We start from the raw sequence: 51,684 nt of genomic DNA, 5'->3' as shown, positions 1-51,684 counted from the left end.
ACTGCGGCGACTGGCCCGCCGCCACCAGGCGATGGACGAGGAGATCGCCGAGTTCGACGCCGAGATCGGCCCACTGGTCAAGAAGGCCGCCCCCGTGCTGCTGGAGCTGTTCGGTGTCGGCCCCGAGACCGCCGGCCAGCTCCTGGCCTCCGCTGGCGACAATCCCGAACGGATGCGCTCCGAGGCCGCATTCGCCCACCTGGCCGGCGTCGCACCGATCCCCGCGTCCTCAGGCCGCACCCACCGACACCGCCTCAACCGAGGAGGCGACCGGGCTGCGAACAACGCCCTGCACACCATCGTGCTGACCCGCATGCGCTTCGACGCGCGCACCCGCGCCTACGTCGAACGCCGCACCAAGGAAGGCATGTCCAAGAAGGACATCATGCGCTGCCTCAAGCGATTCGTCGCCCGCGAGGTCTACCGCGCTCTGACCAGCACACCAACCACACAAATCACTCAAACCGACCTGGCCTCTGCGGCTTGACAGCCATAGGAGCATCCCCGCCCGACGGCCCCACGGGCCCGCCGACCGCCGCCCACGCCCTCCTCTCCCGGGCGTGGGCGGCGCCATGGTGCGCGCATCGCCCGGCGGTGGCCGGGCGCGCCTCCCGGGCGAGTTCGGGGAACGGTCGCGAAGGGCGGGGGTTCGCAGCCCCCGGGGACGCCGACGGCCCGCCGGCTCCTGGGGAGCGGGCGGGCCGTGCGGCGGGCGCCGGGGCCTGGCGGCCGGGGTGGACGGGTCAGCCGACGTGCACGCGCGGGCGGCGCGAGCGGTCGGGCTCGGCCTCGCGCAGCACCTCGCGGGTGACCGGTGCGACCTCGCCCTGGCCGAACAGGAAGAACCGCAGGAACTGGGCGAAGGGGTTGCCCTCGGTCCACTCGAAGTACAGGTGCGGCCGCTGCCCGGTGCGGTCCCGGACGGTGAGGGCCAGCGCGGCGATGGCGTTGGGGATGCTGGAGCTCTCCAGGGTGAGGACGCGGTAGCGCCCGTGCAGGACCTCGCCCCGGACGGTCAGCTCGGCCTCGAAGTCGGAGGCGTCGCGGACGGTCACCTCGACGAAGACCAGGTCGTCCTCGCCGGGGATGTCGTTGTCGGCGCGGATCTGCCGGATCTTGTCGCGGTACTCGGCGTTGTCCCGGTTGCTGGGCTCGTTGGCGATCAGCCGCAGCGGGCGGTGCGCGTAGTCCCTGATGAAACGTTCCGCCACGTCGTCCAGGACGACGTTGGTGACGCGGAGCTCGAAGGCGCGGCGCAGCCGGGAGAGCAGCGAGACCAGGATGATGCCGGCGATGAAGCAGGCGCCGATCTTCAGGCCGTCCGGCCGCTCCATGCAGTTCAGCACCGTGGTGTAGAGGAAGATCGCCGAGATCGCCGCGAAGCCGACGGTCCAGCCCCGCTCGCGCTTCTTGTACGCGGCGATGGTCACCGCGATGGCCGCCGAGCTGATCAGCACCAGCACGCCGGTCGCGTACGCGCCGCCCTGGGCGTCGACGTTGGCGTCGAAGATCCAGGTGACCAGGAAGCCGATCAGGGTCAGCACCATCACCATCGGACGCACCGCGCGGGCCCAGTGCGGGGCCATCCCGTAGCGCGGGAGGTAGCGGGGCAGCAGGTTGAGCATGCCCGCCATCGCGGAGGCGCCGGCGAACCAGAGGATCGCGATGGTGGAGAGGTCGTAGACGCTGCCGAAGGCGCCGCCCAGGTACTCGTGCGCCAGGAAGGCCAGGGCGCGGCCGTTGGCGTCGCCGCCGGGCTTGAACTGGTCCGCCGGGATGAGCAGCGTGGTGATGAAGCTGGTGGCGATCAGGAAGCAGCTCATGATCACGGCGGAGGTGGTGAGCAGCTTGCGGGTGCCGCGGATCCGGCCGGCCGGGTTCGCCTCGGTATCGGCCGCGTCGCCCTGGATGTGCGGCATGACGGCGACACCGGTCTCGAAGCCGGACAGGCCGAGCGCCAGCTTCGGGAAGGTCACCAGGGCCACGCCGACCATGATGACCGGGTTGCCGTGCTGGGCGGTCAGGGCGGCCGTCCAGTCGGTGACGACGTGCGGCGCCTCGACGATCTTCCACAGGCCGACGGCCACGACGACCACGTTCAGCGCCAGGTAGATCCCGACCAGCGCCACGGCCAGGCCGATCGCCTCGCTGAAGCCCTTGAGGAAGACCGCGCCGAGCAGCGCCACCAGGATCAGCGTGATCAGCACCTGCTTGCCGCCGAGCACGCCGGTCAGGTGCGGGTTCTCCACCAGGTGCGCGCTCGCGTCGGCGGCGGACAGCGTGATGGTGATCAGGAAGTCCGTCGCCGCGAAGCCGAGCAGCGCGAGGACGAACAGCTTGCCCTTCCAGAACGAGAGCAGCCGCTCCAGCATCGCGATCGAGCCCTCACCGCGCGGGCTCTCCTGGGCCACCCGCCGGTAGACCGGCAGCGCACCCAGCAGGGTGACGATCACCAGCACGATGGTGGCGATAGGCGACAGCACGCCCGCGGCGAGCGCGGCGATGCCCGGCTGGTAGCCGAGCGTCGAGAAGTAGTCCAGGCCGGTCAGGCACATCACCCGCCACCAGCGCTGGCCGCTGTGCGCACCGTGCGCGGCGGTGTCCCCCGCCGCCGCGCCGTCCTGCTGCGCCCCCTCGGCCCCCGCCGCAGCGGCACCGGACTGCCCGGCACCGGCCGCCTCGGCCCCGGCCTGCGCGGCCCCGGCCTGTCCGGCGCCCCCGCCCTCGGTCCCGGCCTTTCCGGCGGACTTGTCCGCGGACATGTCCTCCATCAGCCAGTTGCGGAGCCGTATTCGCGCCGACGACGGTTCCGCCGTCGCCGTCTCCGTCGAACCCGACGAAACCACCTTGCACCTCTTGTTTAAAGACCCCGTAAAAGCGCCGTCGGGCGACGGCAGTGCGACAGGCTATGCGACCGGCGTCAAGAAGACGTCATCGGCCCGCGTTAAGAAAACGTCATGACGCCGCAGGTCGGCGTGGGTGCCGGGGCGGAGGATCCCGCGGCGCCCGGGCGCGGAGGAGGCTCCGCGCCCGGGCGTCTCGAAGCGTGGACGGAGTTACGCCCGGTAACCGAGGACGGTCATCATGCCCGTCTCCGCGTGGTACACGTTGTGGCAGTGCACCATCCACAGCCCCGGGTTGTCGGCGTCGAAGTCGACGGCCAGGGTCATGCCCGGCAGCACGATCGCGGTGTCCTTGCGCGGGCCGTCGCCGGGCAGCGCGAAGCTGTGGCCGTGCAGGTGGACGGGGTGCCACATGCTCGTGCTGTTCCGGAACTCCAGCCGCACCCGTTCGCCCGCCGCCACCGGGTGGCGCTGCGCCGGGTCGTACGGGCGGCCGTTGAACGCCCAGTCGGCCTTGGCCATGCCGCCGGTGAGCTCCAACCGCACGGTGCGGTCGGGGGACTTGGCGGGCAGTCGGACGCCCGGGTCGGCCGTGAGCTGCCCCGCGGTGACCAGCTTGCCGTCCAGCTCGGCGGGGCGCACCGAGGCGTCGGGGGCGGCCCCACCGCCGGTGCGCAGCAGGGCCAGCCCGGTGGCGTTCTTGCCCTCGGCGAGTGCGGTCAGCGGGAAGACGCCGTCCTGGGCGGTGACCAGCACGTCGTAGCGCTCGCCCATGCCGAGCAGCAGGGCCTGGGTGGTGGCCTGCTCGACCGGGAAGCCGTCGGTGTGGGTAACCGTCAGCTCGTGGCCGCCGAGCGCCACCCGGTAGGCGGTGTCGCCGCCCGCGTTGATCAGCCGGATCCGGATCCGGTCGCCGGGCTTGGCGGTGAAGGTCTCGGGGGCGGTGGCGAGGCGGCCGTTGACCAGGTGGAACGGGTGGGCGACGTCCCCGGCGTCGCCGCCCAGCAGCGGGCTGGTGGCGCCCATCAGCATCCGCGACGGGCCGCCGGCCGCGCCGCCCGACGCGGACATCCCGGGCATGCCCGCCATGTCGTGGCCGGAGTGGTCGGCGGAGCCCGCGCCGCCCATGCCCAGGGCGAGTTCGGCGAGCACGGCGTCCGGGGTGCTGCCGTCGACGCCGTCCAGCCAGTCGTCCAGGACGACGACCCACTCCTTGTCGTAGCGCAGCGGCTCCCTCGGGTCCTCGATCACCAGCGGCGCGTACAGCCCGCGCTCCTGCTGGACGCCGGAGTGCGGGTGGAACCAGTAGGTGCCCGGGCGGCCGAGCGCGAAGCGGTAGTCGAAGGAGGCGCCGGCCCGGACGGCGGCCTGGGTCAGGCCCGGCACGCCGTCCATGTCGTTGCGCAGCGCGAGGCCGTGCCAGTGCAGCGAGGTGGGCTGCGGGAGGTGGTTGGCGAGGGTGAGGGCGAGGGTGTCGCCGACGGTGGCGCGGATCTCCCGGCCGGGCAGCCGGTCGCCGTACGCCCAGCTGCGGACGGTGCGTCCGCCGAGGTCGAGGGTGGTCTCGGTGGCGGTGAGCGCGACCTTCCGCTCCGGGCCGGGCTTGCGCGCGGCCTCGACGGCGGCGACCTCGGGGCCGTTCGGAGCGAGGAAGCCGGGGGCACCCGAGGGGGAGGCGGTCGGGGCGCTCGCGGCGCCGGTGGCGCCGTGGTTCATGGACGAGTGGTCCATGCCCGTCATCGAGTCGGACGAGCAGGCGGTGAGCAGGCCGGTTCCGGCGGCGGCGAGTGCGGCGCCGAGGACGGTACGGCGGGTGGATGTGCGCATGGCGGAGTGCACCTCGTGCGGTGTGGTGTGGGCGTACGGGACGTCGCGTCACCCGTTCCGTGCGGGGGCGCCTTGAGCGCGGGCGCGCTGGGCGCGGGCCGCTTCGCGGCGCGCGCGGGCACGGGACGGCGGGCGCGCGCCTACTGACGCAGCACCGAAAGTCGGGTGAGGAGCATCCGTCCGCCCCAGGGCGGGGGCAGCGCGCGCACGGCCCGCAGCAGACGGGCCCGCACCTCGGCGGCGGCCTCACCGCTGCGACGCAGCAACGGCCCGACGACGACGAGGAGCACCAGGGTCCAGCCGGCGAGGACGGCGAGGCAGACCGCCATCGGGTCCATGCCGCCGGCGGAGAACGGGTCGGCGGCCTCGGCCGCCACGGGCTCGGCCGCCACGGGCTCGGCCAGGACGGGCTCGGCCATGGCGGACCCGGCCAGAACGGGCTCCGCCGGAACGGGCGCGACGTCGACGGCCTCGGCGGCCCTCGCGTGGTGGTCCGGCAGGTGCCGGGAGGCGACCACGGCCGGCGCCGGATCACCGTGCCCGCCGTGCCCGCCGGTCGGATGGCCGAGCGTGTGCATCGTCAGGACGCCGAACAGCAGCGCGGCGAGGAGCAGTAGACGCGGTGCCCACGGCACTGGTGGGCCGAAGGGCCGCTGCCGCGCCATCCCCGCCTCCCGACCCGCTCCGTCCGTCCACCCGTACCCCCGCAGGGTATCCCGAACTGCGGAGCCGGACCGAGCCGGGGGCAACCCCGTTCACCCTCTTGGCAGGTGCAATTTCACATTGCTATGTTACGGCTCACCCCGGGGGCGGCCCCGACCCCGCACCGCCCGCCCCCCCTTTCTCCCCCGGCAGTCCCGGGCCGGACCACCCCTACGGCACTGCCGCCTCGCACCGCCCTGTCACTTCCCCCTCCAGGAGATCCGGTGTCAACTTCCCGCGTTGCCAGGCGAGTCCTGCTCGCCTCCGCCATGGCCGTCACGCTCACGCTGCCCACCCTGCAGACCGCCCAGGCCCTCGCCCCCACGGCCACGACGGCCCCGAGGCCCACGACGCCGGCCGCGGCCACCCCCGCTCACGAGCCCGCCGCCGCCCCGAAGCCCACCGACACCCCCGACCAGAGCACCGCCTACGACGACGTCGACCACCTCGGCGCCGACGCCGCCAAGCCCGGCGCCCCCGCCCCGGCCCCGGGCGGCGGCTCGCTCGGCACGACGCTCGTCCCCGGCCTGCTGCCCGACCACGTCGGCGCGCCCGCTCCCACCGCCGACCGGATCGCCGCCGCGGCCGCCGCCAACGCCGCCAACGCGCCCGTCACCAGCGCGGGCGTGCCCTGTACCGTCGACGGCCTCACCGGCCTCGGCGCCGACCAGTTGGTCGCCTTCCTCACCGACCGGGCGGTCACCGCCGACGGCTGCCTGAACACCGTCCTCTGGACCTGGGACGCCCGCTTCACCACGACCATGGACAACGCCCACGTCCAGGCGGTGGCCCAGCGGATCACCCAGCTGTCCGCCACCGACGACGGCACCGGCGCCGCGCACCTCTACGAGCTCTGGACGTACCTGCACGCCACCGCCTACCACGCCTTCAGCCACCACGAGCTGAACTTCGCGGACCCGGCCACGCTCCGCGCCGTCCAGCAGGCGATCACGGCGTACGCGGGCAGCGCGCACGCCTTCGACCGCACCGACCTCGCCGCCAACACCCTGCGGGAGGCGGCCATCACCGCCGGCGCCGACGGCCTGCGCCAGAACAACCTCGGCCTCGCCCGGCGCATCCTCGGCGTGCTCGCACCCGGCACGACCCTCGCCGACAGCCCCGCCTGGGGCAAGGCCGTCCTCCAGGCGCTCAACCTCAACTACCTGGGCATCTACAACCAGGACCCGGCCTTCCTCGCCGCGGTCGCCGCCGACGCCGACTACCGCGCCGCGTTCCGCGCGTACGCCTCGTGGGGCCACCTCAAGGGCACCAAGAACGCCTGGACCGCCCGCGACGCCGTCGCCGAGGCAGGGCGCTTCGGTCAGATCCCGGCCCTGCACGACGCCACCGTCGCCGACCTCGGCGCGCTGATCACCGCCACCAAGGCCGCCTTCGGCGAGTGGTCCGACCCGTGGGTCAAGGCCATCGGATGGGCCGCCACCTACGGCGTCTGCCAGCAGTACGGCGTCTGCGTGTCCGACCTGGAGGCCAAGCTCTTCCCCTTCACCTACCGCTACGACAACGGCGCCATCGAGGTCCGCACCGCCCTCGACAAGGCCACCGTCGACCAGATGTACTACGCGAGCAAGCAGGTCAAGACCCAGTTCTTCCGGGTCCTCGGCACCGACCAGCCGCTCGCCGGGGACGTCAACTCCACCCTGCACATCCACCTGTACGCCTCGCGCGCCGACTACGAGGTCTACCAGCCCGTCCTCACCGGCTACAGCACCAGCAACGGCGGCATCTACATCGAGCGGGGCGCCACCTTCTACACCTACCAGCGGCGCGTCCCGCAGGACTCCACGCTCACCCTCGAGGAGCTCTTCCGCCACGAGTACACGCACTACCTCAACGGCCGCTGGGCGGTACCGGGTTACTTCGGCGACGCGCGCTGGTACGCCGACGACAAGACGACCGCGATGGACGAGGGCACGGCCGAGTTCTTCGACGGCGCCACCCGTGACCAGGGCATCCTGGTGCGCAAGTCGCTGGTCCGCAAGCTCGCCGCCGACGAGGCCGCCGGCATCCCCCGGATGACCGTCTCCCAGCTCCTGCACGCCCGTTACGCCGACACCCCCGCCTTCCACTTCTACAACTACGCCGGCACCTTCTTCGAGTTCCTCTGGCAGAAGCACCCCTCGCTGCTGCGCGAGATGTACGGCTACGAGCGCGCCGACGACCCGGCCGGCTTCGACGCCTGGCGCGAGCGCGTCGGCGCCGACGCGGCCCTGCAGGGCGAGTACTGGGCGTTCCTGGACGCGCAGATCAAGAACGTCGACGCCCTGTACGTCCCGTCGACCTCCTTCATAGCCGACCCGGCCCTCGACCTCGCCGACGCCTCCGACGTCCAGGACGAGTTCGCCGACGCCACCGGCGCCACGCCCAGCTGCGGCAACAACGGCGACTGGACCAACAAGCCGATGCGGTTCGTCTGCACCGGCCGGATCACCGCCAACCTCTCCGACGCGAAGAACCCCGACAAGGTCTTCAAGGACATGTCCGACACCGTCGACTACTTCATCCTCACCCGCACCAAGGACGTCGCGGGGGCGAACAACCTCAACGACATGAACTGCAGCTTCGGCAAGGTCGACATCTGGACCGACGGCAAGGCCGGCACCGCCGACTACACCTGCGAGGGGCCGCTGCGCCGGTGACCTCCGGGCCCTCCGGGGGCCCGACGGCCGGGCGGCGGTGCGGCCTGCGGGATCCGCACCACCGCCCGGCTCGGTCGTCCCGCGTCTGCCGCCCCGCTCAGCCCTGCGCACCACCCGCCCCGCTCAGCCCTGCGCAACCGCCCACCCCCGCTCAGCCCTGCGCACCGCCGCCCGGCTCAGTCCTCCCGCGCCTGCCGGACGGCGGCCGCCAGGTGCTCGCGGAACCAACGGTGGCCCGGATCGGCCGAGTTGCGTGGGTGCCAGGCCATCCCCAGCTCCAGCGCGTCGAGTTCGAGCGGGATCCGGAAGGTGCGCAGGCCGAGCGCGGTGACCGTCTCCGGGAGCCAGTCCTCCAGCCCGAGCGCGACCAGGTCGCTGTCCCGGGCCAGCAGCATCGCACTCGTGTGGCTCGGCACCACCACCGCCACCCGGCGCCGCAGCCCGCGCTCGGCCAGCACCGCGTCGATCGGCCCGAGCCGCTTGCCCCGCCGCGAGACGCCGATGTGGTCGACGGCGGCGAACCGCCGGGCGGTGATCCGCCCCTCGAACAGCGGGTGTCCGCTGCGCGCCACGCCCACCAGCGGCGCCCGGAGCAGCCGCCGGGTACGGATCTCCGGGTCCAGCCGGCCGAGCACGCCCACCTCGACGTCCACCAGCCCCTGGCGCAGCGCCGGCCCGCCCTCCAGGGACTCCGGCAGGAACAGCACGTCGACCTTGGGGGCCTCGGCCCGGATCCGCTCGGTCAGCCGGCCGGCCACCCGGACCAGCACCACGTCGCTGGTCTGCACGGTGAAGGTCCGCTCCAGGTGCACCGGCGCGAAACCCGCGCCGGGCCGCAGCACGTTCTCGCAGCCGCGCAGCAACACGCTTACCTCCTCCCGGAGTTCGAGCGCCCGCGGGGTCGGCACCATCCCCTGCCCGGCCCGTACCAGCAGCGGGTCGCCCACCGCGCGGCGCAGCCGGGCGAGCATCCGGCTCGCCGCCGCCGGCGAGGTGCCGAGCCGCTCGGCGGCCCGGGTCACGCTGTTCTCCTGGAGCAGGGCATCCAGGGCCCGCAGCAGGTTGAGGTCCATCCATGGCTCCTGAACTGCACTTTTGCGTATCCGTCAATGATTCCGTGCCGATCCTTGCATGGTGTTCTCCGCCGCGGGCCGCCGAGACTGGAGCGGTCCGCACGGAACCCCTCGCCAGGAGCACCTGTGTCCACCTCCCGTACCGACCGTTCCGGCCTCGCCGGTGACGTCCTCGCCGTCGTCAGCCAGAGCGGCCCGACCGTCTCGTTCTTCGACGCCGCCACCGACCGGCTCCTCGACACCGTCGAAGTCCTCGCCGAACCGCACGAGTTGTGCTTCGACCCGACCCAGCGCCTGCTCTGGTGCACCACCGCCTACCACGCGGGCTACTACCACGCCCACACCGGCCGGCGCACCGAGCTGACCGTCATCGACGCCGACACCCGCCGCATCGTCGAGGTGATCGACCTCTCCCCCGAACACGGGCCGCACGGGCTGGCGTTGGACGCCGGGCGCAACCGCCTCTACGTCAGCGTGGAGGGCGGGCCGGACCGCCCGGGCGGCGTCGTGGTCATCGACACGGTGTCCCGCCGTCCGCTCGGCCGGATCGACACCGACGCCCCCGGCCCGCACTGGTTCGCCGTCTCCCCGGACGGGCGCACCGGCTTCGCCACGAACAAGGAGGCCCCGTTCGTCTCGGTCGTGGACCTCGACCGGGGGACCATGACCGCCAAGGTCGAGGTCCCCGGCAGCGAGGGCCTCGCCGTCTCCCCCGACAACACCCGGGCCTACGTCGCCGCGCCCTACCTCGGCTTCGCCGGGAGGGCCGACGCCGCCCCCGGCCTCCGGGTCATCGACGCCACGTCGATGTCGGTGGTCGCCACCCTGCCGACCGAGCACGCCGCGCTGCCGGTCCATCTGACCTCCACCGGCAGGCTGCTGGCCGGCGGGATCCGCTCCACCCCCGACCCGGAGTCCGCACTGGGCCGTCAACTCCCGGGCGTGCTCTCGGTCTTCTCGACGGACGACCACCGGCTCCTGGGCTCCGTCGAGACCGGCCTGTTCCCGCTGACCATCACCTCCTCCCCCGACGGACGCCTCGCCTATGTCGCTTCCGTGATCTCGTCCACCGTGGACGTCATCGACCTCGACACCTTCACCCCGGTCTCCCGCCTGACCGTCGCCAAGCGCGCCGAACCCGGCGCCCACGGCCTGGCCTACGTCCCCCGCTCCGCCTGAGCACGCCGCCTTACCACACCGTCCGACATTCCCGCCAGACCGCGCCCCACTCCAGCCCCGTGCCCCGGCCGAACTCCGTCGGCCGGGGCACCGTCATGCGGGCGCCCGAAATCCGCTCGCAAGTCGATCACTATCCGTCAGGTTCCGCGCAGCATTGATCCATTGGCGACGGAGCCGACCCGAGGCAAAGGGATAAAAGAGAAAGAACCGGAAGTTCCGGATGTGATTTGGATCACCCTATGCTACCGACCGGTAGCAAGTTACGTTTCTCAGGTTGCATGACAAGATCAACGGGGAGGCTGTCAGCGCATGAACATTGAGAATCTTGTCGCCATCCAACAGGAGTACTACGACGAGCGCGCCGTCGAGTACGACGACACCTTCGTCCCCTACCAGGAAGCCGCCTCTCCCGCGCTCCTGGAGCGGCTCGCCACCGGCGAGTTGGGCGGTGACGTGCTGGAACTCGCCCCCGGCACCGGCTACTGGACGCGCCACCTCGTGAAGCGCGCCGCCACCCTCACCGCGGTCGACGGCTCGGCGAGCATGATCGAGGTCGCGCGTGCCAAGGGCCTCGGCGACGTCGAGTTCATCCAGGCGGACCTCTTCACCTGGCAGCCGCACCGCCAGTTCGACGGCGTGTTCTTCGCGCACTGGCTCGCCCACGTTCCGCTCGAGTACTTCGAGGACTTCTGGGCGCGCGTCGCCAAGGCGCTCAAGCCCGGCGGTGTCGTCGAATTCGTCGACGTGACCCCGCTGGAGCGGATCGGCGAGGTCGAGGACCAGGTCGACCCGGAGCACGCCGTAGTCCGTTCGCTCGCCGACGGCCGCGAGTTCCGCATCGTCAAGATCTTCTTCGAGCCCGCCGAGCTGGAGCGCCGCCTGACCGCGCTCGGCTGGGACTGTTCGATCGAGGAAGTCGCTCCGGGTTTCTTCTACGGCCGGGCCCGCCGCGCCGGCGAGACCGGAAGCGGGGAGTAAACCGCTCCATGGAGGCCACCCAGGCCGCCGCCCGTACGCCGCTGGACGGTTCACAGGGATGGCGGGAGAAGATGCGCTCGCCGGGGTTCGCCCTGCTGGCGATCTGCTTCACCCAGGCGCTCGTCCTGCTGGACACGACCGTCGTCAACATCGCCTTCCACACCATCGAGCAGGGCCTACAGGCCTCCCTCGACCAGATCCTCTGGGTGACGAACAGCTACCTGCTCACCTACGCGGTGCTGTTGGTCCTCGGCGGCCGCCTGGGCGATCTGTTCGGAACGCGACGCGTGCTCCTGGTCGGCCTGGTCGTCTTCACCGTCACGTCGGCGGCCTGCGGACTCGCGCAGACGCCCACCCAGCTCATCCTGGGCCGAGGCCTCCAAGGCGTCGGCGCGGCACTGCTCGCCGCGCAGGCGATGGCCGTGATCACCCGGGTGTTCCCGGCCGAGCAACGGGGCCGGGCGATGGGGACATGGGGTGCCTTCGCGGGCCTGGCGACCGCCGTCGGGCCGACGGTGGGCGGGCTGCTGGCCGGCACGCTCGGCTGGCGGGCCATCTTCGTCATCAACGTCCCGGTCGGCGTCGTCGGCTTCGTCCTGGTGATGCTGAGCGTTCCGCCGCTGCGGGGTGAAGGCCGGGCCCGGCTGGACCTGTTGGGCTCCGTCGTGCTGGCCGCCGCGATCTTCCTGCTGGTCTACCCTCTGGTCGAGGGCGAGCGGCACCACTGGGGCACGCTGTGGGGACCGGTCACGGTGCCCGGCTGCCTGGTGGCGGGCCTGGTGGTCCTCGGGGTCTTCGCGCTGGTGCAGCGCGGACGGCAGGGGCGGGATCCGCTGATCCCGTTCGCGCTGGTCCGCAACCGCAACTTCGCCCTGCTGTCGGTGGTGATCGGCGCCATCCCAGGCGCGGTGGCCGCGGTGCTGCTGCTCGTTCCGCTGCACCTGCAGACGGTGCACCACTGGTCGCCGTTCGGCGCCGGACTGGTCCTCGCCGTACCGCCGTTGATCTCGGTGGTGGTGGCGCGGCGGTCCGGACGGCTGGTGGACACGATCGGCGGGAAGACCGTGCTGATCGTCGGCCTGGTGCTGTTCGCCGTGGGCGTGGGTGCCCAGGTGCCGGCGCTGTCGGCACACTCCTCGTGGCTCCTGCTGCTGCCGGGCCTGGCCGTCATGGGCGTCGGCATGGGAGTGTGTTTCGCGCCGTCGGTCGCCGTCGCCATGCAGGACGTTCCGCCGGAGCTGGCGGGCGTCGCGTCCGGGGTGTTCAACACCACCCGGCTGTGCGGCAGCCTGCTGTGCACCGCGCTGACCGGTGCACTGCTCCAAGTCGGCCTGGCCCGGGGCGACTTCTCCGGTGCGGTGCGGACCACCTTCCTGGTGCCCGTCCTGGCCCTGCTGGTCGGCGCGCTGTTGTCGGTCGGGCTTCGCCGGGCTCCGGCCAAGACCGCCGGCTCCTGAGGCCGGCCGGTCGCCGCAGGCCTGCCCCACGGGCCTGCCCCGCAGTCTCCTCCCCCGCAGGAATCCACGCAGCACTTCACGCAGGACGTCATGCAGGACTCGACGCGGAGTCCTCATCCCTTCGCCTCTCTCTTCGCCTATCGCGCGTTCCCCAGACGGCAGCGCGCTGTTGGAGACAGCACTATGGCCAAGTCGATCAGTACCGATCACGCCCTCGTCAGAAAAGCCGCCAACAAGATGTTCCTGCGGTCCTACGGTGGCGACCGCCGCCCGCGGTTCACCTCCCCGTACCCGCTGTTCCCGGCCGTCCGCGAGCTGGAGGCCAAGCTCCCCCAACTCCGCTCTGAGATCGAGGAGTTGCTGCGCCAGCGGGAACTCGGGCGGTACGAGGACATCGACCCCGTGCGCGCCGCCCAGATCTCCAAGGACTGGCGCCTCTACTACGCCTACGTGCTGGGTGTGCCCAACGAGGCCGCCCGGAAGGACACCCCGACCCTCCTGGAGTTCGCGGAGAAGACCCCGGGCGTGGTGAGCGCGATGGTCTCGGTGCTCGAACCGGGCGTCAACCTCGACCCGCACGCCGGACCGTACGCCGGGATCCTCCGCTACCACCTGTGCATCAGCACCCCCGCGGAGAACCCGCCGCGGATCCGGGTGGACCAGGAGTACTACACCTGGAAGGCGGGCGAGAGCATCGTCCTCGACGACACCTTCGAGCACGAGGTGCGCAACGAGGCCGACGAGCCCCGGGTCGTCGTCATCGTGGACTTCCGCCGCCCGCTGGGCCCGCTGGCCGACAGCGTCAACCGCTGGTTCCTGCGCTCCAAGCGCAAGGCCTCCAGCAAGATGATCCAGCTCTCGAACGGGGACTACTGATGTCCGGAGCCCTTCTCGTCACCGGCGCCGGCCGGGGCATCGGCGCCGCGACGGCGCGCCTCGCCGGGCAGCGCGGCTACCGCGTCTGCGTGAACTACCTGCACAACGGGACGGCCGCCGAGGAGGTGGTCCGCGACATCGTCCAGGCCGGCGGGACGGCCCTCGCCGTCCGGGCGGACGTCTCCCGCGAGGCCGAGGTGGAGCGGCTGTTCGCCACCGTCGACGCCGAACTCGGCCCGCTCACCGGGCTGGTGAACAACGTGGGTGTGGCCGAGAAGAAGTCCCGGATCGAGGACCTGGACGAGGAGCGGCTGCACCGCGTGCTGACCACCAACGTGGTGAGCGCCTTCCTCTGCGCCAAGCACGCCGTCCGCCGGATGTCCACCCGGCACGGGGGCCGGGGCGGGGCGATCGTCAACGTCTCCTCGGCCGCCGCCCGCCTCGGCTCGGCGAACGAGTACGTGGACTACGCCGCCTCCAAGGGCGCGATGGACACGCTGACCACGGGCCTGTCGCTGGAGGTCGCGGCCGAGGGGATCCGGGTCAACTCGGTGCGCCCCGGCTTCATCCGCACCGACTTCCACGCCGCCGCCGGCGACCCGGACCGGGTCGACCGGCTGCAGGGCAACCTGCCCATGCAGCGCGGCGGCGATCCGGAGGAGGTGGCCGAGGCGATCCTGTGGCTGCTGTCCGACCGGGCGTCCTTCGTCACGGGGTCGTTCACCGAGCTGGCGGGCGGCAAGTGAGCCCGTCCACGAGCCACGTGCTGCACCCCGCGGACCGGGTGCCACAGACGAGTTCGGGTGTCGAGGTGCTCCGGTCCGTCCAGAGCATCGGCCGGGCCGACTGGGAGCGGCTGGGAGTCGCGGGCAACGTCTTCTTCGGCTACGACTTCCTGTGCTCCATCGAGCGCGCCCCGCTGACCCGGCCGGCCGACCCGTACTACCTGCTCGCCAGGGACGCGTCGGGCGCGCCGTCCGCCGCGCTGGTGCTCTCCCTCCAGGAGACCGTCGACCCCTTCGCCACCGACCCCGACGCCGGGATCACCCGGATGCTGGTCGGCCACATCTGGCACTGCTACGACACGATGGTGCCCTCGGCCGGCACCCTCGACGCGAAAACGCTTGCCGACCTGTGTGCGTCCATGGGTACGCTAGCCGACGAACTCGACGTCTCCACCTACGGTTTGGTGAACATCGAGTGGCAGGGAGAGCTCGCCGGTCTGCTGGCCGAGGCGGGCCTGCCGGGCCAGGAGACGACGCCGCGCTACCGGCTGCCGATGCCGGCGGGGGGTTTGACCCTCGACGACCACCTCGCCACCATCGGCCGGGCTTCGCGCCGCTCCCTGCGGCAGTACATGCGCCGGGCGGAGCGGGCCGGTGCGCGGATCACCTTCGAGCAGGGCTCCGACGTCCTCGACGACGCGGCGCTGGCGCTCTGCACGGCGACCGCCGACAAGCACGCCCCGGGCTACTACCCGCCCGAGGAACTGTCCGCGCTGATCCGCGCCCTGGGTCCGGACTGCCGGATCCTGCGGATCGAGCTGGACGGGGTGCTGCAGGCGGTGTCGATCTGCCTGCTGGACGAGCAGCGGGCGCACTTCTGGGCGGGCGGCTGCCTGTACCCGGAGGAGCTCAACTGGAGCCCGCAGTACGTGCTGTTCGGCGCCGAGCTGGAGTACGGCATGGCCAGCGGGAAGCCGGTCGTGGAGTTCGGCCGGCGCAACGACGAGTTCAAGCGGCGCTACGGCCTGCAACCGCAGCGGTTGGGCCGGTTCATGGTGACGCGCTAGACGATCCACCTCAGGGGGAAGCCTTGGACAGTTCTCTACCGGAGAGTGACTATTCCCTGCGGTCCGCACGGCTGTTGCGGTCCGCGGCCAACGATCTGAAACGGGACGACGCCTCGGCCGAGCAGGACCTCGGCCTGCCGCCCGGCACCTTCGCCGAGCTCACCTCGGGGCGCCGTCCGGTCGACTGGGACCTGATCGGCAAGGCGGCCGCCGTCTGGCCGCTCAACGAACGCGACCTGCTGCCGATCCACGACGACTGCCCGGACGGCGTGCGGGTCCACCGCCTGGCCGACTCCGTCGCCAGCGGGCGGACGATCAACCGGGGCGGCAGCCCGTACTACGAGTACCGCGACACCGCCATGTCCCGGGTGGCCTCCTACCGGCCGGAGTGGATCAGCATGCTCCGGGTGGTCGAGGACAGCGACCCGGACAACCCGGCGGTCGAGTGGAACCGGGGCCACCTGCTGTACCAGTTCACCTACTTCGTCGGGCCGGTGAACTACTACTACCGCTGGGAGGGCGTCTCCCACTGCGTCGAGATGAACACCGGGGACTCGGTCTGGGGCCTGCCCTTCGCACCGCACTCCTTCACCTCGCGCTCCGCCACCGAGCCCGCCTACATCCTGGCCCTCACCTACGGCGGCGACCTGCTCGGCGACGCCCAGCGGGAGCTGTCGGTGCTCGGCCCCCGCAAGGCCCGGGCGCTGGCCCTGCCCGCCGAACAGGCCGCGCTGCTGAGGTCGTTCGCCGAGGCGCGACTGCTCTCCACCGAGGAGCTGGCCCGCCGGGCGAAGCTGCCCGCACCGTACGTGGCGCAGCTGTGCGCGGGCGAGGCCTCGGCCACCGGGGACGAGACCGCCGCCCTGGCGGACGCGCTCGGCGTGGCCGTCCGCGAACTCCTGCCCACCCGGATCGGCACCGAGGCGGGGGTGCACCTCGCGTACCGCGCCGAGGCGCGCTCCTGGGAGCTGCCGGAGCGGGGCCGGGCGGCGTACCGGGTGACCCAGCTGGCCGGCGACCCGGCGCACCCGCACACCACGGCCCTGGAGGTGGACGTCCTTCCGGCGGCCGACGCCTCGTCCGGCTGGCTGAGCACCTACCAGCACCAGTACGCCTACGTGCTCGGCGAGGAGCCGGTGGAGCTCCACTGGGAGCACCGCGGCGAGCGGCGACGCGAGCGGCTGGAGCCCGGCGACTCCGCCTACGTCCTGCCGGGGACGCGGATCGCCTTCGCCGCCCTCACCGCCGACCCGAACCCCGCGGGCGCCGCCGACGACGCCGCCGCCCGCGTGCTGCTGCTGCGCGTGGGCGGCGCCACCACCACGGACGTGCGGTTCGCGCTCGCCACCATCCCGGGCGACGGCATCGAGCGGTACCTCGACGAGGACCGGCTCTGGTTCAAGTCCGACGCGGCACACCCCGACGCGGCACAGCCCGGCGCAGCACACCCCGACGCGGCACAGCCGGCAGCAGCACACCCCGACGCGCAAGAGTCCGACGCAACAGATCTGGAGTCCGCACGTGAGCACTGAGCGATCGAGCAAGTCCCGTCGGCTGCGAGCCCTGCTCGCCGAGGACGGCCTCATCCGGGCCATGGGCGCGCACAACGGGCTCACCGCACGGCTGGCCGAGCGCGCGGGCTTCGAGGCGATCTGGGCCTCCGGCCTGGAGATCTCCGCGAGCTACGCGCTGCCCGACCAGAGCCTGCTGAGCATGACCCAGTTCCTCGACGCCGCCGAGGCGATGGACGCGGCCACCGGCCTCCCGGTGATCGCCGACTGCGACACCGGCTTCGGCGGCCCGCTCAACGTCGCCCACGCGGTGGCCAACTACGAGCGGCGCGGGATCGCCGGCATCTGCATCGAGGACAAGATCTTCCCGAAGATCAACAGCTTCGCGGCGGCGTCCCAGGACCTCATCCCGGCCGTGGACTTCGCCGAGAAGATCGAGGCCGGGAAGAGCGCCCAGGTCTCCGAGGACTTCGTCCTGATCGCGCGCACCGAGGCGCTGGTCGCCGGCGCGGACATGGACGAGGCACTGGACCGGGCCCGCACCTACGCCAAGGCCGGCGCCGACGCCGTCCTGATCCACAGCAAGAGCCGCCAGCCCCGGGAGATCCTGGAGTTCGCCTCGCGGTGGGACCTCGACGTCCCGCTGGTGTCCGTCCCGACCACGTACAACACCATCCACGAGTCCGAGCTGCGCGCGGCCGGGTTCAGCGTGGTCATCTACGCGAACCAGGGCCTGCGCGGCGCGATCAAGGGGATCAAGGCCACCCTCGCCGAGCTCGCCGCCGGCGGGCGCGGCCAGGCCGTCGAGGAGCAGATCGTTCCGATGAGCGAGGTCTTCGAACTCCAGGGCATGACCGCGAAGTTCGAGAGCACCGTATGAGCGAGTACGTCTCCGCCACCGCGTTGCTCGACGGGCTGAGGACCCTCGACACCAAGCTGGTCACCGGCGTCCCCTGCTCCTTCTTCGGCGGCCCGATCCGGCTGCTGGAGGAGGGGGCCGAGGGGCTGCGCTACGTCCCGGCGGTGAACGAGGGCGCGGCCCTGGCGATCGCCGCCGGGGCCCGGCTCGGCGGCGATCCGGCCGTGGTGCTCACCCAGAACTCCGGGTTCGGCAACCTGATCAACCCCCTCACCTCCCTGGTGCTGCCGTACCGGATCCCGGTGCTGGTGATGATGAGCCTGCGCGGCTGGCCGGCTGCGGGGGCCGGCGAGCAGCAGCACCACTGGATGGGGCGGGTGTCCCACCCGTGGCTGGACTCCCTGGAGATCCCGCACTGGACGCTGGACGGACAGGTGCCCTTCGACCAGGTGCTCGCCGAGGCCGCCGACGCGCTCAAGGCGCGCCGCCCCGCCTTCCTGCTGGTGCCCAAGGGCGCCATCGGCGCGGTCCCGGGCGTGACCGAGCACGGTCGCGCCGAAGGGCCGGACCGCGCCGACCTGGTCTCCGCGGTGCTGGCCGAGGTGACGGACGAGCACCTGCTCGCCACCACGGGCTTCCTGTCCCGCGAGCTGTTCAACCAGGGCGACCGTCCCGGCAACTTCTACATGCAGGGCTCGATGGGCCACGTCGGCAGTGTCGCGCTGGGCGCGGCGCTGGCCAGGCCCGAGCGCCGGTTCGTGGTGCTGGACGGCGACGGCGCGGCCCTGATGCACCTGGGCTCCATGGCCACCACCGGCCACTACCGGCCCGAGAACCTGCGGCACGTCGTCTTCGACAACGGCAGCTACGAGTCGACCGGCACCCAGCTCACGGCGGCCGGCCGCGCCGACTTCGCGGCCACCGCCCTGGCCTGCGGCTACCGCACGGCGGAGACGGTCGACTCGGTCGCCGAGCTGCGCCCGGCGCTGCGCCGGCTGCTGGACGGCCCCGGGCCCGCGCTGCTGGCGGTGCGCGGCGTGCCGGGAGCGGCGGCGGGCGGACGGGCCTCGGAGAAGGTCTCGCCCGACGAGATCGCCGACCGCTTCGCCGACGGGCTCGCCGACCGGCCCGTCGACGGCGGGCGGACGGCCGGGGACTCCCATGCTGTCTGAACTGGTACGGCTGCCGGGCCACCCGGCCGCGCACTTCGGCCGGGGCGCGGCCGGCCGGCTGCCGGAGACCCTGGAGGCCCTGGGGGCCTCCAGGGTGCTGGTCGTCGGCGGCCCCGGCTCCTTCGAGCGGTCCGGCGCCGCGGACCTGGTGCGCTCCCTGGAACGGGACCACCGGATCCGCTGCTTCATCGGGTCGGGGCCGAACCCGACCCTGCCGACGGTCGAGGAAGGACTGGCCGTCGCGCGGGAGTTCCGCCCCGACCTGGTGATCGGCGTGGGCGGCGGCAGCAGCATGGACCTCGCCAAGGCGATCGCCGTGCTCGCCCCCCAGCCGCGCCGCCCGCTCGACTACCTGCGCGACCCGGCGCTGCTGGAACGCGACCGGCTCGGCCTGGTGCTGCTGCCGACCACCAGCGGCTCCGGCAGCGAGCTCACCCGGTTCGCGACGATCTACGTCGACGGCCGCAAGCACTCGCTGGACTCGGAGCGCTCCCGGGCCGACGCCGTCCTGGTCGATCCGCGGCTCACCGAGAGCGTCCCGCCGCAGGTGGGCGCCTCGGCCGGGGCCGACGCGCTCTGCCAGGCGGTCGAGTCCTCCTGGGCCGTCAGCGCCACGCCCGAGTCCCGCCGCTACGCCCGGCAGGCCGTCGAGTCGCTGGTGCCCGCGCTGGACCGGCTGGTCGACGGCACCCCGCCGTACGACCGGGAGGTGTACGACGGGCTGGCCCTGGGCGCGGCGCTCTCGGGAGCCGCGATCAACCTCACCAGGACCACCGCCGGCCACGCGCTCTCGTACGGGCTGACGGCCCGCGCCGGCATTCCGCACGGGCTGGCCGTCGCCCTGCACATGCGCTGGCTGATCGGGCACAACACGGCCGCCGCCGAGGGCGACTGCCTGCACCCGGACGGACCAGCCGTGCTCCGCGGCCTGGTGGACGACCTCCAGGCGCAGTGCGCGAGGAGCACCGGCGACTCGCTGGAGGCCCTGCTGGGCCGGCTCCTGGAGCGCGGCGGCGTCCCGGACCGGCTGGCCGGCCTGGGGCTGCGCGCCGAGGACTGGACGGCGGACTGGCAGCAGGCGCTCGGCACCGTCCGAGGTGGCAACAATCCGCGCGTGGTGACGCCGGACGACGTACGCAAAGCACTGGAAGAGTAGGAGCTCGAGCCATGACCACACCCCGCGTGATCTACACCGACCCCGCGTGGCTGCGCACGGGCGACACCATCGACCCGGCGCTCGCCACGGTGGAGAAGGAGGTCCTGGGCGACACCGCCGAGCTGGGCTTCGGCCCCTTCGCCGACGGGCGCTACCGGCTGGACGGCCCCGAGCTCGCCGCCCGGGTGGCCGGTGCCGAGGTCCTGGTGGTCTACCGCTGCCAGGTCACCCCGGAGTTGCTGGACGCCGCCGGGCCGGGCCTCAAGGCGGTCGTCCGGCAGGGCGTCGGCGTCGACAACCTCAACGCCGAACTGCTCCAGGAGCGCGGCCTGCTCGGCTTCAACGTGCCGGACTACTGCGTGGACGAGGTCTCCTCGCACACCACCGCGCTCGCCCTCGCGCTGGAGCGCGCGGTCGTGCCGCAGCACCGGACCCTCTCCGAGGGGCGCTTCGACATCTACGCGGGCGGCGTGCCGCGCCGCACCAGCAGCCGGACGCTGGGCATCGTCGGCTTCGGCCGGATCGGCCGCGCGGTGGCCCGGAAGCTGGGCGTCCACTACGGCCGGACCCTGGTCTTCGACCCGTACATCGGCCGGGACCTGGCCGAGGGCTACGGCGCCCACGCGGTGGACACCCTCGCCGAACTCCTCGCCGAGTCCGACCTGGTGACCCTGCACTGCCCGCTGAACCCGGAGACCGACCGGCTCATCGACCGCACCGCGCTGCGCGGCATGCGCGAGGGCGCCTACCTGATCAACGCCGCCCGCGGCCGGCTGATCGACCCGGTGGCGCTCACCGAGGCGCTGGAGGGCGGCTGGATCGGCGGCGCGGGGCTCGACGTCTTCTCGCCGGAGAACCCGCACGACGACGCGGCCTGGGCCCCGGTGCTCAAGCACCCGGGCGTGGTGGTCAGCAGCCACCGGGCCTTCCTGTCCAGCGACGCCGAGGCCAGCAGCCGCCGCCGGGTCGCCGAGCTGGTCCGGGACGTGCTGGCGGGCCGGACCAAGCTGGTCGGCCGGGTGCTGGCGGAAGGGAACTGAGCGATGACCACCCTCTCCCCCACCTCCGCCGCCGGGATCGGGGCCGGCGTCGCCGTGCTGTCCACCGGGGACGTCCGCGTCCCGGTGTACCCGGCGGCAGCGGCCCTGCCCGCGCGGGGCGACCAGCCGTACCCGCCTCCGGCGGGGCGGGAGGACCTGCGCGCGGCCATCGCCGCGTACGCCTCGGCGAGCGGCACCGCGACCGTCCGTCCCGAGCAGGTCCTGGTGGCGCCCGGCGCCCGGGCCGCCATCCTCTCGGTGCTCGCCGGGGCGCTCGGCGAGCGGCGCGAGGTGCTCGTCCCCGGGCCGTACTGGGCGAGCTACCCCACGCTGATCGGGGCCGCGGGCGGCACGGCGGTGCTCGTGCCCGGTGACGTCGGCGTCGGCGCGCCCTCGTCGGCGGCGTTGGAGGCCGCGCTGACCGAACGCACCGGCGCGCTGGTCCTCAACTCCCCGCGCAATCCGGACGGTTCGGTGATCCCGGCGGAGCGGCTGCGGGAACTCTCCGACTGGGCCCGGGCCCACGGACTGCTGCTGCTCTTCGACCAGGTGTACCGGGGAGTGCCGGTCGGGGACGGCCCGGCACCCTCCGTCCTCGGGTTCGGCCCCGAACTGCCCGAGCACTGCGTCGTGGTGGACGGGCTCACCAAGAGCCACGCGCTGGCCGGCCTGCGGATCGGCTGGGCGATCGCCGCCGGGCCCGTCCTGGACGCCGCGACCGCGCACGCCTCGCACGTCATCGGCGGCACCGGCTCGGCCGCCCAGCAGATCGCCCTCACCGTCCTCGGCGAGCCCGGCCGCGACGACCGGCGGGCGCACCTGGGCTCGGCCCTGCGGGGCAACCTGAAGGCGGTGCTGGAGCGGCTGTCCGGGATCCCCGGGGTGTCCTGCCCACGCCCGGACGGCGGCATCTTCGTCTTCCCCGACCTGCGGGGCTGGCTCACCGAGCACGCCCCGCCCGGGGCCCGCGCCGACCTCACCGGCTGGCTGCGGGACGAGCACCGGGTCGCCGTCGTGGACGGGAAGGCGTTCGGCGCCCCCGGCCACGTCCGGTTGTCCTTCGCGCTGCCCGAGGACGACCTGCTGGCCGGTGTCGACCGGCTGCGGACCGCGCTGCTCGGCTGACCCGTCGGGGGAACTCCGAAGGTGCACAAGGACGTTGGTGCGGGGCGAGGCCCGGCGGGGCCGCAACGGTGAGCAAGGAACGAGGGGGAGAGAGACAATGCCAGGTGCGCTGCGGGTCCGGGTCGTCCGTTCGGCCGAGGAGCTCAGCCCGGGGCTGGACGCCCTGGTGTCGGCGTCCGGGGCGCCGTTCTACTTCGGCCGGGAGTTCCTCGCCGCCTACGAGCACTACCCCGTCCAGGCGGTCGCGGACCGGTACTACCTGGAGGTGTACGACGCCGAGGACGAACTGCTCGGCTTCGCCCCGTGCCACGTCCAGGCCGACCCCCTGGGAGCGCTCGGCCTCGCCCCGGGCGAGACGGCACTGGTCTCCCACCTGTGGCACTGCCCGGACAGCCACCTGGTGGCCGTGCAGCGCCGGCCCGAGGTGGCCGCCGCACTGCTGGCGGCGATGGGCCGGTGCGCGGCCGAGGCCGGACTGGCGCGCTACGGGTTCGTCAACGTCGAGGTGGGCTCGCCCAGTGCGGCCGCGCTGGAGGCCGCCGGCCTGACCGGCACTCCGATCGACAAGCGCTACGCCCTCGACCTGAGCCCGTTCACCACCGAGGACGACTACCTCGCCACCCTCAGCGGCAGCACCCGCCACGAGTACCGGCGGCAGCTGCGCCGGGCCGCCGAGGCCGGGGCCGAGATGTCGATGCGGACGGCCACCGCGCACGAGGAGGCCGAGCGCTTCCGGCTGCTGGAGATCAGCGCCGCCCGCTTCGGCTCGGCCGGCTACTACGACGCGCAGCGGATCGTGGACTTCCTCGGCATGATGCAGAAGGCCGCGCGGATCAACGAGATCCGGCTCGACGGCGAACTGCTGGCGATCGGCATCCTCTTCGCCGAGGACCGCAAGCTGCACACCTGGGCCGCCGGGTACGACCGCGAGCGCGAACTCCCGTTCAGCCCCTACTACCTGCTGCACGCCTCGGCGGTACGCTACGCGTTCGAACTGGGTCTGCCGGTCCTGGAGGGCGGGCGGCGCAACGACGACTTCAAGATGCGTTTCGGCATGGCCCAGAAGCCGCTGGCCGCGTACTTGGGTCCTGACGAAAGGTCGTGACCGATGGCGTTCCGCCTCGCCGTCACCGAGGAACTCCCGGACGACTGGGAGCTCGTCACACAGCACGCGGCGGCTCCCGCGACCAGACGGTGGATCGGACTCGGCCACGACTGGCTGCCCGGCAGTCTGCGCACCCTCGCCCTGCGGGACGAGGACGGCACGTGCCTGACCGCGATAGGCGCCGCGATCGTCGAGGATCCCGGGGCGCGGCTGCGGCTCAACGCGCACCAGGTGCTGTCCGGCGGCACCGCCGCGATCGGCCTGGCGACCGAGGGGCCGTACCCGTGGGAGGGCGTCGAACACGCCGAGGTGTTCCCGTCGTTGCTGCTGATGTACCCCAACTACGCCGGCTTCCCGGTGGGGCCGGCCTGCGAGGACCGGGCCGTCCTCAAGGAGTTCGTCGCCCGGATCACCGACTGGGCACGCGCGCAGGGGCTCCGCTCGGTCAGCCTGCTGTTCCTCCGGGCGAGCGCGGACCCGTTCATCGAGGAGCTGCGGGCGGCCGGCTTCGACCTCCTCCAGCTCACCGAGACCTGCGACCTCCAGGTCACCTGGACGGACCTGGACGGCTACATCACCCACCTGCCCAGCAAGCGCCGGGTCGAGGTCCGCCGTGAGCTCCGGATGCTGGAGGAGCGGGGCATCGAACTCGACGCCCGCCCGCTCGCGGCGGACGAGCCGGAGATCCTCGACCTGCGCTGCCAACTCGCCGAGAAGTACGACGGGGTCTCGGACGCCGAGCGGGAGAAGCGCATCCTGAACGGGCTGCGCGACCACGTCGCGCCCGAGGACCTGACGGTGTTCACCGCGAGCAAGAACGGCACCATGCTGGGCTTCGGGCTGATGGTCCGGGACGGCGAGGAGTGGACCGCCGCCATCGCCGGGACCAACTACCGCACGGAGGAGTCGGAGTTCACCTACTTCGCCAACCTCTACTACCAGCCCGCCGCGCTGGCCGCCGCCCACGGCATCAGGACCATCGCCTACGGTCCCGGCTCCTGGGACGCCAAGCGGCGCCGGGGCTGCCGACTGTCGCCGCTGTACGCGGCCGGGCTGCTGCTCGGCTGAGCCGGCCGACCGGCAGGCCCGGCCGTGGCGGACGGCGGCGCGGCGCCGTGACACGCGGCGCCGTGACACCTGGCGCCGTGGCGCCGATGAGGGCGGGGACGTCGCGGCGTCCCCGCCCTCACGCGTGTGCGGGCGTCGTCCCGGTCACCCTCCGGCTCCCGTCCGGTGCGTCCGGTCCGTCCGCCCCGACTCCCCCGCCCGCGCGAGCAGTTCGGCGAGGTGGACACCGTCCCGGCGGGCGAGCTGGGTGAGTTGGGTGCGGCAGGAGAAGCCGTCGGTGAGCAGCACGGCGTCCGTGCCGGACTCCCGCACCGCGGGCAGCAGCGCGGTCTCGGCGACCGCCACGCTGGTGTCGTAGTGGCCGCGTTCGGCGCCGAAGTTGCCCGCCAGGCCGCAGCATCCGCCGACCACCCGGACCTCGGCCCCCGCCCGTTCGAGCAGTGCGCGGTCCGCGGACCAGCCCATCACGGCGTGGTGGTGGCAGTGCGGCTGCGCGACGACCTCCGTGCCGGTGAGCGACGGCGGCTGCCAGCCGGTGACGCCGTCCAGGAGCTCTGCCAGCGTCCGGGTGGCCCCGGCCACCGACGCCACCGCACCGGACCGGCCCAGCAGTTCGGCGGCGTCCCCCCGGAACACCGCGGTGCACGAGGGTTCCAGGCCCACCACGGGCGTGCCGGCCGCGACGTGCGGCGCCAGGGCGTCGACGCTGCGCCGCAGGATGCGCCGCGCGGTGTCCAACTGGCCGGTGGAGATCCAGGTCAGTCCGCAGCACAGCTTCCGTTCGGGGATCCGCACCGAGAAGCCGGCGTCCTCCAGCACCCGGACGGCCGCGATGCCGACCTGCGGGGTGAAGTGGTCGGTGAACGTGTCCACCCAGAGCAGCACCGGGGTTCCCGGGCCGGGCCGGTGGCCGGCGAACCACTGCCGGAAGGTGCGCGGGGCGAACGCGGGCAGCTCCCGCCGGTGGTCCACCCCGGCGAGCCGCTTCGCCGCGCGGCCGAGCGGCCCGGCCATCGCGCCGTTGACCAGGCCCGGCGCCCAGGACGCCAGCCGCGCCCACTGCGGGAGCCGGCCGAGCGAGTAGTGCGACGCCGGGCGCAGCCGGCCCCGGTACCGCTGGTGGAGCGCCTCGGCCTTGTAGGTGGCCATGTCGACCCCGCTGGGGCAGTCGGACGAACACCCCTTGCACGCCAGGCACAGGTCCAGCGCCTCGCGCACCTCCTCGGACCGCCAGCCGTGCACCAGCGATCCGTTGGCCATCTCCTGGAGCACCCGCGCCCGGCCGCGCGTCGAGTCCTTCTCGTCCCGGGTGGCCCGGTAGGACGGGCACATGACCGTGGCGGAGGGCTCGGTGGCCCGGCACTTGCCGACGCCGGTGCAGCGGTGCACCGCCCGGCCGAAGTCGCCCTGGTCAGCGGGGTAGGAGAAGGCCAGGCCGGCGCGGACGGGCCGCGCGGCGGGCAGCCGAAGGTCCGCGTCGACCGGGCGGGGCCGCACGATCACCCCGGGATTGAGCAGGTCGTCGGGGTCGAACACGGCCTTGACGGCGGCGAACGCCTCCAGTGCGGCGGGCGAGTACATCCGCGGGAGCAGCTCACCGCGGGCCCGTCCGTCGCCGTGCTCCCCCGACATCGAGCCGCCGTGCCGGGCGACCAGGTCCGCCGCGTCCTCCAGGAAGGCCCGGAACACGGCCGGGCCGCCGGGCCGGTCCAGCGGGAAGTCGATGCGGATGTGCACGCAGCCGTCGCCGAAGTGGCCGTACGGCGTCCCGCGCAGCCCGTGCCCGGTCAGCAGCGCCTCGAACTCGCGCAGGTAGGCGCCGAGCCGCTCCGGCGGTACGGCGGCGTCCTCCCAGCCCGCGTGCGCGGGGTGGACGCGGCTGGCCAGCCCCGCACCGTCCTCCCGGATCCGCCACAGGGCGGCGGCCTCGGCGGGATCGGTCACCACCCGGGCGTCCGGCGCCCCGGCCGCCGCCACGGCCCGGGCCGCCTTCGCCCCGGCCTCCGCCGCGCTGTCGCCGCCGACCTCGACGAACAGCCACCCGCCTCCGCGGGGCAGCGCGGGCACCGCCGCGGATCCGCGCATGCCGCGCACCACGTCCACGATCCGCGCGTCCAGGCCCTCGACGGCGATCGGCGCCTCGGGCAGCAGCGCGGGTACCGCGTCGGCGGCCGCGGCCATGTCCGGATAGCCGAGGACGGCGAGCGCCGTCGCGGCGGGGGCCGGCACCAGGCGCACGGTGGCACCCAGCAGCACGCCCAGGGTCCCCTCGGTGCCGACCAGGGCGGCGGGGACGTCGAACCCCCGCTCGGGAAGCAGGTGTTCCAGGGAGTAGCCGGACACCTGGCGGCCGAAGCGCCCGAGTTCGGTGCGGATCACGGACAACCGCCGCGCCACCACCTCGTGGAGGGCCGCGAGGGTCGGCGACGCTCCGGGGTCGGCGCCCTTGCGGGCGGTGATCCGTTCGCCGGTCCCGGTCAGGACGTCCAGTTCGACGACGTTGTCCGCGGTGCGCCCGTAGCCGAGCGCGCGGGACCCGCAGGCGTTGTTCCCGATCATGCCGCCGATCGTGCAGCGGCTGTGGGTCGAGGGGTCGGGGCCGAACCGCAGCCCGTGCGGCGCGGCGGCCCGCTGCAGGCCGTCGAGGACGACGCCGGGGTCGACCACCGCCGTGCGGGCGGACGGGTCGACGTGGTGCACCCGGTCCATCCGGCGGGAGAAGTCCAGCACCACACCGGGCCCGACCGCGTTCCCGGCGATCGACGTACCGGCGCCGCGGGCGGTCAGCGGGACGCCGAGCGACCGGCAGACCTCCAACGTCGCCAGCACGTCGTCCACGCCGCGCGGAAACGCGACCGCCGTCGGCACCACCCGGTACAGCGACGCGTCGGCGGAGTACTCCGCCCGACGACGCGCCGACACGTCCACCTCGACCCCGGCCCGGCGCAGTGCGCCGGCGAGCGCGTCGCCGATGGTGCTGGAGATGTCCATCCCTGCCTGCCCCCCGTCACGTCATGACGAACCGTCGGGATCATGCCACAGCACGACAGGATCCCGACGGCCGCCGGTAGTTCATCCGATCATGCCGGGTGGGCGGGGTCGATGTCCGCCACTTGCCGGTAGGAGAGCACGGGGGCGTCCGGCGACGGGGCGTGGACGTGGACGGGGTCCAGCAGGAAACCGGTGTGGTCGCCCCAGTCGGCCCGGTCGAGCACCCGGCCGACGAACCAGGCCGGTGCGCGGTCCAGGACCGGCACATCCAGCGGTCCGCGGTGCCAGCGGACGCGGGCGAATTTGTCGGCGGAGTCGCCGGTCAGACCGCCGAACACCTCGGCGAGCTCGTGGTCCCGGGGCAGCAGGTGCACGCCGAGCGCGTGCGCCGCGCAGGCGGCCGCATGGGTGTGGTTCACCTTCGAGACCCACACCGTGAAGCGCGCCGGGTCGATCGAGCACTGCCCGGCGAACCCGACCAGACACCCGGCCGGCGACGGCCCGTCCGCCGTGACCACGTACACCGGGTAATCCAGCAGGGCCGCAAAGTCGTCGAATTCGCTCAAGACTCCCACCTCCACCGAAGGACGGACCCGGCCGCGTCCCGGCTCAGCCTACGGGCCGGGCCGCCCGCGCACGGCGAGGCCCGCCCGCCCGGTCGCGCCGTCGGGCCCCGCCCGCACGTCGTGGCCGGCCGGGCCTCGCCGGCCCGCGTGCCCGTCCGCACGTCGTGGCCGTGGTGGTCAAGCCAGGACCGCGGGCAGGTGGGCGATGGGGCCGCGGGCCACGTCGCGGGGCAGCCGTCCGGCGGCGGCACCGGAGGGTGAGATGAAGGGGGCGCACGCCCAGCGTCACACGATCGTGGCGGGCTGCCCGGGGGTGCGGACGGGGTCGGACGCGGGAGCGGACGCGGGGGCGGATGGAGGGAGCCGCCGGGCGTGCGGACGGCAGGACCCACCGCGCACCCCGTGCCGGTACGAGGCCCGCGCGGTGTTCCGGGGGGCCGCGAGCGTGACATGCTCAGGGGTATGACGCACCTCGAAGGGTCGGCGGAACTGGAGCTGGTGGGCGGCCTCGCCGCTGCCGAGGACCTGGCGGCCGCGGCGGTCCGGGACGCCATCGCGGCGCTGCCCGGCTCGGTCGTGCTCCTGCGGCCGGAGTTCGGCCCCCACGGGGAGGTGGTGGACTTCCGGATCACGGCGGTCTCGCCGGAGGCGGTGGACATCGGCGGCCGGCGGGCGCCGGAGCTGCTCGGGCGCAGCGTCCTGGAGACCTATCGGGGCGTGGTCGGCAGTGAGCTGTGGCGGGGCTACGTGGAGGCGTTGGCGACCGGCACCCGGTGGGAGAGTGAGCTGGAGTACGAGGAGATCGCCGTCGGCATCCCCCGCCTGTCCTGCTTCCGGGTGCGTGCGGTGCCGGGCCGGGCCGGGCTGGTGGTCTCCTGGGAGCGGCTGGACGCCGTCCAACGCGACCGGCGCCGCGTCGCGGTGATGCGGCGCTTGGGCCGGATGGGCTGGGTGGACCGGGACCTGGTCCAGGGCCGGATCATTTGGTCCGACGAGGTGTACGCGATCTTCGGCCGCGACCGCTCCCTGGGCTCCATGCCGCTGGAAGAGCTGGCCGCCCACGTGGTGCCGGAGGACCGCCCGGCGGTCCAGGATGCCGTCCGGAAGCTCCTGGAGACGGGCGAGCCGCTCGACGAGGTCCTCCACATCGCCTTGCCCGGGGCCGACCCCCGGTACGTACGGATCGTGGCCGAGACCGAGGCGGACGTGCACGGCGTACCGGTGGCGGTCCACGGAGTGTTCCAGGACCTCACCGCCGTCAAGCACACCGAACGGCAGCTGCTGGAACACCAGGAGTCCGTTCTCGCCCAACGCAGTCTGCTGGCCGCCGAGCGTGAACTCGCCGCCCGGCTCCAGGACACCCTGCTGCCCATCCCGCAGCAGCTCCTCACCCTGGCCGGACTGACCGTCGACGTCGCCTACCAGCCCCTCCAGGAAGGACTCAACCTCGGCGGCGACTGGTACAGCGCCATCGAGCTGCCCGACGGCAACGCCCTCTTCGTCGTCGGCGACGTCGCCGGCCACGGACTCGACGCGGTCGCCACCATGGCCCTGCTGCGCTTCACCGCCAAGGGCATGGCCGTCACCGGCACGCCCCTGCCCGTCATCCTCAGCCGTCTCAACACCCTGCTCCTGCACACCGGCGAGCGCAGCGGCGCCACCGCGACCATGATCATGGCCGTCTACCAGCCCGCATCGTCGCAGCTGACGTGGGTGCGGGCCGGGCACTTGCCGCCCCTGCTCGTCCGGGACGGCCGGGCCCGGTTCCTGGACGCCCCGAACGGTGTCCTGCTGGGCGCGGTCACCGAACCCGCCTACGAGCCGTCCGCCGTGCACCTGCTCCCCGGCGACCACCTGCTCCTCTTCACCGACGGCCTGGTCGAGAAGCCGGGAGAGCCGTTGGACGAGGGCCTCGACCGCCTGGCCCGCACCGCCCAGGCCCACCTCGACTCGCCACGCACCCTGGACGGGCTCGTGCAGGCACTGATCGGCCCGCACGACCGCCGGGACGACATCTGCGTCCTGCACGTCGTCCGCTGAATCGGAGGACTCGGAACCGGTCGACCGGACGGCGCCACGCCACGTTCGCCACCCCGCCTCGACCTGCCACGAGATCGACGACCGGACAGGCCTGGATGGCACTACGGGAGTGGAGGCCGCCGTACGGACGGAGTGATGCCGCCCGCCTCTCAGACGGTCCGATGACGCCGCTGCCCGACGCCGCGAGGCCCTGCTCGAAGGCGGCGGCCACGAGAGGAGGAGCTCAAGGGCCGACGCGGGGTACCGGGGTCGGCCCCGCTCGGCCCGTCCGTCGAGTCGCCGGCGCACAGCCGGCCGACGACTCGACGGGAATCGGTCAGAGGATCGGCTCGCAGCCGATCGCGTTGCCTCCGGCGGCGAGGAACCGCTTCCAGGTCTCGTCCGGGTCGGGGAAGAGCCCCTGGGTGGAGAGGTCTGACTCCATCCGGAAGTAGGTGGGCCTGCCGTGGCAGGTCACCACCACCTCGCTGTCCCGGACGGGCGAGCCTGCCCATCGAGAGCGGCCGAAGGCGGGTCGCGAGGTCTCCTTGTCGTTCACCGGGGTCCGGAGCCGGGCGTCTGTTCCGATCACGAAGGTGTAGCGCGGGCCGGGTTCCGTGTCCGGGGTGATGCGGCAGACCCATACCGGGTCGAACGCGGTGCTCACGTTCTCCTTGTAGGGCCCGCCCCGGGCGGCGCCGGTGGCGGTGAACCCGGGAAGACCGCAGACCGAGCCCGTGTTCAGCTCGTGGTCCAGCCCGGTGTCCGACAGCTTCTGCGGCGCGGGAAGCCGGGTGGTGCCGCATCCCTGGTCCGCTGCGAAGCCGTTCGCCGCTGACACGGCGAGTCCGGCGAGCTTCCCCGCGCCGGGCTGCGCGCCGCCCACCGAGCGGACCTCGACCCGCCGACCCCCGCCGCAGGCCTCGGGAAGGAGAGCCCACGCGCGGTCGCTGCGAGCCGCTCCGCTCGCGCCGCCGTTCGCCGAGGCCCCGAACAAGGAGTCTCCCGAGTCGGCCAGGTAGGAACCGAGGTCGTCCGCCTGCCGGAGCTGCAGCACGACGGACCGGTCGTTGCCGAAGATGCCGTCGCTCACCGTGGCCGTGCAGTGGTCGTTGCCGTTGCGCAGCCCGTCGCCGGACGTCTCGGCGCTGACTGCGCCTGACCCGAGGGCATCGTTCAGTGCTGCGGCACTCACCATGCCGCCGCAGACCGTGTCCGGACCGAAGGCGTTGCTCAGGTTGTTCGCGAGGAACGCACCGGCTCCGGCTGCGAGACCCACCACCGCCACAGCGGCGACCGCCGCCCGTACGCGCAGCGGCCAGGTCGTGAACCCGCGTCGGTCCGGTGCCGTCTCGGATCCGCCCACTCCTCCGCCGGAGGTCGTGTCCGTTCGCTCCGTCACGGGGTCAGCCCTTCCCGAAGGCGGCGTTGTGGGCCTGGGTGATCGATGTGTAGTAGTGGACGTTGGCCGAGTCGGTCAATTGGCCGAGCAGGACATCGCGGTGGGGCACACCGAACTGATCGGCCTTTTCCCTGAGCATGACCTGCATCTGCGACTGCCCGGTGGTGTAGAGGCTGCTGATGTCGCCCTGGGCCTTGGCGTCGATCGCAGAATTGACCTTGTTCGCCCAGTCGGAGGTGGCGACATCGACGTAGCGCTGGGCGATGTCCCCCACGGGCAGCCAGCTCGTACCCGGCAGCATGTTCGCGATCGTGCCGACGTAGTGGTAGTCCATCTTGGCTTTCCAGTTGACCTTGAACTGCTCGTCGGACTTGTGGTCCATGATGGTGTCCGCCTGAACGGCGTCGAGCGCGCCGAAGGCCTTGCTGGCCTGGTTGACGAAGCTTTCGAACCTCGGGTCCGGGCGTCCGTTGACGTCCTTGAACGCCTCGGGGCCGTACTCCGCCATGCGTCGAGCCACTTCCCTGGTCTCGGACAGGTGGATCAAGGAATAGGACTCCGGGTCTTCGGCGGTGCCGCGGATCACCCGGAGGAGCTGTTCGCGGGTGGCGTTCAGTCCGCCGGGCTCGGAAGGGCCCGGGAGGTCCTTGCTGAGGATGTCATGGGTGTCCGCCACGTACTCGCTGATGAGACCCGCCATCGGACGGCGGAGCGCAGGAGCAAGGTTGTTCTCGTTTCCCGCCTTGTCGTCGCCGAGGGTCGAGAGCGCGGAGTCCATGATCCGCGCCATCGTCGCATCGTGTGGTCGGACGGGGGGCTGCGAGCCGTTGGGGTCACGGCCTGTAGCGGCGGCCTCCAGCACCTGGCTGAATACTCCGTGGGAGCTGTTGCGCAGCTCGTCCGCGGAGAGCTTGCCCTCAAGGTCCTGGTTGGGCCACAGGCGGTCCTTGAGCAGGTAGGTGAGGTTCTTGTTCTGGTTCGGGTCGAGGAACTCCTGTGCTGCCGTCGGGTCGCTCTTCATCTGCTTCATCAGGGGAGACAGGGGATCCCCTTCCTTGAGGGACCAGTTCGGGCCCCACAGGTCCTCGCCCTTGTTCTTGCTGCCGCGTTCGTAGTCGACCAGGTCGTTGCCCACCTTGAGCAGGAACGACTTGTCGTACCTCCCGCCGGCACCCATCAGGGTCGTCAGCGCGGGGTAGTTGTCGTTCCACCCTGCGGCGTTGCCGCCGGGGCGGCGAGCGGCCGCGAGCAGGCCGTCCTCCCATTCCTTGCCCATGCCGCCGTCGCGGGTGGCACTGGCGAGCACCACCGAGAGCTTTCCGTAGACGTCCCGGTAGCCGTTGGTGTTGTGATTGCCGTGAGCCAGGTCGCCGTAGACCTTGGTGTACTCCAGCAATGCGTCCGGCCCGGTCTTGCCTCCGTAGTTGAGGCCGTTGAGCAGGGTGGTGGAGAAGTCCTTGTTCTCCGCGTTGGCGGCCATGAGGGCCTGCAACTGCCTGAGCTGGTCGTCCGAGAGGCTACCGGCCTTGGACATCAGGTCCGTGGCCCGTTTGGCGTCGGCGACCGGGCCACTGCCGCCCGGCGTGGGGTTGAAGGCGGTGGTGCTGGTGCCGATGTCGCCCTGGAGGTCGACGGTGGCACGTTGGTCCGCGGCGGTGGCCTTCTCGACGGCCATGGCCAGTCGGGCCGCGATGGCCTCGGCCTTGGCGTTCAACTCCTTGGCGAGCTTCTCGCTGTCAGGATCGTTCTTCGTCCCCTTCGGCAGGCTCCAGCTGACCGTGCCGTCCGCGGAAACCGTCAGGTTGTCGACCTGGGCGTCGTGAAGCGCCGCGTCGAGGTCGCGGCGGGCGGCGGTGAAGTCTTCGACGGCGGTCTTCATGATCGCGGCGAGCGCGGTGGCGACGGCCGAGGCCTGCTTGAAGTCGCCGTCGATGCCCTGCAGCGTCTTGGTCGCCGCATCGGCGGCGTCGCCCTTCCAACCGGCCCGTTGGGCGGTGTTGGTGAGGTCTTTGGTGACCCGGCCGTCCAGGGCGGTCAGGGCCTTGGCGACCCCGGCCCAGGCCTCGGCGGCGTCGGATACGCCGGAGAAGTCGGCCTCGTGTAGTTCCTTGAAGGACACCATCGGTCTGTTCCCCCGCTCTATCGTGCCGCGCGCAGATCAGCGGCGGTGCTGATCTCGTTGCCGTGGTAGTACTCCCGGGTCCGGTCCAGGCTGTTGGCGGCATTGTTGACCTTGTCGTGCAGGGCCTTGCACTGCTGCATCCATCGCTCGGTGCTGTCGGTGAGCGCGCCACCGAAGGAGAAACCGCGGATCTTGGTCGACGCGGTGCTCGCGTACTCGGTGAGGCTGTGCGCCCCGGGACCGGCCTTGCCGTTGGCGCTGTCGAGGTCCGTGGCGATCTGCCGGGCGATCCCGGCCGAGGCGTCGAGCTCGTACGGGGTGTCCAGCTGAGTCGTGACTTTGCCGGGCGGCATGAGCGGCAGCGAAGGTACGGTGCTGCCGGCCGACGGCACCGGATTGGCGTACGGCGCTCTCGCGCCGGTGATCGGCATCGGATCCGTCGCCGGAACGACCGGCCCCGTGGTGAAGTACGGGCTACCACCCATGCCTGTAAAACTCCTCCCCGACCCTGCAGAGAGACCGTCCCCTCCGCGGCATGACGACCGTACAGGCCGCTACCGTCAGTACACCCACGCACCCCCATGGTTCCGTTGCACGAGAGCGGAGAGCCTTTTCGACAGCGTGGTGATCGACCCGTGATACCTCCGGGTGACGTGCTCCGGGGAGCTGCCGAGTCGTAGCCGGGCCCGGCCGAAACAGGACGGGAAGGGTCGAAGACCGCCTGAACCAGGTCGCCCGGAACACTCCTTGCCGGGATCGGGTCCCGGCACGTCTCCCCCACGTCCGGCCGGACCGCCCGTCCGACCCATTCCCTCGTCGCCACGGGAAACGAATCAGGCGCCACTGGCACTCGCGCGTTGGACCCGGGCCCCGAGGTCTCCCTCAGTCCAGGGCGTAGACACGCTCGCCAGCGGGCATGGCACGGGCGTAGTGGAACGCCATCAGCCGTGAGAAGGTACCAAGCATGAGTGCAGTGAAATTCGTCCTCAACATTATCTGGCTGATTTTCTGCGGCATTTGGATGGCGCTTGCCTACGTGCTCGCCGGAATTATCTGCTGCGTTCTCATCATCACCATTCCTTTCGGCATCGCCTCCTTCAGGATCGCCGGCTTCATCCTGTGGCCCTTCGGGCGGACGGCGGTGGAGCGGCCGGACGCCGGGGCCGCGTCCTTCTTCGGCAACGTGATCTGGTTCATCTTCGCCGGGTGGTGGCTGGCGCTCGGACACCTGATCACCAGCATCCCGCTGTTCCTGTCGATCATCGGTATCCCCTTCGGCTGGGCCAACCTCAAGATGATCCCGATCTCGCTGATGCCGCTCGGCCGCGAGATCGTCCCCACCGACCAGGAGTGGGGCGCCCGGTAGCGGTCCCAGTCACCGCGGGCGACGGCGGGCGGCATGCGGTGACGGCTCCGGGATCGGTATGGGCGAGTCCTCGGGCGCTCAGGCCCGGGGGAGAGCGCGGGCGAGGTCCTCGGCCTCGCGCAACTGCTCGACGCCCAGCCGCCGGAGGTCCCGCAGCAGCAGGGCGGCGTCGGTGACGGCCTCGCCCGGCGCCGGGGCGGCCGGGGAGTCGGCCGGCAGCGGGAGGCCGAGGAGCGCGGCGAGGTCCGCTGCGGGGAGGGCCAGGACGGTGGCGAGGTCGGCGACCAGTTCCGGGGTCAACTCGGCCTCGCCGGAGGCGATCCGGCCGTAGACGGTGGCCATCCGGGAACGGCCGGTCAGCAGCTGGACGACCTTCGCGGTGCCGATCCAGCCGAGGTTGCGGGTGGCGACCATCCGCATCAGCAGGTTCCCCGGCGTGTGCCGGTCCGGGAGGGTGGCGGGCAGACCCTCGATCCGCCCGCGGTGCCGGGCGGAGGGCAGGTCGGCGACGCCGGCGCGGAGTTCGGCCCGGGACGCGGGCGGCAGCGCGAGGACGAGCCGCAGCAGACCGGTGATCGAGGTGGTGGCCATGCCGCCGGCGGGGGCGAGGTCCTCCGGCAGCGGGAGGCGTGCCAGCTCGAAGAGGTCGGCGGCGTCCAGGCCGAGTGCGGGCGGGAGCCGGCGCAGCAGCGCCGGTTCGGGCGCGACGCCGGCGAGGACCGCAGCCACCTCGGCCTCGGCGGCGTCCGCCCGCCCGGCCAGGTCGGCGGGCGCCAGGCCCCGGTGGTCCAGCAGACGGGCCAGCAGGACGGGGAAGCCGGGGAGCTCGATCACGGCCGCCAGCCTAGCGGGTGCGGCCGGTCGCCCGAGGTCAGCCGCCGTGTACGGGGGTGGGGGCTCAGCGGCGGGCCGCCGCCCGGCGGACTCCGTACGCGGCGGCGCCGAGGGCGAGGACGGCGGCGCCCTGGAGGACGGACGAGGCCGGGAGGGCGAAGGCCAGGACGAGGCAGCCGATCGCGCCGATGACCGGTACGGGCCTCGGCGGGCGGCCCTCGGCGGGCGTCAGGGTCCAGGCGGAGGCGTTCGCCACGGCGTAGTAGGCGAGCACGCCGAAGGAGGAGAAGCCGATCGCGCCGCGCACGTCGCCGACGGCCGCGACGACCGCGACCACCGCGCCGACCGCCAGCTCGGCGCGGTGCGGGACGCCGAAACGGGGGTGGACCGCCGCGAGCCGGTGCGGGAGGTGGTGGTCGCGCGCCATGGCGAGGGTGGTGCGGGAGACTCCGAGGATCAGCGCGAGCAGCGAGCCGAGGGCGGCGACGGCCGCGCCGGCGCGCACCACCGGTGCCAGCGCGGGCACCCCGGCGGCCCGGACGGCCTCGGCCAGCGGCGCTCCGGTGTGGGCGAGGCGTTCGGGCCCGAGGACGGCCAGCACGGCGAGCGCCACGGCGGCGTAGACGACCAGGGTGATGCCGAGCGCGAGCGGGATCGCCCGGGGGATGGTCCGCCGCGGATCGCGGACCTCCTCCCCGAGGGTGGCGATACGGGCGTACCCGGCGAAGGCGAAGAACAGCAGGCCGGCCGCCTGCAGCACACCGTGCCAACCGGCGTCCGTACCGGCCGTCCAGTGGCCGGGCTCCGCGTCGCCGCTGGTCAGGCAGGTGACGACGACGGCGGCGAGCACCGCCAGCACGACCGCGACGATCGCCCTGGTCAGCCAGGCGGCCTTCTGCACGCCGGCGTAGTCGACGGCGGTCAGCGCCACCACCGAGGCGACGGCGACGGCGTGCGTGTGGGCCGGCCAGAGGTAGGAGCCGACGGTGAGCGCCATCGCCGCGCAGGAGGCGGTCTTGCCGACGACGAAGCCCCACCCGGCGAGGTAGCCCCAGAACTCGCCGAGCCGCTCCCGACCGTAGACGTAGGTGCCACCGGACTGCGGGTAGCGGGCGGCGAGCCGGGCGGAGGAGGTCGCGTTGCAGTACGCCACCAGGCCGGCCAGCGCCAACCCGGTCAGCAGCCCGGACCCGGCGGCCGCCGCCGCGGGCGCCAGCGCGGCGAACACTCCGGCCCCGACCATCGACCCCAGCCCGATCACCACGGCGTCGAACACCCCCAGGTGCCGCCGCAGCTCCCCCGGCGCCGACCCCGACCCCACCCCCGACGCGGACCCACTCATTGACCTGCACCTCTCCCTGCCGGGCCTGGACGACGGCGCACCCTACCGGAGGAAGGCGAACGCCGGGGGGCGGCGGAGCTGAGGGACGCCCCGGGCGGCGGGCAGGGAGCAACCACGCGGGCCCCGGCGGGCGGAAAGGGCCACGTCTGCCGGGGCGCCGGCGCCCGCACCGGAGGAGGCGCGCCGGGGGACGGCGAAGTGAGGGACGCCCCGGGCGGCGGACGGAGAGCAGCCACGCGGCGCCCGGCGGGACGACCGGGCGGGCGCGCACGGCCAGGGCCGCCCGGGGCCTGGCGCCCGTACCGGAGGGAGGCGAACGCCGGCGGACCTCGGCGGAGCGGAAGGACAGGCGCCGTCGGGGTCGTCGGGGGCGGCGGACGGAGGGGCCGTCGGGGGGCGGCGGAGCCGAGGGGCGGCCGGGAGGCGGAGCCCGGAGGCCGGTCAGGCCGTGAGGCGGGCTTCGAGGGTCTGGAGGTCCTTCGCCAGGGAGGTGCGGACCTGGCGGGACATCAGCGGCGCGGCGAGCCGCTGGAGGCCGGAGGAGCCGCCGCGGACGCGGATGCGGGCGAAGGTGCCGGTCTGGGTGGGCTCGAAGGTGTAGGTGACGTGCATGTCCATCGGCCCGGCGACGGAGACCATGTCGAGCACCCTCGGCGGGTGGTACCCCGCGACCCTCAGCACGTAGTCGAAGGTGCGGCCGAGGAAGTGGGCGGTCCGGGTGACTTCGGCGCCCGGGCCGAAGCCGCCGTGGTCGGACTCCCGGGTGAGGGTGGCGCGGCGGACTCCCTGGGTCCACTCGTGGTCGTGGCGCCAGTCCATGGCGTAGTCGGCGACCGTGGCGGGCGGGAGGGGGATCAGGCGTTCCACTGTGACGTCGAGGGGCATGATCACACTCTCCCGCCGGGCGTGCCGGTCCGCTTGCGGGGCTCGCCCGGGCGGCGGCTCGGGTGCCCCGGGCGGCGGCTCGGGTGCCCCGGGCGGCGGCTCGGGTGCCCCGGGCGGCGGCTCGGGTGCCCCGGTCAGCGGGTGCAGGGACCAGCGGTGCCCCCGGGCCGGTCGGCTGCGCCGGCGGGGGCCTGGGCGGCGCAGCCGACCGCCGGTCCGGCCTGGTCGGCGAGGGCGGGCGCGGCCGGGTGGGCGAGGGCCAGGGCGAGCAGGACGACGAGGGCGGCGTCCGCCGCCGTCGACCGCGGGGTGGGGCGGGCAGTCATGCGGGGACTGTGCGCCGGCGACGCGTGCGGCATTCCCGTCCGGGCGTCCTTCCACCCGCCCGGACGAGCGCACACCGCGGGCGCACACCGCGGGCGCACACCGCCCGCGCGCACCGCCGCAGCGCGCCGCCCGCCCGTCTGGCGCCCGCGCTCACCCGCCCGGCCGCCCGCCCGGCTGCCCGACTGCCCGTGCGTCCGCCTGGCCTCCGCGCCCGCCCGGTGTCCGCGCCGGCCGCAACCGCCGCGCGGGCCGCGTCAGAGCCCCAGGATCTCCCGCGCGGCCTCCCGCATCTCGACCTTGCGGATCTTCCCCGTGACCGTCATCGGGAACTCCTCGACCACGTGCACGTAGCGCGGGATCTTGACGTGGGCGAGCCGGCCGGTGCAGTACTCCCGGACGGCCTCGGCGGTGAGCGGCCGGGCGCCCTCCCGCATCCGGATCCAGGCCATCAGCTCCTCGCCGTACTTCGGGTCGGGCACGCCGATGACCTGGACGTCGAGGACGTCCGGGTGGGTGTGCAGGAACTCCTCGATCTCGCGCGGGTAGAGGTTCTCGCCGCCGCGGATCACCATGTCCTTGATCCGCCCGGTGATGGCGAGGTAGCCGTCCTCGTCCATCACCGCGAGGTCGCCGGTGTGCATCCAGCGGGCGGCGTCGACGGCCTCGGCGGTGCGCTCGGGCTCGTTCCAGTAGCCGAGCATGACGGAGTAGCCGCGGGTGCACAGCTCGCCCGGTTCGCCGCGCGGGACGGTCCGGCCGGTGGCGGGGTCGACGATCTTGACCTCCAGGTGCGGGCCGACCCGGCCGACGGTGGAGACCCGGCGCTCGACCGGGTCGTCGACCCGGGTCTGGGTGGAGACCGGGGAGGTCTCGGTCATGCCGTAGCAGATGGAGACCTCGGCCATGCCCATCCGTTCGATGACCTCCTTCATCACCTCGCTCGGGCAGGGCGAGCCGGCCATGATGCCGGTGCGCAGGCTGCCGAGGTCGTGGCGTTCGAAGTCGGGGTCGGCGAGTTCGGCGATGAACATGGTCGGCACGCCGTACAGCGAGGTGCAGCGCTCGGCGGCGACGGCGGCGAGCGTGGCGGCGGGTTCGAAGGACGGGGCCGGGATGACCATGCAGGCGCCGTGCGAGGTGGCCGCCAGGTTGCCCATCACCATGCCGAAGCAGTGGTAGAAGGGCACCGGGATGCAGATCCGGTCCTGTTCGGTGTAGTCGAGCAGCTCGCCGACGAAGTACCCGTTGTTGAGGATGTTGTGGTGCGACAGGGTCGCGCCCTTGGGGAAGCCGGTGGTGCCGGAGGTGTACTGGATGTTGATCGGGTCGTCGGGGGCCAACTCGGCCTGGCGCCGGGCGAATTCCGCGAGCAGTTCCGGGTCGGCCCGGCGACCGGCGGCGAGCACGTCGTCCCAGGCGGGGCCGCCGGTGAGCAGGACGCGCTCCAACTCGGGGCAGCGCGGCCGGACTTCCTCGATCATCGCGGCGTAGTCGGAGGTCTTGAACCGCTCGGCGGCGACCAGCAGCCGGATGCCGGCCTGGTTCAGCACGTACTCCAGCTCGTGGGCGCGGTAGGCCGGGTTGACGGTGACCAGGATCGCGCCGAGCTTGGCGGTGGCGTACTGGGTGAGCGTCCACTCGGGGCAGTTGGGCGCCCAGATGCCGACCCGGTCGCCCTTGGCGAGGCCGAGCTCCAGCAGGCCGAGGGCCAGGGCGTCGACGTCGGCGGCGAGTTCGGCGTACGTCCAGCGACGGGCGGTGGGGCGGTCGACCAGGGCGTCGCGGTCGGGGAAGGCGCGCACGGCGCGGTCGAGGTTCTCCCCGATGGTGTCGCCGAGCAGCGGGACGTCCGAGGTGCCGGAGGCGTAGCTGCGCGGGGTCGGCGTGGTCGGCACGTGGTGACTCCTGGGTGCGGCGGTGCGGGTCGGGGGACCATGGTCCCGGTCCCGGGGCCGCGCCGCCACCCCCGAACGGGGGTACCCGTCCCCGCGGGCCGGCCGGGCACGGAGACGGCCCTGGCACGCGCACGGCCCCACGCGGCACGGGACGGCACCGGCACCGCCCGCGCACGGCACCGGGGCCGCCCGTCGGGTTCGACGGACGGCCCCGAGGCGGGCGTCAGGCGTTGATGCAGGTGTTGCCGAAGGCCGGGTTCAGGATCGAGATGATGCCGATCGAGTTGCCGCAGACATTGGCCTCGATGTTGATCGGGATCTGGATCTGGTTGCCGGACAGCACACCGGGCGAGCCGAAGGCGACACCGTTGGCGGTGGCGTCGCCCGCGGCCGCCGTGCCGGCACCGGCCAGGACGGCCACGGCGGCGAGCGCGGTGGCGGCGAGGGTGGTGCGAATACGCATTTGCGTCACTCCTTGTGAGGGTGGCGAACATCCGTGTGACGATCACACTCGCACCGATCGAACTCGACGGCAGGCCGGGAGCGTCCGAATTGGTCACTCAGAGGGCGTGTCGCCCTCCCGCCCCGCCGCACCGGGCCCGGCCGCCCCGACGACGCTCAGTGATTCCAGCAGCTCACGCGCCCGATCCAGATCGGGTTCGGCCGCCAGCGCGCCGCGCAGCAGGGCCACCGCGCCGGCCGCGTCCCCCTCCTCCAGGGCGTCCAGCGCCCGGTTGTAGTCGATCCGACCGGCGTAACGCAGCCGGTACAGCACCGACAGGTCCTCCCGGCAGGACGGGCAGCACAGGCTCCGCGCGTCCGCCGCGATCCTGCACAGCGGGCAGAGCACCTCGATCTCGGGCAGGGTGCTCATCGCGGCCCCGCCTCCTCCGGGCGCACCGGGCCGAGCGACTCGGCGGTCGGCTCGCTGCCCAGCTCCCGCTGCGCCTGCGCGTACAGGGCCAGCAGGTTCGACATGTGCCGGTTGACGTCCTCCATGTTGGGCGCCTCCACGGCGGCGTCCAGTCCGCGCAGCTCGGCCATGATCAGCTGGGCCAGGGCGGGCGAGACCATGTTCTGGGTCACGTAGACGTTGCACATGGTGAGCATCCGCATGGTGTGGCCGAGCGAGTCGCACAGCTCGTCCGCCCGCTGGGCCGCGCGCATCGCGCCCTCCCAGTCCGCCGCCTCCCGGCGCAGGCGCAGCTCGGCGGAGACCGACCGGAGCCGGTCCAGGTCGCTCGGGTCGAGGTGCTTCTCGCAGTAGTGGATGAACAGGCTCAGGTACGCCTCGGAGCCGCGCACCCAACGCTGGGCCTTGAGCTGGCGCTGGGCCCGCTCCAGCGCCTCGTCCACCGACTGGCCGCGGGTCTGGCCGGCCGCCAGGTCGTCCAGGGTGTCCATCAGCCGCTGGGCCTCGCGCATCTCGGCCTCGGTCAGCTCCCCGCCCCAGCGATCGGTGAAGGTCTCGATCTGCCGCTGCTGCTCCTCGACCTGCACCTTCAGCTCGGGGTCGAGGGTGACCCGCTCCAGCTTGACGGTCTTCTCCGCGCCGCCCTGGATCCGGACGGACAGGGTGATGGTGCGGTCGCGGTCGAGGCCGAAGGCGACCTCCACCGGCGTGCGGCCGCCGAGGCCCTCGGGCAGGCGCAGGGTGAGGTGGCCGATCAGCTCGTTCTGCTGGGCGATCTCGTGCTCGCCCTCGTAGACCGCGACCTCCAGCCGCTGGCGGCCGCTGCCGGAGACCACGAACTCCCGGCTGACGGGCGAACTGGTCGGGTAGCTGGTGTTCTTGGGGATGATGACCGCCAGGCGCCCGTCGTTGAGCTCGATGCCGAGGTTCTTCGGGGTGATGTCGAAGGGGTTGGTGACCTGCATCAACTCGCCGCAGCCGGTGCAGATCTCGCTGCCGGGCGGGCTGACCTGGCCGCAGGTGGCGCAGCGCAGGCCGACGTCCTCGGCCGCGGTGGAGGCCACCTTGGTGTGGCCGGGGGCGGCCGAGTTGAGCGCCTCGCCGCACAGTTCGCAGGCGGTCACGCCGGGGGCGGCCGGGGTGCCGCAGCGCGGGCAGTTGTCACCGCGGACCACGGTGGTGGCCTGCTGCTGCCGCGGAACGGTCGCACCGCCGCCCGAACCGGCCATGTCCTGGCCGCACTTGGGGCAGTCGGCGGCCTCGGCGTCGACCGGGATGTGGCAGGTCGGGCAGGAGACCCGGGCGCCGCCGAGCAGGCTGGTCGCGCAGTTGGCGCAGTTGGAGGCGGAGAGGTCGCCGGGGGCCCGGCACTCGGGGCACTCCACCTCGCCGACCAGCGCGGACTGCACCGCCGCGCCGAGCGCCACGCACTGCATCGGGTTGACGCCGCGCCGGATCCGCCGGGGGCCGAAGACCTCGCCGAGCCGGCGGCCGACCAGCGGGATGGCGGTCGAACCGCCGACCAGCACCACCTCGTCGATGTCCCCGACGGTCAGGTTGGCCTGCATGATGGCCTTGTGGGTCAGCTCGATGGTCCGCTCGATCTGCGCCTCGATCAGCTCCTCGAAGCGGGCACGCTCGAACTCGGTCTCCAGCACCAGCTGCCCGGCGCCGAGACCGGGCAGGATGACCTCGGACGACTCCTGGTTGGAGAGCTCGATCTTGATGGTCTCGGCGGTGGAGGAGATCTTCGGGCGGTCGCGCAGGTCGGGCTGGTAGTCCGAGCCGTACTCCTCGCGGATGTCCTCCAGCAGCGCGGTGGTGATCGAGCGGTCGAAGTCGTCGCCGCCGAGCAGGTTGTCGCCCTCGATGCCGAGCACCGAGACCGAGCCGGGCACCAGCAGCAGGATGGAGATGTCGAAGGTGCCGCCGCCGAGGTCGTAGACCAGCACGGTCTTGCCCTCGTCGCCCGCCTCGGAGGTGATCCCGTACGCGAGCGCGGCGGCGGTCGGCTCGTTGATGATCCGCAGCACGTGCAGGCCGGCCATCCGGCCCGCCTCCTGGGTGGCCGCGACCTGCCGCTCGCCGAAGTAGGCGGGGACGGTGATGACGGCCCGGTGGAAGGGCTCGCCGATGCGCTGCTCGGCGTCCTCCTTGAGCCGGTGCAGGATGATCGCGGAGATCTCGATCGGGGTGTACGAGCGGCCGTTGAACCAGACGTTGACATCGCCGTCGGTGCCCGCGGTGACCTTGTAGTCGACCTCCTTCAGGGCGGCCTGGACCTGCGGGTCCTTGAACTTGCGGCCCATGAAGCGCTTGACCGAGCGGATCACGTTGGCGCCGTCGATGGCGATCCGGCCGCGCGCGGTGGAGCCCACCAGCAGCTCGCCCTTGCGGCCGCTGCCGACCACGGAGGGCGTGGCCTCCTGGTTCTGCCGGTTGAAGATGATCTCCGGCTCGCCCCGGCGCAGGTGGGCGACCACCGAGTTGGTGGTGCCCAGGTCGATGCCGAGTGTGCGGTACATGTCGTTCCCCTCTTGCCCCTCGTGGTCCTGGCTACTTCTTGCGCTTGGCGCGCTTGCCCGCGGCCGTGGCCCTGCGGCGGGCCCGGGGCGGAACCGCCTTGGGCTGGGCGCGGAGGGCCGACGCGGCTGCGGGGCCGGCGCCTTCGGCGGCGGGACCAGTGGCTTCGGCGGTGGTCCCGGTGACGGGTCCGGCGGCCGAGGCCTCGGACTCCTCGGGCTTGTCCGGGCCCTGCGCGAGCTCGTCCGGCCCCTCCGCGGGCCCGTCCGGTTGCGCCGCGGGCTCCGGGCCCTGGAGCGCGTACTCGACCTCGGCCGCCGTCTGGGCCGGCTCGCCCCCCGGCCGCTGCTCCGACGCCGCCTCCGGTACCAGCTCCGACGCCGCCTCCGGCTCCGGCACCAGCTCGGCCTCCGACTCCGGCTGCGGCTCCGGCTCCGGTGCGGCGACCACCACCTGGGCCCGCCGCAGCACCTCGTCCTCCCAGAGGAAACCGGTGACCACCGTCCGCACGACGGTCTCCGCCGCCACGCCCGGACGGGCCTCGACGCCGACGATCTCGGCGAGGTCGGGGTCGGCGATCATGCCCTCCAGGCGCATCGGACGGACCTTGGCCTTCGCGAGCCGGCCGAGCAGCCGGCGCCGGGTCGCCTCGATGCCCTCGCCGCGCCCGAGGGCCACCAGCTCGCGGTCCAGGCCGAGGGCGGCGAGCGCGTCGTCCACGTCGACCAGGATGCCCAGCAGTTCGCGCTGTTCGGCCCGGGCGGCCTGCCGCTGCTCCGTCAGCTTGTTCCCCAGCAGGGAGGCCCGGAAGAGCAGTTGGACGAACTTCCGCTCCAGGTCGACGTCCTCGACGCCCGGCGGGATCTCCAGCCGCCGGTGGCCGTCGAGCGGGGTCGCGGTCGGTGCCTCGGTCATTCGGGAACCTCGATCTGCGGCAGGACGGACAGGTCGGCCGCGTAGCGGGCGGGGACGGGCGGTTCGGGGTCGGTGCCGGCCGGGGGCGGCTCGGCGAAGTCGGCGGCCAGTTCGGCGCGGTGCAGCGCCAGCAGGGCGGGGACGAAGGGCAGCGGCGGGCGTTCGATCACCAGCAGCGGTTCGGCGAGGGCGGGGGCGAGCAGCCCGGCGGCCTGGTCGACCGGCTCCGGCGGGAGCGGCTGCTGGAGGTCGGCCTCCAGTCGGCGGTCCGGGTTGCGCAGCAGCGCGGCGGCCTCCTGGATCCGCTGGCGGGGGAAGCGGCCCGCCTTCATCGCCGGTCCGACGGCGAGGTTGATCTCGCGCACGCCGGCCGTGAGCGGAATGCCCAGGACCTCGTACGGCGACGGTTCAGGCAGTGGCATGGCGGGCGGTCTCTCTCCTCACGGCGGGCTGACGGTGGCGGGCTGACGGTGGCGGGCTGACGGTGGAAGCCGAGGAACGGGCGGAGGGGCGGAGGGGCGGGCGGACCGTGCCGCGCACGGAGGAGGACGACGGCCGACTGCCGTGCGGTTGCCGCCCGTCGGGGTCAGTAGAGCGAGTTGATCCGCCGCTGCATCGCGCGCAGCTCGGAGTCCTCCGGACTGTATTCGACGGCCTTCCGGGCGAGCTCCCGGGCCTCCCGGAGCTGGCGGGCGTTGGCCCGCTGGACGGCGTACGAGCCGTAGACGATGCCGAGTTCGCGGCGCAGTTTGTCGACGTCCTCCGGGGTGCGGGACAGCCCGAGGGCCTCCTCCAGCAGCCGGATCGCGTCCACGTAGCGGCGGGCCTCGTAGTGGCCGATGGCCTCGCCGCGCCAGACGCTCACCATCAGACGGCGGATGTCGGTCGAGTCGTCGTAGGACGTGGCCTTCTGCAGCATGGCGGCCTGGACGGTGAACGGCTTGTCCGCCAGGTTGTCCACCACGTGGTTGGCGAGCATCACCGCGACCCGGCGCGGGGCCTCGCGCTCGGCGTCGCCGTCCCACTCCGGGTCGGCGTCCAGCGCCTCGGCCATCCGCCGCACCGCGCGGACGCGGTCGTCGGCGAAGGCGGCGGAGCGGGCGAGGTGGCGCAGGACGAAGGCGAGGCCGAGCCGGTGGTCCGGGTCGGGGTTGAGCTCGATCAGCGCCCGCCAGGCGTCGGCGGCCTCCTCCAACTCCGCGTCGGTGGCTTCGGGGCGGCTGAGCTGGCCCGCCCGGTTGCCGAGGGCGGCCTCCAGGAAGTGCCGGGCTGTCGGGTCGCCGGGGACGAGGTCCAGGCTCTTGCCCAGCAGTTCGAGGGCGCGGGGGTAGTCCTTGTCCTCGTTGTTGATCTTGCGGGCCCACTGGGCGTAGGTGGCGCCCAGGTCTGCGCGCACCTCGGGGTCGTCCGGGGCGAGGGCGTAGGCCTTCTCCAGCAGCTCGGCCGCCCCCGGCTGGTCGTCCACGGTGCTCTTGAGCAGTGCGCGGGCGGCCCGGACGCCGGACTCGGCGGCGATCCTGGCGGCGTCGGCGGGCAGGACGGTGCCGGGGACGGCCCGGGCGCGGGTGAGGCAGTCCAGGGCCTCGCGCCAGTCCTGGTTGCGGTGGTGCTCGCGGGCCTGGCTGAGCAGGGCGGTGCCGAGCAGCACCTGCCAGGCCTCGCCGCGCTCCCCCTCGGGCACCGCGTCGAGCGCGGCGACGGCGGCGGCCTGACGGCCCTGCAGCTGCAGGTAGTGCTGGGCACCGAGCGGGCCGAACAGGCTGAGCGCCCGGGTGACCGGCGGGGCGTCCGGGCCGGCGGCGGCGCGCCGCCAGGCGCCGACGGCCTGGTGGAAGGCCTCGGCCCAGCCGGCGAGCCCGGGCTCGGCGCGGAGCAGCCGGTCGAGCGTGGGGCCGACCGTGAGGCGGCGGGCGGGGCGGCCGGGCAGGGATATCCGGATGTCCTCCTGGGCGAAGGCGTCGGCGCTGTGGGCCTCCATGCCCAGGCGCAGCGTCCAGGCGGAGACCTCGTCGCCGCTGCGGCCGGCGGCCCGGTCGAGGGCGCGCAGGTCGTCCCGGAGGCGGTCGATGAGCCCGGTCCGGGCGGCGGCGAGCCGCTGCGGGTCCGGGCTGCGGCCGGTGATCCGGGCCGACTCGGCCCACAGGTCGGGCTGGTGCAGGGCGGCGACCAGGCAACCGAGCGTCCAGGCCCACACGTCGTCAAGGTCCGGCCCGGAAGCGGCCGCCCCGGACGCGGCGACCCCGGACGCAGCGGCTCCGGGTGCAGCCGCCCCGGACGCAGCGGCTCCGGGTGCAGCCGCCCCGGACGCAGCGGCTCCGGAAGCGGCCGCCCCGGACGCGGTCGCCAGCCGGTAGCCGGCCAGGCCGAGGGCGTGCAGCAGCCGGGGGTGCGCCGGGTCCTTGAGCAGCAGCTCGCGGTAGCCGTCCCAGGCCTCGCGGTGGCGGCCCTCGGTGGCGTGCTGGTGCGCCTCGTGCTCGGCGAGCAGCACGAGGGTGTCGGCGGCCCGCGCGTGGCCGGGGGCGAGGAGCAGGGCCTGGCGCAGGTCGGCGGCGGCCCGGCCGGGTCGGCCCTCGGCGAGGGCGGCGCCGGCCCGCCGGATCAGGACGGCGGCGCGGACGGCGGTGGCGTCCGCCGGGAGCTCGGCCAGCGCCTCGTCGTGGCGGCCGAGTTCGGCGCGCAGCAGCGCGAGGTCGAGCCGGACGGGTGCGGCGGCGGCGCTGTCCCCGAGGGCGGCGGCCCAGCTCGCCAGGACGGGTTCGGCCTGCTCGGGCGTGCCGGCCCGGCGGGCGCAGTCCAGCACGGCGCGCAGCGCGGGGCCGGCGCAGCGGACGCACCGCGGCGAGGCGGCGCCGCCGGGGGCGTACAGGTGGTCGGCGCAGGCCTCGCGGCCGCAGCCGCCGCAGGCGGCCGTGGCGGGCCGCTCGCAGGCCGCGCAGTCGCCGGCGGCGCGCGCGGCCGGGGACGCGTCGGCGGACGGCGCCGCGGCGGGTGCCGGGCCCGCGGCCAGGAAGTGGCGGTACCAGTCCAGCGCGGCGGCCCAGTTGCCGGCCCGTTCGGCGAGCAGGGCGCGCAGCCGGGCGGTCGACGGGTCGCCGGCCGGGTCGGGCGGGCCGAGCAGGGCGATCGTCTGGGCCGGTCGGCCCGCGAGCAGGGCGACGGCGGCCAGGTGGTAGCGGTCGCGCAGGCCGCTGCCGGCGTCCAGCAGCGTGCCGACCGGCTCGGGGGTGCCCTCGGCCAGGGCGAGGGCGGCGCGCAGCCGGGCCTGACGGTGGCTGAGGGCGCCTGGCAGCGTGTCGGCGAGGGCGAGGGCGGCGGTGGCGCGCTCCCGCGCCTCGGGGCGGTCGCGGCCGGTGACCAGCAGGTGGGCGGCCTCGCGCAGGGCGGCTTCCCGCAGCGCGGCGCGGTAGCCGGGGGCGTCGGGGTGTTCGGCGGCGGCCCGCTGCCAGAGCGCGCGGGCGGCGGCCGGGTCGGCGGCCAGCCGGGTGCGGGCGAGCCGGTCGCGGGCCAGCGCCCGGCGCTCGTTCAGCTCCTCGTCCTCCAGCTGGTCCCAGCGGTCGAGGGCACCGGCCGGGTCGCCGGTGCGGGCGAGGGCGAGGCCGTGGTGGAAGGCGGCGATGCCGGTCCAGCGGCTGCCCGGTTCGGTGTCGGACTCGGCGCGCAGCAGTGGCTCGGCCTCGGCGGTCCGGCCGGCGGCGAGCAGGGCGGCGCCGAGCCGGACCTTGGCGGGGCGCCAGTTCGGGGCCTGGTCGAGGCCGGCCCGGTAGTCGGCGGCGGCCTCGGCGTGCCGCTCGGCCCGTTCGTGCACCAGGGCGAGGCCGAACCGGGCGGGGGCGTAGGAGGGTTGGACGGTCAGGGCGGCGGTGAACTGCTCCCGGGCCTGGTCATCGGCGCCGAGCAGCAGGGCGAGCCGGCCGAGGGCGTAGCGGGGGCGGGGGTCGGTCGGGCTCTCCGCGGTGGCGGCCGCGAGGTCGCGCCAGGCGCCGTCGGTGTTGCCGGACCGCTGTTTGGCCAGCCCCATGAAGAGGAGGCAGTCGGTCCGCAGCGCGGGGCCGCGTCCCCAGGGGGAGGGCTCGCCGGGACCGAGGCGCAGCGCCTCCTCGAAGGCGGCGACGGCGGGCCCGTCCTGGTGCCGGCTGTAGTGCTGGGCGCCCCGGCGGAAGTGGAGTTCGCCGCTGCCGCCGGGCACGGAGTCGGCGACCAGCGTCTCGGCCTCGGCGGCCCGGCCGGTCTCCTGCAGCAGGGCGGCGCGGGCGAGCACCGGCCAGTCGCGGCCGGGCAGGGCGGCGAGCGCGCAGACGGTGGCGTCCTCGCGCTGCTCGGCGGTGCCCTCGCGGCAGCGGCGCTGCAGCCAGTCCAGCGCGCGGGCGGCGGCCTCGGCCTCCTCGCCGGGTTCGGCACCGGCGGCGGTGGCGCGGAGGAAGGCGAGCAGCGGTCCGAGGTCGCCGTCCGGGGTCTGCATCCGCTCCTCGGCGAGGCGGCGCAGGCTCCACCGGGGCAGTTGGGCGGCCGGGTCGGCGAGCAACGGGAAGGCTTCGCGGTGCAGGGCGAGGGTGGCCTGCTGGTCGCCGGTGGGGATGGTGGCCTCGGCCTGGCCGAGCAGGGCGAGGCCGCGCTGCGGGCCCAGGTCGGCGGGCCCGGCGGCGAGTCGTTTCGCCAGTCGGGCGTAGCGGCGGCGGGCCTGGGCGGCCTTGCCCGCGGTGAGCCGTTCGGCGGCCGCGGCCAGCGCCTTCGCCACCGCCTGGGCGTCCAGGGTCCGTCGGCGGCGCGCCAGTACGACGGCGGCCGCACCGGCCAGTGCCACCACGATCAGCAGCACCGCTAGCAGCGCCATGCACCGTCCCCCTGTGTCAGGATGTCGCCTGCTCCATGATCAACCCGGGTCGGATGGTCATGAGTTGACGTCGTGTCGTGATGTTGCTCGGGCGCCATCAGAATAGGCCCTCGGTCGGACAGACGAACAGGAAAGAGCACTATCCTGGTCAGCGCACATGCAGCGCGCCAGCAGCGGTCATCAGCGTCGGGGGTTTCGTGTCCGAGTCGCGTTGGGTGCCCGGGCTCCGGTTCGGGCCGGAGTTCGACCCCGAGCAGTACGAACTCCTGGAGTTCCACCACCGGGGCGGCGAGGCCGAGGTCTGGCGGGCGGTCCGGACCGGCCACAACGGGCGCAAGGAACTGGTCGCCGCGAAGATCATGCTGGAGCGCGACCCGTCCGAGGTGCGGCGCTGGCTCGGCCGCTGGGACGACGTCTCGCACAACGCGCACCGGCTGGGCGTCACCGACCTCGTGGTGCCCAGCTTCCTGCTCGGACCCTCCCCGCACCGGCCCGGCGCGGTGCCCTCCGGCGGGCTGCTCGGCTACCAGATCTCACCGTGGGTCGAGGGCGTGCCGCTGCACACCTGGGCCCGTACCCAGCGCGGCGGTCCGGCGGCGGTGGCCGAGGTGCTGGCCCGGCTCTGCCGGATCGTCGACGAGCTGCACCGCAAGCGCTGGGTGCACCGCGACATCTCCCCCGCCAACGTCCTGGTGGACGGCCAGGGCCAGGTCAAGCTGATCGACCTGACCTTCCTCGCCCCGCTCGACCACACCCTGACCGTCGCGGTGTTCACGCCCGGGCACGTCCCGCCGGAGGCCGAGCAGGTCGGCGGCTTCCCCACCACCGCCAAGGACCTGTTCGCGGTCGGCACCCTCGCCCGCACCCTGCTGCTGCCCGACCACGGCCGGCTCGACCACCGGCTCGCCGCCGAACAGGCCCGCGCCGAGCTGCTCGCGGCCGGGTACGGCGAGGAGGTGGCGCGCTGGGCGTGCGAGCCGCTGGCCCGCGACCCGGAACGCCGCCCCGCCCCGCTCGGCCCGTGGGTCGCCCGGGGCCGCGAACTGCTGCGCGCCCACCGGCCGGTGGCCCGCACCGCGGGTCTGGCCGTGCTGCCCGACCGCTCCGGGCGCCCGCTGGTCGTCACCGGCGGCGCCGACGGCACCGCGCTGGCCGGCCCGGGCCGCACCGGACACCACCTGCCGTCCGGCCAGGGCCCGGGCGCCGTGCGGGAGTTGGCTGCCGGATGGGCCGGACGCCAGGGCGAGCTGGTGGTCTGCGCCGAGGACCGCGGCAACACCCTCTGGGTCGGGACGGCGGCCGGCTGGTGGGAGGCCGCCCGCGGGGTCAACGGGCTGGCGGGGGCGGTCGGCCCGGGCGGGGAGATGACGGTCTGGACGGCCGTCGGCGGCGCGCTGCGCTCCTACCGCTGGGCGCCCGGTCTCACCCTGACCGGCCACGAACTGGCCGGCTGCCCCGCCGACCGGGTACTCGCGGCCGTCGAGGAACGCCCCGGCTGCTGGCTGCTCCTGGTCGAGCACGGCGGACGGGTGCTGAGCTGGCGGCCCGGCACCGCCCGGCCGCCCGCCCCGCTCGGCCCGGCCGGCCCCGCGCGCGCCGGGGCACTGGCCCGCACCTCCGCCGGACCGCAGGCCGCCACCCTGCGCCCGGACGGCTCCGTCCAGCTGCACACCCTCGGCGCCGACGGGCCCGGCACCGAGATCGGCGACGGCGAACCCTCCCTCGACCTCGCCATGGCCGGCCACCGCGGCGGACCGACCATCGCCCTGGCCGGCGCGGGCGGCGTACGGCTGCGACTGCCCGCCGGCGGCACCTCCCGCCGCCCGCGCTGGTGGCGGCCCACGCTGCGCCCGGCCACCCGGGTCGCGCTCACGATGGGCGACGACTGGCGGCTCTGCCTGGCCGCGGTGGTGGAGGGCGAGCTGCAGGTCTGGCAGGAGGACGCGGCGTACCGCTGGCAGGCGGTGGAGCTGCCGGAGGACTGACCGGGGCGGGTTGCTCGGCCCGGGACGCGGGAACGCCGAGGCCCCGGGACCCCGATCGGGGTTCCGGGGCCTCGGCCCGGCGGAGGAGGGTAGTCGGGCCCCAGGCGTCTCCGCGTCCCTGCGGCCGTGCGTCCCTGAGTCCCTGCGGCCCTGCGTCCGTGCGCCTCCGCGTTTCCGTGCCTCCGCCCTGCCTCCGCGCCTCAGCGGAAGCGGCGCAGCCGGAGGCTGTTGCCGACCACGAAGACCGACGAGAAGGCCATGGCGGCTCCGGCGATCATCGGGTTGAGCATCCCGGCGGCGGCCAGCGGGATCGCGGCGACGTTGTAGCCGAAGGCCCAGAAGAGGTTG

Annotated in this window: 40 protein-coding genes; 20 read left to right on the top strand and 20 right to left on the bottom strand. The window is 73.8% G+C overall.

Annotated elements, in window-relative coordinates; genetic code table 11:
- The coding region (locus ACZ6Y7_RS35760; RefSeq protein ID WP_465762130.1) for a transposase at nt 1-487 on the top strand (487 nt) is incomplete at its 5' end.
- Nucleotides 488-743: 256 nt separating this feature from the next.
- On the opposite strand, the gene ACZ6Y7_RS35755 is transcribed toward ACZ6Y7_RS35760, so the two are convergent.
- Nucleotides 744-2,555, bottom strand: coding sequence for an APC family permease (locus ACZ6Y7_RS35755; RefSeq protein WP_465762131.1), 1,812 nt, complete (start codon nt 2,553-2,555; stop codon nt 744-746).
- 205 nt (nt 2,556-2,760) lie between these two features.
- Between ACZ6Y7_RS35755 and ACZ6Y7_RS35750 the strand changes: the two genes are divergently transcribed.
- Complete coding sequence (locus ACZ6Y7_RS35750; RefSeq protein ID WP_465762129.1) at nt 2,761-2,961, top strand: hypothetical protein; 201 nt, start codon at nt 2,761-2,763, stop codon at nt 2,959-2,961.
- A gap of 95 nt (nt 2,962-3,056) precedes the next feature.
- Here ACZ6Y7_RS35750 and ACZ6Y7_RS35745 read toward each other — a convergent pair whose 3' ends face one another.
- Together ACZ6Y7_RS35745 and ACZ6Y7_RS35740 are read right to left on the bottom strand one after the other, a co-directional pair.
- Entirely contained in the window at nt 3,057-4,670 is a 1,614-nt protein-coding gene (locus ACZ6Y7_RS35745; protein WP_465762128.1) for a multicopper oxidase family protein, read from the bottom strand.
- 140 nt (nt 4,671-4,810) lie between these two features.
- On the bottom strand, nt 4,811-5,335 hold the full coding sequence (locus tag ACZ6Y7_RS35740) for a hypothetical protein (protein WP_465762127.1): 525 nt from the start codon (nt 5,333-5,335) through the stop codon (nt 4,811-4,813).
- A gap of 261 nt (nt 5,336-5,596) precedes the next feature.
- On the opposite strand from ACZ6Y7_RS35740, the gene ACZ6Y7_RS35735 reads away from it, so the two are divergent.
- Nucleotides 5,597-8,029: a collagenase gene (locus tag ACZ6Y7_RS35735; RefSeq protein ID WP_465762126.1), complete on the top strand. Its 2,433-nt coding sequence runs from the start codon at nt 5,597-5,599 to the stop codon at nt 8,027-8,029.
- Nucleotides 8,030-8,205: 176 nt separating this feature from the next.
- Here ACZ6Y7_RS35735 and ACZ6Y7_RS35730 read toward each other — a convergent pair whose 3' ends face one another.
- The gene (locus tag ACZ6Y7_RS35730) at nt 8,206-9,102 is read right to left on the bottom strand and encodes a LysR family transcriptional regulator (protein WP_465762125.1); all 897 of its coding nucleotides are present in this window, start codon (nt 9,100-9,102) and stop codon (nt 8,206-8,208) included.
- A 126-nt stretch (nt 9,103-9,228) separates the two neighbouring features.
- On the opposite strand from ACZ6Y7_RS35730, the gene ACZ6Y7_RS35725 reads away from it, so the two are divergent.
- The 14 genes from ACZ6Y7_RS35725 to ACZ6Y7_RS35660 all read left to right on the top strand — a co-directional run bounded on the left by ACZ6Y7_RS35725 (nt 9,229) and on the right by ACZ6Y7_RS35660 (nt 24,420).
- On the top strand, nt 9,229-10,281 hold the full coding sequence (locus ACZ6Y7_RS35725; RefSeq protein WP_465762124.1) for a YncE family protein: 1,053 nt from the start codon (nt 9,229-9,231) through the stop codon (nt 10,279-10,281).
- 309 nt (nt 10,282-10,590) lie between these two features.
- Nucleotides 10,591-11,259, top strand: a complete 669-nt coding sequence (locus ACZ6Y7_RS35720; protein ID WP_465762123.1) for a class I SAM-dependent methyltransferase — start codon at nt 10,591-10,593, stop codon at nt 11,257-11,259.
- Between the two features lie 8 nt (nt 11,260-11,267).
- Nucleotides 11,268-12,716, top strand: a complete 1,449-nt coding sequence (locus tag ACZ6Y7_RS35715; protein WP_465762122.1) for an MFS transporter — start codon at nt 11,268-11,270, stop codon at nt 12,714-12,716.
- A 183-nt stretch (nt 12,717-12,899) separates the two neighbouring features.
- Complete coding sequence (locus tag ACZ6Y7_RS35710) at nt 12,900-13,592, top strand: aspartyl/asparaginyl beta-hydroxylase domain-containing protein (protein ID WP_465762121.1); 693 nt, start codon at nt 12,900-12,902, stop codon at nt 13,590-13,592.
- Entirely contained in the window at nt 13,592-14,338 is a 747-nt protein-coding gene (locus tag ACZ6Y7_RS35705) for an SDR family oxidoreductase (RefSeq protein WP_465762120.1), read from the top strand. Before ACZ6Y7_RS35710 ends, ACZ6Y7_RS35705 begins: the two co-directional genes overlap by 1 nt.
- Nucleotides 14,335-15,384: a GNAT family N-acetyltransferase gene (locus ACZ6Y7_RS35700; RefSeq protein ID WP_465762119.1), complete on the top strand. Its 1,050-nt coding sequence runs from the start codon at nt 14,335-14,337 to the stop codon at nt 15,382-15,384. The genes ACZ6Y7_RS35705 and ACZ6Y7_RS35700 overlap by 4 nt, the downstream gene beginning before the upstream one ends.
- Before the next feature lie 74 nt (nt 15,385-15,458).
- Nucleotides 15,459-16,916: a helix-turn-helix domain-containing protein gene (locus ACZ6Y7_RS35695; protein WP_465762118.1), complete on the top strand. Its 1,458-nt coding sequence runs from the start codon at nt 15,459-15,461 to the stop codon at nt 16,914-16,916.
- Complete coding sequence (locus tag ACZ6Y7_RS35690; protein ID WP_465762117.1) at nt 16,906-17,775, top strand: isocitrate lyase/phosphoenolpyruvate mutase family protein; 870 nt, start codon at nt 16,906-16,908, stop codon at nt 17,773-17,775. The genes ACZ6Y7_RS35695 and ACZ6Y7_RS35690 overlap by 11 nt, the downstream gene beginning before the upstream one ends.
- On the top strand, nt 17,772-18,926 hold the full coding sequence (gene aepY, locus ACZ6Y7_RS35685; RefSeq protein ID WP_465762116.1) for a phosphonopyruvate decarboxylase: 1,155 nt from the start codon (nt 17,772-17,774) through the stop codon (nt 18,924-18,926). Before ACZ6Y7_RS35690 ends, aepY begins: the two co-directional genes overlap by 4 nt.
- Nucleotides 18,916-20,082, top strand: a complete 1,167-nt coding sequence (locus tag ACZ6Y7_RS35680; protein WP_465762115.1) for a phosphonoacetaldehyde reductase — start codon at nt 18,916-18,918, stop codon at nt 20,080-20,082. The genes aepY and ACZ6Y7_RS35680 overlap by 11 nt, the downstream gene beginning before the upstream one ends.
- 11 nt (nt 20,083-20,093) lie before the next feature.
- Nucleotides 20,094-21,122 (top strand): C-terminal binding protein, encoded by a 1,029-nt coding sequence (locus ACZ6Y7_RS35675; protein ID WP_465762114.1) that lies wholly within the window; start codon nt 20,094-20,096, stop codon nt 21,120-21,122.
- Between the two features lie 3 nt (nt 21,123-21,125).
- Nucleotides 21,126-22,247, top strand: coding sequence for a pyridoxal phosphate-dependent aminotransferase (locus ACZ6Y7_RS35670; RefSeq protein WP_465762113.1), 1,122 nt, complete (start codon nt 21,126-21,128; stop codon nt 22,245-22,247).
- Nucleotides 22,248-22,344: 97 nt separating this feature from the next.
- The gene (locus ACZ6Y7_RS35665; protein ID WP_465762112.1) at nt 22,345-23,352 is read left to right on the top strand and encodes a GNAT family N-acetyltransferase; all 1,008 of its coding nucleotides are present in this window, start codon (nt 22,345-22,347) and stop codon (nt 23,350-23,352) included.
- A gap of 3 nt (nt 23,353-23,355) precedes the next feature.
- The gene (locus ACZ6Y7_RS35660) at nt 23,356-24,420 is read left to right on the top strand and encodes a GNAT family N-acetyltransferase (RefSeq protein ID WP_465762111.1); all 1,065 of its coding nucleotides are present in this window, start codon (nt 23,356-23,358) and stop codon (nt 24,418-24,420) included.
- A 144-nt stretch (nt 24,421-24,564) separates the two neighbouring features.
- On the opposite strand, the gene ACZ6Y7_RS35655 is transcribed toward ACZ6Y7_RS35660, so the two are convergent.
- Together ACZ6Y7_RS35655 and ACZ6Y7_RS35650 are read right to left on the bottom strand one after the other, a co-directional pair.
- The gene (locus ACZ6Y7_RS35655) at nt 24,565-27,411 is read right to left on the bottom strand and encodes an FAD-binding and (Fe-S)-binding domain-containing protein (RefSeq protein WP_465762110.1); all 2,847 of its coding nucleotides are present in this window, start codon (nt 27,409-27,411) and stop codon (nt 24,565-24,567) included.
- A gap of 89 nt (nt 27,412-27,500) precedes the next feature.
- Nucleotides 27,501-27,986 (bottom strand): flavin reductase family protein, encoded by a 486-nt coding sequence (locus ACZ6Y7_RS35650; RefSeq protein WP_465762109.1) that lies wholly within the window; start codon nt 27,984-27,986, stop codon nt 27,501-27,503.
- 453 nt (nt 27,987-28,439) lie between these two features.
- Between ACZ6Y7_RS35650 and ACZ6Y7_RS35645 the strand changes: the two genes are divergently transcribed.
- Nucleotides 28,440-30,017 carry a PP2C family protein-serine/threonine phosphatase gene (locus tag ACZ6Y7_RS35645; RefSeq protein WP_465762108.1) on the top strand — a complete coding sequence of 526 codons (1,578 nt, stop codon included), beginning with the start codon at nt 28,440-28,442 and terminating at the stop codon, nt 30,015-30,017.
- A gap of 316 nt (nt 30,018-30,333) precedes the next feature.
- On the opposite strand, the gene ACZ6Y7_RS35640 is transcribed toward ACZ6Y7_RS35645, so the two are convergent.
- The 3 genes from ACZ6Y7_RS35640 to ACZ6Y7_RS35630 all read right to left on the bottom strand — a co-directional run bounded on the left by ACZ6Y7_RS35640 (nt 30,334) and on the right by ACZ6Y7_RS35630 (nt 34,005).
- A complete protein-coding gene (locus ACZ6Y7_RS35640) occupies nt 30,334-31,278 on the bottom strand; it encodes a hypothetical protein (RefSeq protein ID WP_465762107.1) in 945 nt (314 codons plus the stop codon).
- 124 nt (nt 31,279-31,402) lie between these two features.
- The gene (locus ACZ6Y7_RS35635; RefSeq protein ID WP_465762106.1) at nt 31,403-33,520 is read right to left on the bottom strand and encodes a hypothetical protein; all 2,118 of its coding nucleotides are present in this window, start codon (nt 33,518-33,520) and stop codon (nt 31,403-31,405) included.
- Nucleotides 33,521-33,537: 17 nt separating this feature from the next.
- The gene (locus ACZ6Y7_RS35630; RefSeq protein WP_465762105.1) at nt 33,538-34,005 is read right to left on the bottom strand and encodes a hypothetical protein; all 468 of its coding nucleotides are present in this window, start codon (nt 34,003-34,005) and stop codon (nt 33,538-33,540) included.
- A 479-nt stretch (nt 34,006-34,484) separates the two neighbouring features.
- On the opposite strand from ACZ6Y7_RS35630, the gene ACZ6Y7_RS35625 reads away from it, so the two are divergent.
- Nucleotides 34,485-34,886: a YccF domain-containing protein gene (locus ACZ6Y7_RS35625; protein ID WP_465762104.1), complete on the top strand. Its 402-nt coding sequence runs from the start codon at nt 34,485-34,487 to the stop codon at nt 34,884-34,886.
- 78 nt (nt 34,887-34,964) lie between these two features.
- Here ACZ6Y7_RS35625 and ACZ6Y7_RS35620 read toward each other — a convergent pair whose 3' ends face one another.
- From ACZ6Y7_RS35620 to ACZ6Y7_RS35570, 11 genes are all read right to left on the bottom strand, one after another.
- The gene (locus ACZ6Y7_RS35620; protein ID WP_465762103.1) at nt 34,965-35,720 is read right to left on the bottom strand and encodes a hypothetical protein; all 756 of its coding nucleotides are present in this window, start codon (nt 35,718-35,720) and stop codon (nt 34,965-34,967) included.
- A 64-nt stretch (nt 35,721-35,784) separates the two neighbouring features.
- Entirely contained in the window at nt 35,785-37,062 is a 1,278-nt protein-coding gene (locus tag ACZ6Y7_RS35615) for an APC family permease (RefSeq protein ID WP_465762102.1), read from the bottom strand.
- Nucleotides 37,063-37,503: 441 nt separating this feature from the next.
- Nucleotides 37,504-37,947 (bottom strand): SRPBCC family protein, encoded by a 444-nt coding sequence (locus ACZ6Y7_RS35610; RefSeq protein ID WP_465762101.1) that lies wholly within the window; start codon nt 37,945-37,947, stop codon nt 37,504-37,506.
- A 134-nt stretch (nt 37,948-38,081) separates the two neighbouring features.
- Complete coding sequence (locus ACZ6Y7_RS35605) at nt 38,082-38,273, bottom strand: hypothetical protein (protein WP_465762100.1); 192 nt, start codon at nt 38,271-38,273, stop codon at nt 38,082-38,084.
- A gap of 255 nt (nt 38,274-38,528) precedes the next feature.
- Nucleotides 38,529-40,169: an AMP-binding protein gene (locus ACZ6Y7_RS35600; protein WP_465762099.1), complete on the bottom strand. Its 1,641-nt coding sequence runs from the start codon at nt 40,167-40,169 to the stop codon at nt 38,529-38,531.
- 223 nt (nt 40,170-40,392) lie between these two features.
- Complete coding sequence (locus ACZ6Y7_RS35595; RefSeq protein WP_465762098.1) at nt 40,393-40,632, bottom strand: chaplin; 240 nt, start codon at nt 40,630-40,632, stop codon at nt 40,393-40,395.
- A 93-nt stretch (nt 40,633-40,725) separates the two neighbouring features.
- Nucleotides 40,726-41,043, bottom strand: coding sequence for a hypothetical protein (locus ACZ6Y7_RS35590; RefSeq protein ID WP_465762097.1), 318 nt, complete (start codon nt 41,041-41,043; stop codon nt 40,726-40,728).
- Nucleotides 41,040-43,607, bottom strand: coding sequence for an Hsp70 family protein (locus ACZ6Y7_RS35585; protein WP_465762096.1), 2,568 nt, complete (start codon nt 43,605-43,607; stop codon nt 41,040-41,042). The genes ACZ6Y7_RS35590 and ACZ6Y7_RS35585 overlap by 4 nt, the downstream gene beginning before the upstream one ends.
- 31 nt (nt 43,608-43,638) lie before the next feature.
- Nucleotides 43,639-44,520, bottom strand: coding sequence for a nucleotide exchange factor GrpE (locus ACZ6Y7_RS35580; RefSeq protein WP_465762095.1), 882 nt, complete (start codon nt 44,518-44,520; stop codon nt 43,639-43,641).
- Nucleotides 44,517-44,942 (bottom strand): hypothetical protein, encoded by a 426-nt coding sequence (locus tag ACZ6Y7_RS35575; protein WP_465762094.1) that lies wholly within the window; start codon nt 44,940-44,942, stop codon nt 44,517-44,519. The genes ACZ6Y7_RS35580 and ACZ6Y7_RS35575 overlap by 4 nt, the downstream gene beginning before the upstream one ends.
- 164 nt (nt 44,943-45,106) lie before the next feature.
- Nucleotides 45,107-49,351: a CHAT domain-containing protein gene (locus ACZ6Y7_RS35570; protein WP_465762093.1), complete on the bottom strand. Its 4,245-nt coding sequence runs from the start codon at nt 49,349-49,351 to the stop codon at nt 45,107-45,109.
- Nucleotides 49,352-49,548: 197 nt separating this feature from the next.
- Here ACZ6Y7_RS35570 and ACZ6Y7_RS35565 point away from each other — a divergent pair, with 197 nt between their 5' ends.
- Nucleotides 49,549-51,336 carry a serine/threonine protein kinase gene (locus ACZ6Y7_RS35565; protein WP_465762092.1) on the top strand — a complete coding sequence of 596 codons (1,788 nt, stop codon included), beginning with the start codon at nt 49,549-49,551 and terminating at the stop codon, nt 51,334-51,336.
- The last annotated feature ends 348 nt before the right edge of the window (nt 51,337-51,684 follow it).

The organism is Kitasatospora sp. NPDC053308, from assembly GCF_055585785.1.
This window is presented reverse-complemented; position numbering and strand designations above follow the sequence as displayed.

Excerpts from the sequence above, each read along its gene's own strand:
- ACZ6Y7_RS35755 (WP_465762131.1), bottom strand. The coding sequence starts at position 2,555 with ATGTGCCTGACCGGCCTGGACTACTTCTCGACGCTCGGCTACCAGCCG.
- ACZ6Y7_RS35750 (WP_465762129.1), top strand. The coding sequence starts at position 2,761 with ATGTCCTCCATCAGCCAGTTGCGGAGCCGTATTCGCGCCGACGACGGT.
- ACZ6Y7_RS35745 (WP_465762128.1), bottom strand. The coding sequence starts at position 4,670 with ATGCGCACATCCACCCGCCGTACCGTCCTCGGCGCCGCACTCGCCGCC.
- ACZ6Y7_RS35740 (WP_465762127.1), bottom strand. The coding sequence starts at position 5,335 with ATGGCGCGGCAGCGGCCCTTCGGCCCACCAGTGCCGTGGGCACCGCGT.
- ACZ6Y7_RS35730 (WP_465762125.1), bottom strand. The coding sequence starts at position 9,102 with ATGGACCTCAACCTGCTGCGGGCCCTGGATGCCCTGCTCCAGGAGAAC.
- ACZ6Y7_RS35720 (WP_465762123.1), top strand. The coding sequence starts at position 10,591 with ATGAACATTGAGAATCTTGTCGCCATCCAACAGGAGTACTACGACGAG.
- ACZ6Y7_RS35715 (WP_465762122.1), top strand. The coding sequence starts at position 11,268 with ATGGAGGCCACCCAGGCCGCCGCCCGTACGCCGCTGGACGGTTCACAG.
- ACZ6Y7_RS35710 (WP_465762121.1), top strand. The coding sequence starts at position 12,900 with ATGGCCAAGTCGATCAGTACCGATCACGCCCTCGTCAGAAAAGCCGCC.
- ACZ6Y7_RS35705 (WP_465762120.1), top strand. The coding sequence starts at position 13,592 with ATGTCCGGAGCCCTTCTCGTCACCGGCGCCGGCCGGGGCATCGGCGCC.
- aepY (WP_465762116.1), top strand. The coding sequence starts at position 17,772 with ATGAGCGAGTACGTCTCCGCCACCGCGTTGCTCGACGGGCTGAGGACC.
- ACZ6Y7_RS35680 (WP_465762115.1), top strand. The coding sequence starts at position 18,916 with ATGCTGTCTGAACTGGTACGGCTGCCGGGCCACCCGGCCGCGCACTTC.
- ACZ6Y7_RS35675 (WP_465762114.1), top strand. The coding sequence starts at position 20,094 with ATGACCACACCCCGCGTGATCTACACCGACCCCGCGTGGCTGCGCACG.
- ACZ6Y7_RS35670 (WP_465762113.1), top strand. The coding sequence starts at position 21,126 with ATGACCACCCTCTCCCCCACCTCCGCCGCCGGGATCGGGGCCGGCGTC.
- ACZ6Y7_RS35665 (WP_465762112.1), top strand. The coding sequence starts at position 22,345 with ATGCCAGGTGCGCTGCGGGTCCGGGTCGTCCGTTCGGCCGAGGAGCTC.
- ACZ6Y7_RS35660 (WP_465762111.1), top strand. The coding sequence starts at position 23,356 with ATGGCGTTCCGCCTCGCCGTCACCGAGGAACTCCCGGACGACTGGGAG.
- ACZ6Y7_RS35655 (WP_465762110.1), bottom strand. The coding sequence starts at position 27,411 with ATGGACATCTCCAGCACCATCGGCGACGCGCTCGCCGGCGCACTGCGC.
- ACZ6Y7_RS35645 (WP_465762108.1), top strand. The coding sequence starts at position 28,440 with ATGACGCACCTCGAAGGGTCGGCGGAACTGGAGCTGGTGGGCGGCCTC.
- ACZ6Y7_RS35635 (WP_465762106.1), bottom strand. The coding sequence starts at position 33,520 with ATGGTGTCCTTCAAGGAACTACACGAGGCCGACTTCTCCGGCGTATCC.
- ACZ6Y7_RS35630 (WP_465762105.1), bottom strand. The coding sequence starts at position 34,005 with ATGGGTGGTAGCCCGTACTTCACCACGGGGCCGGTCGTTCCGGCGACG.
- ACZ6Y7_RS35625 (WP_465762104.1), top strand. The coding sequence starts at position 34,485 with ATGAGTGCAGTGAAATTCGTCCTCAACATTATCTGGCTGATTTTCTGC.
- ACZ6Y7_RS35615 (WP_465762102.1), bottom strand. The coding sequence starts at position 37,062 with ATGAGTGGGTCCGCGTCGGGGGTGGGGTCGGGGTCGGCGCCGGGGGAG.
- ACZ6Y7_RS35610 (WP_465762101.1), bottom strand. The coding sequence starts at position 37,947 with ATGCCCCTCGACGTCACAGTGGAACGCCTGATCCCCCTCCCGCCCGCC.
- ACZ6Y7_RS35605 (WP_465762100.1), bottom strand. The coding sequence starts at position 38,273 with ATGACTGCCCGCCCCACCCCGCGGTCGACGGCGGCGGACGCCGCCCTC.
- ACZ6Y7_RS35595 (WP_465762098.1), bottom strand. The coding sequence starts at position 40,632 with ATGCGTATTCGCACCACCCTCGCCGCCACCGCGCTCGCCGCCGTGGCC.
- ACZ6Y7_RS35590 (WP_465762097.1), bottom strand. The coding sequence starts at position 41,043 with ATGAGCACCCTGCCCGAGATCGAGGTGCTCTGCCCGCTGTGCAGGATC.
- ACZ6Y7_RS35585 (WP_465762096.1), bottom strand. The coding sequence starts at position 43,607 with ATGTACCGCACACTCGGCATCGACCTGGGCACCACCAACTCGGTGGTC.
- ACZ6Y7_RS35580 (WP_465762095.1), bottom strand. The coding sequence starts at position 44,520 with ATGACCGAGGCACCGACCGCGACCCCGCTCGACGGCCACCGGCGGCTG.
- ACZ6Y7_RS35575 (WP_465762094.1), bottom strand. The coding sequence starts at position 44,942 with ATGCCACTGCCTGAACCGTCGCCGTACGAGGTCCTGGGCATTCCGCTC.
- ACZ6Y7_RS35570 (WP_465762093.1), bottom strand. The coding sequence starts at position 49,351 with ATGGCGCTGCTAGCGGTGCTGCTGATCGTGGTGGCACTGGCCGGTGCG.